The sequence below is a fragment of the Pandoraea captiosa genome, assembly GCF_902459775.1.
Taxonomy (GTDB): Bacteria; Pseudomonadota; Gammaproteobacteria; order Burkholderiales; family Burkholderiaceae; genus Pandoraea; species Pandoraea captiosa.
In genome coordinates, this window is record NZ_CABPSQ010000015.1 from 1 (window position 1) to 56,335 (window position 56,335).

56 protein-coding genes and 2 pseudogenes (1 of these 58 cut by a window edge) are annotated in these 56,335 nt (G+C 63.9%); 32 read left to right on the forward strand and 26 right to left on the reverse strand.

Translation table 11 applies throughout. The annotated features are described in order from the left end of the window. On the reverse strand, nt 1-938 hold a 938-nt coding region (locus tag PCA31118_RS24095), incomplete at its 3' end, for an NAD(P) transhydrogenase subunit alpha (RefSeq protein WP_150627508.1). A 424-nt stretch (nt 939-1,362) separates the two neighbouring features. Here PCA31118_RS24095 and PCA31118_RS24100 point away from each other — a divergent pair. From PCA31118_RS24100 to PCA31118_RS24150, 11 genes are all read left to right on the forward strand, one after another. After that, a complete protein-coding gene (locus tag PCA31118_RS24100) occupies nt 1,363-1,839 on the forward strand; it encodes an NUDIX hydrolase (protein ID WP_150627509.1) in 477 nt (158 codons plus the stop codon). Next, nucleotides 1,836-2,999, forward strand: a complete 1,164-nt coding sequence (gene mnmA, locus PCA31118_RS24105; protein ID WP_150627510.1) for a tRNA 2-thiouridine(34) synthase MnmA — start codon at nt 1,836-1,838, stop codon at nt 2,997-2,999. Before PCA31118_RS24100 ends, mnmA begins: the two co-directional genes overlap by 4 nt. 74 nt (nt 3,000-3,073) lie before the next feature. Continuing rightward, nucleotides 3,074-4,681, forward strand: a complete 1,608-nt coding sequence (locus tag PCA31118_RS24110; RefSeq protein WP_150627511.1) for an FMN-binding glutamate synthase family protein — start codon at nt 3,074-3,076, stop codon at nt 4,679-4,681. A 269-nt stretch (nt 4,682-4,950) separates the two neighbouring features. Further along, nucleotides 4,951-5,751 carry a helix-turn-helix transcriptional regulator gene (locus tag PCA31118_RS24115; protein ID WP_246190417.1) on the forward strand — a complete coding sequence of 267 codons (801 nt, stop codon included), beginning with the start codon at nt 4,951-4,953 and terminating at the stop codon, nt 5,749-5,751. After that, nucleotides 5,748-5,966, forward strand: a complete 219-nt coding sequence (gene sctF / locus PCA31118_RS24120; protein ID WP_150627512.1) for a type III secretion system needle filament subunit SctF — start codon at nt 5,748-5,750, stop codon at nt 5,964-5,966. The genes PCA31118_RS24115 and sctF overlap by 4 nt, the downstream gene beginning before the upstream one ends. A 113-nt stretch (nt 5,967-6,079) precedes the next feature. Next, complete coding sequence (locus tag PCA31118_RS24125; protein ID WP_150627513.1) at nt 6,080-6,589, forward strand: DUF1039 domain-containing protein; 510 nt, start codon at nt 6,080-6,082, stop codon at nt 6,587-6,589. Next, nucleotides 6,586-6,945 (forward strand): type III secretion system inner rod subunit SctI, encoded by a 360-nt coding sequence (gene sctI / locus PCA31118_RS24130; RefSeq protein WP_150627514.1) that lies wholly within the window; start codon nt 6,586-6,588, stop codon nt 6,943-6,945. The genes PCA31118_RS24125 and sctI overlap by 4 nt, the downstream gene beginning before the upstream one ends. A gap of 14 nt (nt 6,946-6,959) precedes the next feature. After that, entirely contained in the window at nt 6,960-7,760 is an 801-nt protein-coding gene (sctJ, locus tag PCA31118_RS24135; protein WP_174990589.1) for a type III secretion system inner membrane ring lipoprotein SctJ, read from the forward strand. After that, complete coding sequence (locus PCA31118_RS24140; protein WP_174990590.1) at nt 7,757-8,401, forward strand: type III secretion system domain-containing protein; 645 nt, start codon at nt 7,757-7,759, stop codon at nt 8,399-8,401. The genes sctJ and PCA31118_RS24140 overlap by 4 nt, the downstream gene beginning before the upstream one ends. Further along, nucleotides 8,377-9,066: a hypothetical protein gene (locus tag PCA31118_RS24145; protein WP_150627517.1), complete on the forward strand. Its 690-nt coding sequence runs from the start codon at nt 8,377-8,379 to the stop codon at nt 9,064-9,066. The genes PCA31118_RS24140 and PCA31118_RS24145 overlap by 25 nt, the downstream gene beginning before the upstream one ends. Then, nucleotides 9,059-10,195: a TyeA family type III secretion system gatekeeper subunit gene (locus PCA31118_RS24150; RefSeq protein ID WP_150627518.1), complete on the forward strand. Its 1,137-nt coding sequence runs from the start codon at nt 9,059-9,061 to the stop codon at nt 10,193-10,195. The genes PCA31118_RS24145 and PCA31118_RS24150 overlap by 8 nt, the downstream gene beginning before the upstream one ends. Nucleotides 10,196-10,291: 96 nt before the next feature. Here PCA31118_RS24150 and PCA31118_RS24155 read toward each other — a convergent pair whose 3' ends face one another. From PCA31118_RS24155 to PCA31118_RS24175, 5 genes are all read right to left on the reverse strand, one after another. Continuing rightward, nucleotides 10,292-10,705 (reverse strand): InvB/SpaK family type III secretion system chaperone, encoded by a 414-nt coding sequence (locus tag PCA31118_RS24155; protein WP_044454284.1) that lies wholly within the window; start codon nt 10,703-10,705, stop codon nt 10,292-10,294. 90 nt (nt 10,706-10,795) lie between these two features. Beyond that, entirely contained in the window at nt 10,796-11,215 is a 420-nt protein-coding gene (locus PCA31118_RS24160) for an EscE/YscE/SsaE family type III secretion system needle protein co-chaperone (RefSeq protein ID WP_150627519.1), read from the reverse strand. Beyond that, nucleotides 11,190-12,533 carry a type III secretion system inner membrane ring subunit SctD gene (sctD, locus tag PCA31118_RS24165; RefSeq protein WP_150627520.1) on the reverse strand — a complete coding sequence of 448 codons (1,344 nt, stop codon included), beginning with the start codon at nt 12,531-12,533 and terminating at the stop codon, nt 11,190-11,192. The genes PCA31118_RS24160 and sctD overlap by 26 nt, the downstream gene beginning before the upstream one ends. Nucleotides 12,534-12,535: 2 nt before the next feature. Then, complete coding sequence (locus PCA31118_RS24170; RefSeq protein WP_217431296.1) at nt 12,536-14,314, reverse strand: EscC/YscC/HrcC family type III secretion system outer membrane ring protein; 1,779 nt, start codon at nt 14,312-14,314, stop codon at nt 12,536-12,538. A 17-nt stretch (nt 14,315-14,331) separates the two neighbouring features. Further along, complete coding sequence (locus PCA31118_RS24175; protein WP_150627521.1) at nt 14,332-14,928, reverse strand: hypothetical protein; 597 nt, start codon at nt 14,926-14,928, stop codon at nt 14,332-14,334. 436 nt (nt 14,929-15,364) lie between these two features. On the opposite strand from PCA31118_RS24175, the gene PCA31118_RS24180 reads away from it, so the two are divergent. The 11 genes from PCA31118_RS24180 (at nt 15,365) to PCA31118_RS24230 (ending at nt 25,585) form a co-directional block, all read left to right on the forward strand. Continuing rightward, nucleotides 15,365-16,024, forward strand: a complete 660-nt coding sequence (locus PCA31118_RS24180) for a two component system response regulator (protein WP_150627522.1) — start codon at nt 15,365-15,367, stop codon at nt 16,022-16,024. A gap of 249 nt (nt 16,025-16,273) precedes the next feature. Then, nucleotides 16,274-16,663 carry a hypothetical protein gene (locus PCA31118_RS24185; protein WP_150627523.1) on the forward strand — a complete coding sequence of 130 codons (390 nt, stop codon included), beginning with the start codon at nt 16,274-16,276 and terminating at the stop codon, nt 16,661-16,663. Continuing rightward, on the forward strand, nt 16,660-18,729 hold the full coding sequence (gene sctV, locus PCA31118_RS24190) for a type III secretion system export apparatus subunit SctV (protein ID WP_150627524.1): 2,070 nt from the start codon (nt 16,660-16,662) through the stop codon (nt 18,727-18,729). The genes PCA31118_RS24185 and sctV overlap by 4 nt, the downstream gene beginning before the upstream one ends. Before the next feature lies 1 nt (nt 18,730). Continuing rightward, nucleotides 18,731-20,107, forward strand: coding sequence for a FliI/YscN family ATPase (locus tag PCA31118_RS24195; RefSeq protein WP_150627525.1), 1,377 nt, complete (start codon nt 18,731-18,733; stop codon nt 20,105-20,107). After that, nucleotides 20,083-20,493 carry a hypothetical protein gene (locus PCA31118_RS24200; protein WP_150627526.1) on the forward strand — a complete coding sequence of 137 codons (411 nt, stop codon included), beginning with the start codon at nt 20,083-20,085 and terminating at the stop codon, nt 20,491-20,493. Before PCA31118_RS24195 ends, PCA31118_RS24200 begins: the two co-directional genes overlap by 25 nt. A 60-nt stretch (nt 20,494-20,553) precedes the next feature. Further along, on the forward strand, nt 20,554-21,054 hold the full coding sequence (locus PCA31118_RS24205) for a hypothetical protein (protein ID WP_150627527.1): 501 nt from the start codon (nt 20,554-20,556) through the stop codon (nt 21,052-21,054). Next, nucleotides 21,026-22,324, forward strand: a complete 1,299-nt coding sequence (locus PCA31118_RS24210; protein WP_150627528.1) for a hypothetical protein — start codon at nt 21,026-21,028, stop codon at nt 22,322-22,324. Before PCA31118_RS24205 ends, PCA31118_RS24210 begins: the two co-directional genes overlap by 29 nt. A 371-nt stretch (nt 22,325-22,695) precedes the next feature. Next, nucleotides 22,696-23,346 (forward strand): type III secretion system export apparatus subunit SctR, encoded by a 651-nt coding sequence (sctR, locus tag PCA31118_RS24215; protein WP_150627529.1) that lies wholly within the window; start codon nt 22,696-22,698, stop codon nt 23,344-23,346. A gap of 19 nt (nt 23,347-23,365) precedes the next feature. Continuing rightward, a complete protein-coding gene (gene sctS / locus PCA31118_RS24220; protein ID WP_044454308.1) occupies nt 23,366-23,632 on the forward strand; it encodes a type III secretion system export apparatus subunit SctS in 267 nt (88 codons plus the stop codon). Between the two features lie 5 nt (nt 23,633-23,637). Next, nucleotides 23,638-24,468, forward strand: a complete 831-nt coding sequence (sctT, locus tag PCA31118_RS24225; protein WP_150627530.1) for a type III secretion system export apparatus subunit SctT — start codon at nt 23,638-23,640, stop codon at nt 24,466-24,468. Nucleotides 24,469-24,484: 16 nt separating this feature from the next. Beyond that, nucleotides 24,485-25,585 (forward strand): EscU/YscU/HrcU family type III secretion system export apparatus switch protein, encoded by a 1,101-nt coding sequence (locus tag PCA31118_RS24230; protein WP_150627531.1) that lies wholly within the window; start codon nt 24,485-24,487, stop codon nt 25,583-25,585. Nucleotides 25,586-25,886: 301 nt separating this feature from the next. Here the strand turns inward: PCA31118_RS24230 and PCA31118_RS27440 are convergent, their stop codons facing one another. Then, the gene (locus PCA31118_RS27440; RefSeq protein ID WP_246190418.1) at nt 25,887-26,078 is read right to left on the reverse strand and encodes a hypothetical protein; all 192 of its coding nucleotides are present in this window, start codon (nt 26,076-26,078) and stop codon (nt 25,887-25,889) included. Nucleotides 26,079-26,196: 118 nt separating this feature from the next. On the opposite strand from PCA31118_RS27440, the gene PCA31118_RS24240 reads away from it, so the two are divergent. Beyond that, nucleotides 26,197-26,868 (forward strand): lytic transglycosylase domain-containing protein, encoded by a 672-nt coding sequence (locus tag PCA31118_RS24240; protein ID WP_246190419.1) that lies wholly within the window; start codon nt 26,197-26,199, stop codon nt 26,866-26,868. A 127-nt stretch (nt 26,869-26,995) separates the two neighbouring features. Here the strand turns inward: PCA31118_RS24240 and PCA31118_RS24245 are convergent. Then, nucleotides 26,996-27,598: pseudogene (locus tag PCA31118_RS24245) on the reverse strand (glutathione S-transferase family protein); the annotation flags it as partial. Between the two features lie 140 nt (nt 27,599-27,738). Here PCA31118_RS24245 and purB point away from each other — a divergent pair. Both purB and PCA31118_RS24255 read left to right on the forward strand, forming a co-directional pair. After that, nucleotides 27,739-29,112 (forward strand): adenylosuccinate lyase, encoded by a 1,374-nt coding sequence (purB, locus tag PCA31118_RS24250; RefSeq protein WP_150627533.1) that lies wholly within the window; start codon nt 27,739-27,741, stop codon nt 29,110-29,112. Nucleotides 29,113-29,400: 288 nt separating this feature from the next. Further along, nucleotides 29,401-29,850: a c-type cytochrome gene (locus PCA31118_RS24255; RefSeq protein WP_150627534.1), complete on the forward strand. Its 450-nt coding sequence runs from the start codon at nt 29,401-29,403 to the stop codon at nt 29,848-29,850. 83 nt (nt 29,851-29,933) lie between these two features. On the opposite strand, the gene PCA31118_RS24260 is transcribed toward PCA31118_RS24255, so the two are convergent. Further along, nucleotides 29,934-30,638: a cytochrome b/b6 domain-containing protein gene (locus PCA31118_RS24260; RefSeq protein ID WP_150627535.1), complete on the reverse strand. Its 705-nt coding sequence runs from the start codon at nt 30,636-30,638 to the stop codon at nt 29,934-29,936. Nucleotides 30,639-30,808: 170 nt separating this feature from the next. Here PCA31118_RS24260 and PCA31118_RS24265 point away from each other — a divergent pair, with 170 nt between their 5' ends. Continuing rightward, nucleotides 30,809-33,136 (forward strand): LTA synthase family protein, encoded by a 2,328-nt coding sequence (locus tag PCA31118_RS24265; protein WP_174990591.1) that lies wholly within the window; start codon nt 30,809-30,811, stop codon nt 33,134-33,136. Nucleotides 33,137-33,258: 122 nt separating this feature from the next. Here PCA31118_RS24265 and secF read toward each other — a convergent pair whose 3' ends face one another. From secF to queA, 5 genes are all read right to left on the reverse strand, one after another. Next, nucleotides 33,259-34,236, reverse strand: coding sequence for a protein translocase subunit SecF (secF, locus tag PCA31118_RS24270; protein WP_044454320.1), 978 nt, complete (start codon nt 34,234-34,236; stop codon nt 33,259-33,261). A 24-nt stretch (nt 34,237-34,260) separates the two neighbouring features. Next, on the reverse strand, nt 34,261-36,153 hold the full coding sequence (secD, locus tag PCA31118_RS24275; RefSeq protein WP_150627537.1) for a protein translocase subunit SecD: 1,893 nt from the start codon (nt 36,151-36,153) through the stop codon (nt 34,261-34,263). 135 nt (nt 36,154-36,288) lie between these two features. Next, a complete protein-coding gene (gene yajC, locus PCA31118_RS24280) occupies nt 36,289-36,555 on the reverse strand; it encodes a preprotein translocase subunit YajC (protein ID WP_237165309.1) in 267 nt (88 codons plus the stop codon). Between the two features lie 234 nt (nt 36,556-36,789). Beyond that, on the reverse strand, nt 36,790-37,920 hold the full coding sequence (gene tgt / locus PCA31118_RS24285) for a tRNA guanosine(34) transglycosylase Tgt (protein WP_044454325.1): 1,131 nt from the start codon (nt 37,918-37,920) through the stop codon (nt 36,790-36,792). Between the two features lie 166 nt (nt 37,921-38,086). Continuing rightward, nucleotides 38,087-39,169, reverse strand: a complete 1,083-nt coding sequence (queA, locus tag PCA31118_RS24290) for a tRNA preQ1(34) S-adenosylmethionine ribosyltransferase-isomerase QueA (protein ID WP_150627538.1) — start codon at nt 39,167-39,169, stop codon at nt 38,087-38,089. A gap of 79 nt (nt 39,170-39,248) precedes the next feature. Between queA and recG the strand changes: the two genes are divergently transcribed. The 3 genes from recG to PCA31118_RS24305 all read left to right on the forward strand — a co-directional run bounded on the left by recG (nt 39,249) and on the right by PCA31118_RS24305 (nt 44,736). Next, on the forward strand, nt 39,249-41,588 hold the full coding sequence (gene recG, locus PCA31118_RS24295) for an ATP-dependent DNA helicase RecG (RefSeq protein ID WP_150627539.1): 2,340 nt from the start codon (nt 39,249-39,251) through the stop codon (nt 41,586-41,588). A gap of 199 nt (nt 41,589-41,787) precedes the next feature. Continuing rightward, nucleotides 41,788-42,732: a LysR substrate-binding domain-containing protein gene (locus PCA31118_RS24300; protein ID WP_044454331.1), complete on the forward strand. Its 945-nt coding sequence runs from the start codon at nt 41,788-41,790 to the stop codon at nt 42,730-42,732. 555 nt (nt 42,733-43,287) lie between these two features. Continuing rightward, on the forward strand, nt 43,288-44,736 hold the full coding sequence (locus PCA31118_RS24305) for a catalase (RefSeq protein WP_150627540.1): 1,449 nt from the start codon (nt 43,288-43,290) through the stop codon (nt 44,734-44,736). A gap of 50 nt (nt 44,737-44,786) precedes the next feature. Here the strand turns inward: PCA31118_RS24305 and PCA31118_RS24310 are convergent, their stop codons facing one another. Further along, nucleotides 44,787-45,476 (reverse strand): thiamine phosphate synthase, encoded by a 690-nt coding sequence (locus tag PCA31118_RS24310; protein ID WP_150627541.1) that lies wholly within the window; start codon nt 45,474-45,476, stop codon nt 44,787-44,789. Between the two features lie 142 nt (nt 45,477-45,618). On the opposite strand from PCA31118_RS24310, the pseudogene PCA31118_RS24315 reads away from it, so the two are divergent. The 3 genes and pseudogenes from PCA31118_RS24315 to PCA31118_RS24325 all read left to right on the forward strand — a co-directional run. Then, nucleotides 45,619-45,777: pseudogene (locus PCA31118_RS24315) on the forward strand (DNA starvation/stationary phase protection protein); the annotation flags it as partial. Nucleotides 45,778-45,855: 78 nt separating this feature from the next. Then, entirely contained in the window at nt 45,856-46,644 is a 789-nt protein-coding gene (locus tag PCA31118_RS24320) for a YdcF family protein (RefSeq protein WP_150627542.1), read from the forward strand. 149 nt (nt 46,645-46,793) lie between these two features. Further along, nucleotides 46,794-47,201: a heme-binding protein gene (locus PCA31118_RS24325; RefSeq protein WP_150627543.1), complete on the forward strand. Its 408-nt coding sequence runs from the start codon at nt 46,794-46,796 to the stop codon at nt 47,199-47,201. 521 nt (nt 47,202-47,722) lie between these two features. Here PCA31118_RS24325 and hemP read toward each other — a convergent pair. The 11 genes from hemP to PCA31118_RS24380 all read right to left on the reverse strand — a co-directional run. Beyond that, nucleotides 47,723-47,971, reverse strand: coding sequence for a hemin uptake protein HemP (gene hemP, locus PCA31118_RS24330; protein ID WP_150627544.1), 249 nt, complete (start codon nt 47,969-47,971; stop codon nt 47,723-47,725). A gap of 177 nt (nt 47,972-48,148) precedes the next feature. Then, entirely contained in the window at nt 48,149-48,619 is a 471-nt protein-coding gene (locus tag PCA31118_RS24335; protein ID WP_150627545.1) for an SRPBCC family protein, read from the reverse strand. An 82-nt stretch (nt 48,620-48,701) separates the two neighbouring features. Next, nucleotides 48,702-49,112: an OsmC family protein gene (locus PCA31118_RS24340; protein ID WP_044454343.1), complete on the reverse strand. Its 411-nt coding sequence runs from the start codon at nt 49,110-49,112 to the stop codon at nt 48,702-48,704. A 195-nt stretch (nt 49,113-49,307) separates the two neighbouring features. Then, a complete protein-coding gene (locus PCA31118_RS24345) occupies nt 49,308-50,204 on the reverse strand; it encodes a pirin family protein (RefSeq protein WP_150627546.1) in 897 nt (298 codons plus the stop codon). Nucleotides 50,205-50,454: 250 nt separating this feature from the next. Beyond that, the gene (locus PCA31118_RS24350) at nt 50,455-50,877 is read right to left on the reverse strand and encodes an ExbD/TolR family protein (protein ID WP_044454346.1); all 423 of its coding nucleotides are present in this window, start codon (nt 50,875-50,877) and stop codon (nt 50,455-50,457) included. A gap of 27 nt (nt 50,878-50,904) precedes the next feature. Continuing rightward, a complete protein-coding gene (locus PCA31118_RS24355; RefSeq protein ID WP_046290946.1) occupies nt 50,905-51,642 on the reverse strand; it encodes a MotA/TolQ/ExbB proton channel family protein in 738 nt (245 codons plus the stop codon). Nucleotides 51,643-51,673: 31 nt separating this feature from the next. Next, the gene (locus PCA31118_RS24360; RefSeq protein WP_052810899.1) at nt 51,674-52,393 is read right to left on the reverse strand and encodes an energy transducer TonB; all 720 of its coding nucleotides are present in this window, start codon (nt 52,391-52,393) and stop codon (nt 51,674-51,676) included. 439 nt (nt 52,394-52,832) lie between these two features. Next, nucleotides 52,833-53,093, reverse strand: coding sequence for a (2Fe-2S)-binding protein (locus tag PCA31118_RS24365; protein WP_044454350.1), 261 nt, complete (start codon nt 53,091-53,093; stop codon nt 52,833-52,835). Nucleotides 53,094-53,268: 175 nt separating this feature from the next. Continuing rightward, entirely contained in the window at nt 53,269-54,150 is an 882-nt protein-coding gene (murI, locus tag PCA31118_RS24370) for a glutamate racemase (RefSeq protein ID WP_150627547.1), read from the reverse strand. A gap of 125 nt (nt 54,151-54,275) precedes the next feature. After that, nucleotides 54,276-54,755 carry a bacterioferritin gene (bfr, locus tag PCA31118_RS24375; RefSeq protein WP_044454353.1) on the reverse strand — a complete coding sequence of 160 codons (480 nt, stop codon included), beginning with the start codon at nt 54,753-54,755 and terminating at the stop codon, nt 54,276-54,278. 366 nt (nt 54,756-55,121) lie between these two features. Further along, nucleotides 55,122-56,335, reverse strand: partial view of a fumarate hydratase gene (locus PCA31118_RS24380; protein WP_150627548.1) — the 3' portion only. The gene runs 310 nt beyond the window's last position; the window shows 1,214 of its 1,524 coding nt (coding positions 311-1,524); its start codon lies off the right edge, out of view; its stop codon occupies nt 55,122-55,124.

Here is a 56,335-nt window from a genome sequence, read left to right on the forward strand (position 1 = left end):
CCGTGCACCTTGACGACTTCGTCGGCCACCGACAGCGGGCAGTTGCCGCCGCCGTTCGCGCCGCGACCGGCCGCCAGATCGATGATCACCGACCCCGGCTTCATGGCTTTGACGGTGTCTTCGGCAATGAGCGTGGGCGCCGCGCGCCCCGGGATCAGTGCGGTGGAAATGACGATGTCCGCCTGCGTGAGACGCGTGTGCACGAGTTGCGCCTGACGGGCCAGCCACGCGGCAGGCATGGGCCGCGCATAGCCGCCCACGCCCTTGGCGATTTCACGCTCTTCGTCCGTCTCGAAGGGCACGTCGATGAACTTCGCGCCCAGCGATTCGATCTGCTCGCGCACGGCCGGACGCACGTCGGAGGCTTCGATGACCGCCCCCAGGCGCTTGGCCGTCGCAATGGCCTGAAGGCCGGCCACGCCCGCACCGAGCACGACCAGTCGTGCGGCCTTGACCGTACCGGCGGCGGTCATGAGCATCGGCATGAAGCGTTGATAGAGGTTCGCCGCGAGCATCACGGCCTTGTAGCCGGCGATGTTGGCCTGCGAGGAGAGCACGTCCATACTCTGCGCGCGCGTGGTGCGCGGTGCGGCTTCCAGCGCGAAGGCGGTGACACCGGCCGCCGCCATGCGCGCGTTGTTTTCGGCATCGAACGGATTGAGCATGCCGACCACTACGCTGCCACGTGGGATCTGAGCGAGTTCGTCGGCAGACGGGGCGCGTACCTTGAGTACGAGTTCTGCGCCAAGTGCATCGGCAGCGCTGCCGAGCGTGGCGCCCGCAGCTTCGAAGGCGGCGTCGGGTACGCTCGCGGCGTCTCCTGCGCCGCGTCCGATCACGACCTGATGTCCTGACGCGACCAGCTTCTTCACCGTTTCGGGCGTAGCCGCGACACGGGATTCGCCGGCAAGCGTCTCGGCGGGAATGCCGATTCTCATTGCGTATCTCCTTGGGTTTGTGAACTGATCTCATCAGCGGCCAAGGAGCCGCAGCGCATGCGCTGCCGGGGCAGACGCACTACCTGTTTCGCCGCTGATGACATTAGTCCTGCACAAACCACTGCATTCGAACTACTGCAAAAACCGGTGATGCGGTACTGCACCTGCACATCGCACTTCGCTAGTGCTCGAAGCTTACCCGAAGATTACAAACACGCCTATTGCACGCATCGGCATATCAATATGAACGAATCCGTATGAATCCCACGGTCATGACGCTTCAATTCGTCGCGATTCGGCCGACCGGCCGGTCGGTCTTGAAAGTCGCCCTCTCCAGCGCCAAACCTTGCCAGACGGTAAAATGTCGCTTTTATCGGGGCGACTTCGTCCCGAGGTCGTCACCCGCGCCACGCAAGGAAGCGCCATGAATGCACGCTGGAAGCCCAACGTGACGGTTGCAGCGGTCGTCGAACGCGACGGCCGTTTTCTGTTTGTCGAAGAGCAAAAGCGTGCCGGTCTGTTGATCAACCAACCGGCCGGTCACCTGGAGCCGGGCGAATCGATCCTCGACGCGGTGCGCCGCGAGGTGCTCGAAGAGACGGCGCATACGTTCGAACCCCAGCACCTGCTGGGTATCTATCTGGCCCCGGGACCGGACGATATCGCTTACCTGCGTTTCACCTTCACCGGTACGCTGGGCGCGTTCGACGCATCGCGACCGCTCGACGAGGGCATCGTCGGCACGCTCTGGCTTACGCCGGAGCAGGTGCGCACGCAGCGGGCGCGGCATCGCTCACCGATTCTCGAGCGGTGCATGGACGATTACCTGCGCGGGGTACGTTACGACCTCGACATACTTCAGACCCATCCGGCGCTGACCGGCGGGCAAGGCAACACATGAGTCAAAAACGCGTAGTGGTGGGCATGTCGGGCGGCGTGGATTCGTCGGTCACGGCATGGCTGCTCAAACAACAAGGCTACGACGTCGTCGGTCTGTTCATGAAGAACTGGGAAGACGATGACGATAGCGAATACTGTTCGACCCGGCAGGACTGGATCGACGTGGTGTCGGTCGCCGACCTGATCGGCATCGACGTCGAAGCGGTGAATTTCGCCGCGGAATACAAGGACCGCGTTTTCGCGGAGTTCCTGCGCGAGTATTCGGCCGGGCGCACACCCAACCCCGACGTGCTGTGCAACGCCGAGATCAAGTTCAAGGCGTTTCTCGACCATGCCGTGGCGCTGGGGGGCGAGACCATCGCCACCGGCCATTACGCCCGCGTGCGCGAGCGCGAGGGGCGCTTTGAGTTGCTCAAGGCCTTCGATCACACGAAGGACCAGAGCTACTTCCTGCACCGCCTGAACCAGATGCAGCTCTCGCGCACGATGTTCCCGCTCGGCGAAATGCCGAAGACGAAGGTCCGCGAGATTGCCGCGCAAATCGGCTTGCCGAACGCGAAGAAGAAAGACTCGACGGGAATCTGCTTCATCGGGGAGCGTCCGTTCCGGGACTTCCTCAATCGCTACTTGCCGACCAAGCCGGGGCCGATGAAGACGCCGGACGGCACGGTCGTCGGCGAACACGTGGGCCTGGCGTTCTATACGCTGGGTCAACGCAAGGGCATTGGTCTGGGCGGCAGCCGCGACGGCTCGGGCGAGCCGTGGTTCGTCGCGCGCAAGGACATGGCGAACAATACGCTTTACGTGGTGCAGGGACATGACCACCCCTGGTTGCTCTCCAGCACGCTCGACGCCGAAGACCTGTCGTGGGTCGCCGGCGAGCCACCGGCCGAAGGCACCCGCTGCGGTGCGAAGACCCGCTATCGGCAGGCTGACGCGGCATGCGAAGTGGTGCGTGCCGATGACGGCGGACTGACGCTGTCGTTCTCGGACGCTCAGTGGGCCGTTACCCCAGGGCAGTCGGCCGTGCTTTACGACGGCGAGGTCTGTCTGGGCGGTGGCATCATCGCCGCCACAACCCCGGCCGTTGCCGGCGAAGCGAATACGCAACCCGCCGCGTCGGGCGCTGCCTCGAAACACACCATCCTCAATACGCATTGAAGCCGCCGGCGCTTGCCGGGGGTCACCCGGCAGCGTGCCGGCGAGTGTCCCCCCGCAAAAGCCAAGGAGGTTTCATGTTTTCGCGCCGATTTCTGGCTCTCTGGATCGCCGTGGCGTTGCTCGTCGCAACGCTCGTGCTGGTGCTCGTGGACGGATGGAATCCGCTTTGGCCGATACCGTTCGCCGCACTCGTCGCCCTCGGTGTCTGGGATGTCGTGCAGCAGCGTCATGCCGTGCTGCGCAATTACCCGCTTTGGGGACATTTCCGATTCCTGTTCGAGTTCATTCGCCCGGAAATCCGCCAGTATTTCGTCGAGGACGATACGTCCGAGACCCCGTTCTCGCGCGCGCAGCGCAGCATCGTTTATCAGCGGGCGAAGGGCGATGTCGACAGCCGTCCGTTCGGCACGGAGCTCGACGTCAAGGCCACGGGCTACGAATGGATTGCGCATTCGCTTGCGCCCACGGTGCTGAAGGACCACGACTTTCGCATCACGATCGGACCGGATCGCGCACAGCCGTATTCGGCGTCGATCTTCAATATCTCGGCGATGAGTTTCGGCGCATTGTCCGCCAACGCGATTCGCGCACTCAACCGCGGCGCGAAGCTCGGCAACTTCATTCATGACACGGGGGAAGGCTCGATCTCGCCGCACCATCGCGAGCAGGGTGGCGATCTGATATGGGAAGTGGCGTCGGGCTACTTCGGATGCCGCAACGACGACGGTACGTTCAATGCCGAGAAGTTCGCCGCGCAGGCCACCACGCCGCAGGTGAAGATGATCGAGGTGAAACTCTCGCAAGGGGCGAAGCCGGGGCACGGCGGTGTGCTGCCCGCAGCCAAGATCACGCCGGAGATCTCCGCGACGCGCGGTGTGCCGATGGGGCAGGACTGCATTTCGCCGTCACGTCACAGCGAGTTCTCCACCCCGTTGGGGCTGCTGCAATTCGTCGATCGCCTGCGAACCCTCTCGGGCGGCAAGCCCACAGGCTTCAAGTTGTGTATCGGCCATCCGTGGGAGTTTTTCGGCATCGTGAAGGCCATGCTCGAGAGCGGCATCCTGCCCGACTTCATCGTGGTGGACGGCTCGGAGGGTGGCACCGGCGCCGCGCCGCTGGAGTTTACCGACCATGTGGGCGCACCGTTGCAGGAGGGGCTGCTGCTCGTGCACAACACGCTCGTGGGGGCGGGACTGCGCGAGAAAATCCGCATCGGCGCCTCGGGCAAGATCGTGACGGCGTTCGATATTGCGCGCACGCTCGCGATCGGCGCGGACTGGTGCAACTCGGCGCGCGGTTTCATGTTCGCCATTGGCTGCATTCAATCGCAGAAGTGCCACACGGACCGTTGTCCGACCGGGGTTGCGACGCAGGATATGTTGCGTCAACGCGCATTGGTCGTACCGGACAAGGCGCAGCGCGTGCATCAGTTCCATTCGCAGACGCTGCACGCGTTGCAGGAGTTGATTCAGGCGGCGGGGTTGTCGCATCCGTCGGATCTGCGTGCGCATCACATCGTCAAGCGCGTGTCGTCCAACGAAATTCGTCTCATGTCGGAGTCGCTCAAGTATCTGGAACCCGGCGATCTGCTGCGTGGCCAGTTCCGCTACCAGTTGTACGAGAAGTACTGGCCGATGGCGCGTTCCGACAGCTTTTCCCCGGTGGAAGTCGCGCGGTCGTAAGGGGCGCTGTAAGGGGCGCCGCAAGGGTCTCCGTAAGGCCGCCGCTGCATGGCGGCATAGCCACAAGTTCGGCTCTCACGAGCAAGCCCGGTGCGAAGCGGCGCCGGGTTTTTTCGTTTACCGACAGTTTTCTTCCCAAATGCCAAAAGTGCAGGGCATGGTGACCGACATTAAGGTCTCCACCGGATGATGCTCGCGCGCGTACTCGCCTATCGTGTGGCCTTCGACTTTGTCATCCCGCCGACGGATTGTCGTCAGAGGAGGAGCCTATGAGTACGGTGCGATTTCTGATCAGCCGCCACGACGTCAAACTCAATGTGAACGGTCTCGTACACGCGCTGCCTGCGGGCAGCATGACCGCGACCAGTTCGGAGGCGACGATCGACGCCCACGGGCCGGTGGTGTCGCACGATTTTCACGCGTGCGATTTGCAGGCCCTGTATCCGGATGTCGTCGATCTGCTCGATCGTCGTCCGTTGGGCGTCTTTCATCGACAAGCGGCGCGTACGCTGGTGCTCGAACCCACGATGGTGGACGTGGCAATGACGTTGCAGCACGTCGACCGCATGGCGATGCTTCGCTTCTTTTACGTCTACTGTCTTTGCCGCGACCAACGGTACTTCTCGGCGATGCTGCGCCAGACGATTGCGGGCAGCCACTCGCTGTTCGATTTCGTCGAAGCGAATTTTCATCGGCCCTGGCCGGTCGGACGCCTCGCCGAAGAGTTCGGCATGCCGTTGCGCAAGTTTCGCTATCTGTTCCAGCAGACCTACGGCATGCCCGCCAAGCAGTGGTTGCTGGAGCGGCGTCTGAGGCTCGCGCGCGATCTGCTGCTGTCAACGCGACACAAGGTACTCGACATCGCGCTCGAGTGCGGCTTTACCAACCACGCGCATTTCACCGACACGTTCCGCAAGCGCTTCGACTGTGCCCCGACGGAGATACGTCTTGGGGCGCCACCGCAGCGAGGTGGGCGACGTGTCGCCATGCCGCGCGCCGACGCATACGCCGCCATGCGCGCCGATCTGGTCGCCGGTCATGGCGCAATGACCGATGCGGAGGTGGCATGAACGTCGAAGAGATTCATCGCGGCATGGGCGAAGGTGTGCGGCGCATGTCCGACGAAGCGACGCAAGCCGTTCGTACGGAGAGAACGAACGACCCGCGCGGCATGCTCGATGTGCAGTTCAAGTTACAGCAGTTCTCCACGGCGGTGAGCTTGCACAGCGCGACGATCAAGCTCATCAAGGATACGTTGATGGGCATCATTGCCAAGATTGCCTGATGGTCGCGCAAATGCCCGGTGCTGCGGGTCCTGCCGGGTGACACCGCGACCTGTTGCTCGTTTCACGCGTCGCACGCACAGGGCCGCGCGATAGGCGTGAGACACCGGACATCATGAAGAAATCGCTTCAATCATTCGCCGAACACGATACGACACAATGGCTCGACACGTCGGTGCGTCAGCAGATTGTCGAGTTGGCGCTGGCCGGGGCGCAGCACGGCATGGAGACGCAAGCGCGGGTCATTCTGCGCGCACTTCCCGCGCTCGTGGCGCAGCAGGAGGCGCGTCTGTGCCTTCACGCCGCACTGCTCATCGCGCTGGGCGACACATCGGCCGCACGTGACTGCCTGGCAGACCTTGCGACACGCGGGCGAGCCGACGACCCCACCGCGAACGTGCTGCGGCATTGGCTGGACGCGACCGATGCCAGTCAGTCGCGGCGTCGCGTGATCGCATCGCGGGCTTCGCTTTCGTCTCCTCTCTCGCCTCTGTCTTCTCCTTCGCCTTCTCGCTCGCCTTCTCACTCGCCTTCTGACTCGCCTTCTGACTCGCCTCCCCCTTCCTCCGCCGAGCTTGAAACCGAGACGCTCGCCGCGGTTTCCTCATCGATTCCTTCGTTATGACGACCCTTTCCACGCCTCAAGTGACAGCGCACATGCCCGCTGCCACCGCGCCGACACCGGCGTTTCGTTCGCTACCGAATGGCAACCTGGAAGTCGACGGCGCGAGCTTCGCCCAGGCGCTACGCAGTGCGCCCTCGTTGCCGGAACATCATCTGCTCAACGCCGCGGGAAAATTGGCGGCTAACACCGACTACCTCGCTCAGCGCGTGACGCTCGACGACCGAATGCTCGACGACCCGACGCGTCTGCTCGAAGCGCAGCGCGAGATCACCGAGCGCGTGATTGCGCTGGAGTTCGTCGCGAAGGTCTCGGGGGCGATGACGCAAGGCGTGAACAAGCTGGTTCATATGCAATGACGAGGTCAATTCATATGCCAGACACCGTCGCGCCGCGAAGGTCGGCGGCGGCGTGCATGCGCGTGGTGGTCGCGTGCGGATTGTTGCTGGCGCTTGCGGGATGCAAGGTGGAACTGCATCGGGCATTGAGCGAGACGGATGCCAACCAGATGCTCGCGTTGTTGCTGGTCTCCGGACTTCAGGCGGACAAGCGTGCCGACACCACCGGCATCACGGTTCGCATCGAGCGGGGCGACTTCGTTCGTGGCGTGGAAGTCCTTCGCCAACATGGCTTGCCGCGTCAAAAACGCGCGTCCGTCGAAGACGTGTTCCCGCCAGGGCAACTCGTGAGTTCGCCGGTGCAGGAGCAGGCCAAGCTCATCTTTCTCAAGGAGCAACGGCTTGAACGGATGCTGGCGGCGCTTGACGGCGTGATGGTCGCGGAGGTGTCCATTGCGCAGGTGCCCACCGATTCGGCGGGCCGCGCGACATTGCCGCCCGGCGTTGCGGTCTTCGTCAAATACAGCCCGGAGGTCAACATGACGCAACGCATGACCGATATTCGCAGTCTCGTGCACGACAGCGTGCCGGGCGTGTCCCCCGAGCGCATCAGCATCGTGTTGCAGCCCGCGGACTATCGGTTGCCTCGCGCCGCCATCGAGGGTGGGCAAGGCACGCAGGTCGAAGCGACCGGCAGGGCAGGGTGGCGTCCGGTCGTTGGATGGACCATGCTCGCCACGGCGGGCGTCGCGTTGGGGCTGTCGGGCATCGTGGCATGGCGTCGGCGTGGCGTGTGGGTGGGCCGTCTGCGCCGGCGGGTGACGAGGGCGTCGTGACCGATCGCCCGTCGCTTGCGCGTCTGATCTGGCAACCGGGGCGGCACATGGACGACGGCTGGTGGGACGTGTTCGGCATGGCGCCCTGGCGCGCGGTGTACCGCCAGCGCCCGGCATGTCGGGCGAGCGTCGATCGGCTAGTAATCGAGCAACGGGGGTGGCCAGCCCCCGAGCAATATGCGGACTGCCGCCCCGCGGACAGCGAGGCCGCGCGAGTCGCGTTGCATTTGATGCCGAGTCTTCGTCGCGTTGCGGTGGCCTACGGTCTGCGCACCCTGGGCTGCCCGGACTACCTCTTGCTGGGCGTCTACCGCCGCGCGTTGTCAGGTTGGCTCGACGCGTGGCAATGTGATCGTCTGCTGCTCATGCGGCGAGACTGGCCTTCCAAGGCCGCACTGGCACCGGAGGCGATCGGTTCGGCGGCGATGACGCTCACCGGGGCGTGTCTCGACGCCCTGAGGCGGGCGGACGCGCCCGGCTGCCACGGCGACGTGGCGACGGTTCACGCGGCTGTGCGCCAATTGTTGCCGCCGGCAAGTGAGGCAATGACGGCAACGGTTGATGTTCCCGTCGTGGAGGACATATGGCCGCAGCTCGCGGCGTTGGAGAGATTGCTATGTATGTCATCGACTACGCGCTGACGCCAATTGAGACCATCGATGGCCCCGCTCCGGCGGGGCCCGTGATTTCCGGCGAGGCCCTGGCATCGTTGCGTGACCAGGCGAGCTTGCGCACCCGCTGGATGGAAGCGGCTCGCGCTGCGCGCGAGGCTGCCGCGGCCGAGCAGGCGCAGGCGCTGCGCGACATCGAGGCGGCGCGAAGTGCCTGGCAGGACACCGAACTCGCGCGTGCGAGGCAGGCAGCCACGGCAATGGCTGACGCGGCGCGAGAGCAGGCGGTCATGCAGGCGGTGGATTGGCTGGTGGACGAGGCGTCGATGGAGCGTGAAATCGTGCGTTCGCTTGAGCGCCGGGTTGCCGACGCGCTCACCGGTGCCTTGTCGAGTTTCGTCGAGAACCTGAGTGTCGGCGAACGCGTGGCGCACCGCGTCAGCCGCGCATTACCGGGACTGGTGCGTGAAGGTGCGCTCGTATTACGCGTGCCGCCCGCACAGCAGTGCGCGGTGGCCGTTGCGTTACGTCAGGCAGACATCATGCTGCCCTGTGTGGAGGATGCGACCCTTGCCGATCGCCAGGCACGTCTCGAAAGCGAATGGGTTACCGTCTGCCTGGATCTGGATGCCGACCTGGCGGCCGTCATCGATCGCTTGCGGGTGAGTCCGAGCCTGGAGGTCGCGTATGGTTGAGCGTCTGCCGATATCCGGGAATTCGCGTATTCCGGGCACGCAGCAGGACAAGGCGCTGACGCACGTGCCAGCGGATGAATGGCAAGCGCTCGAAGCCGACGGCACGTCGATGCGCGCGACGTTCGCGGACGCACCGGGCCATCTCGCCTTGATCGAAGCCACTATCGCGCAGAACGAGGAGGCGGCGTTCGCAGAGTCGCAGGAGAATCTCAGCTTCGCGCTTGGCGTGCGATTCCGGAGAACGGGCGAGCGAGACATACGGGACGAGAAGCAGCGTGCCCGCGCGCTGTTCGAGCATCAGATGCACCGGTTCGCGCGCGTGAACGGTGCGCAGTTCGAGCGACTGCGCGGCCAACTGCGTGATCTCCCTTTCGTGCCCGATCCACTGCAACTCATCCGAGGGACCCAGATGTCCGCGGGTCATGCGGCCCTTGTCGTCGCCGCATGGTTGGCCGACGGCGGACTTGATGCGCACACGCGGACCCGATTGCGTCGCACGCTCGATGCACTGACCGTCTCGGACACGTGGGGTATCGAGGCCTTCGCGGCGCTTGAATGCGGCGAGAGCCATCCTCCGGACATGGCGCTGATGCAGCAACTCAAGTCGCTTTTCCGTCAGGCGCACGGGCCGCAACGAACGCTCATCCAATGGTTCGACGAGTGCCGACGCTTTACCCAACGACGGGCGAGATTGCGCGCACTGATGCAAGCCCTTGGCCTGGAATTAGGCGCGCAGCAGCCGGATACCGATACGCACCGGCTCTGTGCCGTCGTCGACGATCTGCGTCGGGTCGTGCTGTTTCTCACGCTGGAAGCGGTTTGCGAACAGTCAGCGCTCGCCGTGCGCGAGGCGGGGCAACGGGCGTTCGACACGGACGCCATGATGACGCAGACGCTGGCGCTGCTGGACCAGCCCTGGGTCGACGCGGACTGGCTCGCGCAACGCGCAGCCTATCTCGGCATGGTGCAGGTCGACGTCCGCTACGCGTTCGCCCGGGGACTCACGCGACTCATCAAGTCGGCGCATGATGGGTGCTTTCGCGACGAGACCCAGCGCGAGACGCTGGAAGCGGCGCTGGACGACTGGCGCACGGCGCTTGCGCTTGAAGGCGATGGCATGCCGGGGTGATGGGGTGATGGGGTGGTGGGGTGAAGGGTGAGCGGTGATGGGGTGGCGGGCGCATGATCCATGCGCCGCAGGCACGGTGCGAGTGGGGCGCGGGCGTCAGGCGCGCAGATGTTCGCGGCAGAGTTTGATGCGATCGTAAAAATCGGTGAGGGCTTGCGCGAAGGGTTCCGGTTCGGCGGCAGATTCTTCCCTGACTTGCGCGTGGAGGATCAGACGATTGTCTCGCTCGCGCAATTGCACATGTCCGGTGACGGCCCATTCTGCGGGCTCTATCAAAAATTGCAGTAACCGTTCGCTGTTCGCTCTGTGCAGCCGTGCGGCTTCGTCGGTTGCCACTACCGCGTGAATGCTGCACACCTGATTGTCCAGGGTTTCGACAATGATGCTGGGCGAGGCATTGAACGTCAGCTCGATGGGCGAGTGATTGTCAACGGCGTCGATCTTGCTGGGGTCGCAGCCGATCAGTTTCAGGGCTTCGACGAGAGTTTGTGCTAGATCGTAACTGGGCATGATAAGCGTGGAGAGTGGAAGGAGTCGATGACGCACCCGACGCGGAACGCGGGCCACGCGACCGGGGGACGATGGCAAAGGTTCCCACGATCATTCGACCTGAACTTTGGATGTGTGTACGGCGTTGTGGCTTCCGGGCACGCGCGTGCCGCGGTGCGGACATTCACGCGTCCGGTCGTCTTCGTGCCTGCCACGATGTTCGTGACTTGCATCGTTCGTGTGTTCGTAGCTCGTGTCGCGGCATTCGCGCCTCTTTCCTGTGACGATGTCTTTGGGTGCCTGGCCGTACGATGTGCCGTAGCGCAACGAGATGCTTTCGAGAATCGCTTTGGCGGCCCGCACTGCCTGCCTTTGCGTTTGTGCCCTATCGAATTGGGGCGGAGTGAGGCCGGTTCGCAACACAGCGTCGAGGGTTCGGGCGGCCGCATCAAGTTTCTTGGCGATCTCCCGCGACACGGCGCAGGGGGACGTCGACAGATCGTCCTCAAGCTGGGTCAGATGAATCGTCATGAAACGTCTCCGGTGTGAGTGGCAGGTAAAAGAGACGGTCGTGCCCGCTGATCGATACGCCGTCGGGATGGATGGCAACGATCCGCGTGCCGCCCGGCAATCGAACGCCTTGCGCGAGTCGGGTGCCGTCCGCAAGGGTGATCTGAGGAGCGCCTGGCGACCCGCCGATACTGACCAGCGGGGCGGAGAATCCTGTTTCGGCAAGCGTCGGAATGGGGGGCGCAAGCGGATCGATGCGCAGCGGCATGGCGCTGGCTGTCAGATTCCAGGCGTCTGCGATGCCCCTGAGCGATGCTTGCCTTCCTGCCGGGAGCACACCGGTAAGGCGCCATCCGTTGCGATCGCGCGAAATATCGACGCCGCGCAACTGGCCGGCCTGGCGCAGCATCGCGAGCAAACGCTCGAAGCTGTTCGCCGCGCCGTCGGCAACTCGCCATCCATGCGGTAGCGCCAGGGCATCGAGCGCATCCGAGGCGGCACGCCATTTTGCATCGGCGATCAACGGACCGCCGATGAGCAGCGCACCGTCCTTCGCCACGCTCACCTGCGCGTTTCCGAAGCCATGCAGCCGAAGCAATGTGCTCACCGTTCGTACTGCACTCGCCGGACACCACGTTTCGTCGCTCAGCGCCTTACCCAGCCAACGCGCTTCGGCCCGCAGTCGTGCGCGAGTGGTGTCGTCGAGACATCCCCCGGATAGCCGCACGGCGTCTCCGGTCGTATTGAGCTCGATATCCGGTGCGATGCGGGCGGCCAACGCCGTCAGCGCATCGGGCGCCGCAGGCCCGGCGATGACGTTGGCGGTGCCGGTTCGCCATACGGCGATCCCGGCGATCCCGGCGCCCGCGATCAGCAGTGACAGGCCTGTGGCCGCGAGCCACGCCACACGTGAGCGGCCCGCCTTGCGCTCGTGCGGCGGTGTGGCCGTCGCGAGCGTGTCTGACGGCGTCGGAGACGCCGCCAGCAACATCGGCTGCATCGGCTGCATGGGGGGCACCTTGCGTACGGGGCATTTGGGCAGTGGCATCGGCATCGGCTGGCTGCCGTCGCTGAGCCATAGCCCGAGACCTGCCAGGTCGATTACAGTATGTAGCGGGAGCGATGGAGTGCCTTCCGACGCCAGTGCCGCGCCACTCACCCACACCGGCGTCCCGGTGGCCAAGCGTACGCCTTCGGTATCGACGTGCAGTATTGCGTACGCCCCGTCGTCGAGCGTCATGGCGATGTCGGATTCGGCAGTCCCGATGGTGAGCGAGCCGCAGGGCAGTGGCACAGGGCGACCGGCGAGCGGGCCGTCGAGGAGCGTGAGCGTCAACATTGTCAGGCGCTCGGCGTCGCGGCCGCAGGCTCGGCCTTGATCAGAAACAGGCGCATGACACTGTCATTTCGGTTGCTCGTCGAACTGAACAATCGTCCGATGAGTGGCAGGTCGCCCAGCAGTGGAATCTTGCGCTCGTGTTCGTGTTGCGCGTCCTGCACGAAGCCACCGAGCAGCAGCGATTGTCCGGCCTGAAGCGTGGCGTGGGTGGAAATCGACGAGTTGCGGATCGTCGGGACTTCATTGCGGACGTTGCGGTCGCTGCGCACCTCCCCGCCATCTTCGATATTGAGCGTGAGCATGACTTGTTCGCGAGCGCCGTCCGAGTGGTCGCCGGCGTCGTTCGGCACGAGCCGCGGCGTGACTCGCAGCAACGACCCCGACGTAACGCTCTCCAGTTTCGCCACTTTTTCCCCGGACACTTTGGTGTAGAACGTTACGCTGCGATCGAGCACCGCCTGCATGTTGTCCAGCGTGACGATCGAGGGACGAGACAGCACCCGCGCCTTGGAGTTACGTTCGAGCGCACTCAGATTGAGCATGAACTTGTTGGTATCACCGACTAACGTGGTGAAGGTGCCCGAATCGCTTTCGTTCATCTGGCCCGACTGGCCGTTTAGCGACACGCTGCCGAAGCCGCCGAGCCGTGCGCTGCCCGAGATGTCCACGCCGAGCTCGGCGATGTCGCTCGCGTTCACGTCGATGATGGCGACCGAGATGTCGACCAACCGTGGGCGAACGTCGAGTTGCTCGATGAGATCGCCGTAGACGGGCAGATTGCGACGGCGCTCGCGCACGATCACGGCGTTACGCCTCGGGTCGGCGGAAAAGCGCGGTGTGCCGCCTCGCACGGTGCTGACAGCGGGCAAGTCGGTCGCGACGGGATTCGCTGCGCTGCCAGTCGCGGAGGTCGCCGGGGTTGCCGCGAGCGGGCCAGCACCGAGAATCAGGTCTTTCAATACGCTGACTACGCCCGGCACGATCACTTCCTGGCCGCGATAAAAGTACCTTGTGTCGTCCGCCGTTGCGAATTTCAAAGGAAATATCTTGATGGTCTCTTCGCTTTCCTGCTGATCGCGGGCATCGCGCTCGACGTATTCGGCGAGCATCGCCACCGTATCGAGGCACGCCGGAACACCGGCGATTTCCAGCGCATGGGTCGCCGCAATCGCCCGTGCCACGCAGTGTTTCGGATGGAGCACGCCGGCGTCGCGCAGATGGCTGAGCAGGTCGTCAGGTGAGGCATACCGCAACGGCATGACTCGTCGCGCAGCCTCGCTGGCCTTATAGATGTTGAGCGTCTGGCCGTTGAAGTACCACGAAAGCCGATAACGTTCCGACAATGCGTCGAGTGTTTGCTGAGCGTTTCCCGCAGGCAATGTGCCGATGAAACGATCGTCCACCTGACGACTAACGACGGTTGGAATGCCATGGTGCGCGCCGAAGTCGCGCAATAGTTCGGCCAACGGTGTGCCGGCGCTCTGGAAGACGAACGGCCCACCCTGCCAGGCTGAAATGGCCGACGCCGGTGAATGGTGCTTCGAGGTGGGCATTGCCGCAACGACCTGAGCCGTGGCGAGGCTCAACGCGATCGGCACGAAGAGACGGCGCACGCGTATGCGCCAGCCGCTGGACAGCCGGCGCGCGTGAAAGGGGGCGAATAGCCAGAAAAGCGGCCAGAAAAGCGGCCAGAAAAACGGTGAGAACAGCGGCAAGAAAAGCGGTGAGGACAGCGCACGCCGCGCGGCGTGCATGGCACGCGCGGAACAGGGGAATGGCATCAGCGGGCGCCGCATGATCAGCCGCGCCACAGCGACGGAAATCGACGTGCCCCGCCGACCGCCGCGCTGGCTGTATTGCCTGCGCGATCGGGACTGATACGCGCACCGTGCGAAGCCGGCGATGCCGGATAAGCCGTGGGGGTGTCCGATGTGCACACACCCTGCGACGACAGCATCTCGCACGCGAGCATCTGGCGGCGAAGTTGTGCCTCGACTTGCGCGGTGGGCGTATCGGCGTCGAAACGGTGAATCCACCAGAGCGTGTCGTTGTCAATGCACAGACTGTCGTTGCGAAATTCGGGCTGTCCGGCGAGCACGAGCGTGATGCGCACGAGCCAGCGCGATGGCTTCGCGTCCACAGACCCCGTCGAGGCCGGCGTCGCCGCACGCGACAGAGCGTCGGCGCAATCCACGTCGGCACATAGAGCCGTCGACAGCGGTTGCGTCGATGTGGAAACCCATGCGGGAAGTGCGACCGATGTGGCTACGCAGTAGCCGCCAGCGACCGGGCAGGTCCAGCCATCCCGACCGCCGAGGTCCAGCGCGGCGCGCTTACCGCGAACGTCGCGAGGGGCAATCCAGTCGATAGCGGCAAGCGCGAATGGCAAACGCATAGATTTCTGTCGGAGACGGTGCAATCGCACCAGTGACGAATAACGGACGAGCTTCGGCGCTCACGCAGTCGAAGGAGCGAACACCCGGAGATCGGCACGTCGAGGACGAGGAGCGCGATGGCACGTGATCGCACGTGATGGCACGTGACGGCACGTGAGGCCGCGTGATCGCACTTGGCAGCGTCGTCGCGGCGAGATGCCGCGCGTACCGTACCGGCTCCTTCGGCGGTGCGAACAAGGACCGTCATTATCAAGCGCTGTGTCGCAGGAACCATCCGGCGCAGACCTGATGTCACAGGCGAATCCAGAGTTTTGCGGTTTTTTCCTATGCTCGCGATCAGGTGAAGGCACAAGATTCTCCGGGCTGGCCCGAAGTCGAAAGAGAGTGAACAAAAATCCGTATGAATGCAAATGACCAACTGTCGAGGAGCTGCGAATGACGGGGTGTACGGGTGTCATCGTTGTGGAGGATCACGAGTTGCTGGCCGATGGGCTGTGCCGTTTGATAGAAGACGAACTCGGATGGTGTGTGCTGGCCAGAGTCGAGAATGGACTCGACGTGTATCGCGCCTGCGTGATGCATCGGCCTGCGCTCATCGTGCTCGATTTGGGCTTGCCCGGCATGGACGGCATCGATGTGATCCGGCAATGCGTTCAGCGCTGGCCTGAGTTGCGAATCATCGTGCATTCCGCCAGCGACGATGGAGAGCGGGCACGACATTCGCTTGAGGCCGGGGCCGCTGCGTTCGTACTCAAGAGCAGTTCACGCGGGACGTTGATCAACGCAGCGCGCGTCGTCATGCGCGGCGAGCGCTTCGTCGACCCCGCTGTGTTCGGCATCGTGCACGACCCGAGAGGTGCGCCGGCCAGACTTGACCCGCAGACGGTCGAAGTGCCGGAGCGACTGTTGACGTTGCGCGAGCGGCAGGTACTCAAACTCGTGGCCGAAGGGCAACGCAACCGCGACATTGCGGCGTTGCTGTCGATCAGTGTGAAGACCGTGGAGACGCATCGCCTGAACATGATGCGCAAACTCGATGCGCACAACGTCGCGGACATCGTGAAATGGGCGCATCGACTGCGGATGATGGTGTGAGTTCGGGTTTGACTGGCGTCATCGCGACGCCGCCGAACCGGTGCGAATTTCAGGTCTGCGCCGGATAGCCGCACCTGCCGCCAGCGCGCGACCATCTTCGCTGGTGTTTTCTTCGCGCTATCCGTGCTCTCTGTGCTCTCCGTACTCTACGCGCGCTCGTCATACGAAGTTGTTGCCTGGTGATTGCCCGGCGATTGCCCGGCGCCGGCGGTCGACCGCGTATTGTGCTCCTTCGCATCACCACCACCGATGGATACCCAGACCCAGCGAAAGCTCGAACATCTCTTCGAATTGTTGGCACTGTCGCCGCAGCGCGTCATGCCTCGCATGCGCGTGGCGCTCGCGCCTTGTGTGCTGATGACCGACGTCGACGGACACGGCGTGACGCTGGCGATGACGCTGATCCATCGCGTGACGGGTGCGGTGCGGTGGCTACCGATGCTGTTGCAGACGTGCGCGCCCGAATGGAGTCTCGGCATACCGGTGCGTGCTTGCGTGGCGCAGGGCCGACCGATGCTGATCGCGACACCTCCGGCCAGCGCCAACCACCAGGCTGGAGAGTGGTACGCATGTCTTACTCGCATGCGGCGCGTACTGGAGCGCATCGACGCCCAGCGGCCTGCGGAGTGCCGCTCATGACGCGCGTGTTGCCATGGCTTCGGATCGCTGCCGGACGCCAGGACATCGTCCTCGCGGCGTTGTTGCTCGTCACCGTGCTGATGATCATCATCCCGATGCCACCGGCGGTGATGGATCTGCTCATCGCACTGAACCTCGGGGTGTCGCTGCTGTTGCTGATGGTGGCGCTTTACATCAATGAGCCCCTGGATTTCTCGGCGTTCCCTTCCGTTTTGCTGATGACGACGCTGTTTCGGCTGGGACTCACGATCAGCACGAGTCGGCTCATCCTGCTGCATGCCGATGCCGGCGACATTGTCTACACCTTCGGTGATTTTGCGGCGGGCGGGAACATCGTGGTGGGCATGATCGTGTTTCTGATCATCACCATCGTCAACTTCATCGTGATCACGAAGGGATCGGAGCGAGTGGCGGAAGTCGGCGCGCGATTCTCGCTAGACGGCATGCCGGGCAAGCAGATGAGTATCGACGGCGACCTGCGCGCCGGCACCATCGACGCCGCGGAGGCGAAGCGTTTGCGGCGAATCGTACAAAAGGAGAGTCAGTTCTACGGTGCGATGGACGGCGCGATGAAGTTCGTGAAGGGCGACGCCATCGCCGGGCTCGTCATCATCGTGGTGAATCTGCTTGGCGGTATCGGCGTGGGGGTGTTCATGCGGGCAATGAGCGCAGGTGACGCGGCGGCGATCTACGCCATTCTGTCGATCGGTGACGGACTCGTGTCGCAAATTCCGGCGTTGCTCATTTCCGTCACGGCGGGGATCATCGTGACGCGGGTGCCCGGGGAGCAGCGTCGCAATCTCGCGCGCGAGCTCACCGACCAACTGGCGGCGCAGCCGCGGTCGTTGACATTGGCCGCCGTCGTGCTGGTGCTCTTCGGGATGATTCCCGGCTTTCCGGCGCACTATTTCCTTCTGCTCGGCGGACTGGCCGGCGCTTCGGCCTGGTGGGTCAAACGACTTGCGCGCGAGCGAGACGGCGCGCATGACGCGGCGGCTTCGGGCGGCACAGCGTCGACGTCCGGGCGTCCCGGCGCGCAGCCGTTGCTGGCAAAACTCAGTGTCGCGCTCACCGATGCGTGTGGCGGCATGGCGGCGGTGTCCGAGCGCATCAATGCCCTGCGCAATCAGAAGTTCGAGCAATTCGGCGTACCGATGCCCGAAGTGCAGGTGCACGTCGACGCCGCGTTGCCGGCCAGTACGCTGGACATTGCGCTGTATCACGAGAGTGTGCTGACCCTCGATGTCGCCGGCAATGCAGCGCTCGCGCACTGCGACGCAGCGCATCCCATCCCCATTTTGCGAAGTCTCGTTGCGGGGGCGCCGCGCGAAACGCCATTGCCTTTCGGCGGACAAACGCTGTTCTGGCTCGATGACATGCAACGAAGTGAATGGGCGTCGCTCGGTGGCACCGTCATCGACGGCGCGGATCGCGTGGCGCATTGCGTGTCATTGGTCATCGACGCCCATGCGGCCGACTTTCTCGGCGTGCAGGAGGCGAGATTCCTCATGGATGCGATGGAAGATCGCTATGGCGAACTCGTCAAGGAGTTGCAGCGACAGTTGCCCATCAGCCGCACGGCGGAGGTGCTGCAACGACTGGTGGCCGAAGGCGTGTCGATTCGCGACTTGCGCCGGGTGTTCGAAGCGCTGATCGAATGGGCGCCGAGAGAGCGCGATCAGATCATGCTGACGGAGTATGTACGGCTCAGTTTGCGCCGTCATATCACGCGACGCTTTCGTCGGGGCACGGAACACATTACCGGATGGAACGTGGGCCGCGGCATCGAAGACACCGTGCGCGCCGCCGTTCGTCAAACGGCTTCCGGGTCGTACGCTGACCTGAATCCGGCGCAAACCGACGCCATTCTCAACGCCATCGACGGCGCAGTGGATGCGCACGATGGCTCGCCTGCCGTGCTCTTTACAGCGATGGACGTGCGCCGCTTCGTCAGGAAACTCGTGGAGCGGGATCGCGCGGACCTGCCTGTCCTGTCTTTTCAGGAAGTCGCGGACGAACCGCACGTGCGTGTGCTCGGCACGATCGACGTGCAGGGAGCGGTCTGACATGCGACGTCCGGATGCCACGCGAATTGCCAATGGACTGCGTCGCACGCTCGATGCGCAACGCAAGGCTTGCGACGATTGGCGCCGCAGCGTGCATCGCGACATCCTTTATGGCCGAATCGACAAGATCACACCGAATGCAATGCGCGCCCGATTGCCGGGTGCGGCGCTTGGCGAGCAATGCCGCGTCGTTTCGCCGTCGCTGGACGCGGAGGTCATCGCCGTGGAAGGGCGACATGTCTGGCTCGCCCCTTACGCCGAACCGAATGGCGTGGCCAACGGGGCACTGGTTCAAGCCATGGGGACATCGTCGCGAGTGGCAGTAGGGGCGCATCTGGTCGGTGAAGTGCTCGATGGGTTGGGGCGTCCGTTGACGTTTGACGTCGAACCGACAGGGGCGTGTGCCTCCGGGGGCGGGGCGGATATCGAATGGCGGCCACTGGATGCCGATCCCCCTGCGGCAATGCGCCGGGCGCTGATCTCGCGGTGTTTGCCGATCGGCATTCGCGCCATCGACGGCATGCTGACGTGCGGTCGCGGCCAGCGCCTTGGCATCTTCGCGGCGGCGGGCGGTGGCAAGAGCACATTGCTTGCCATGATGTGCCAGGGCACGGGCGCGGACGTCATCGTGGTGGCGCTCATCGGCGAGCGCGGTCGCGAGGTGCGGGAGTTCATCGAACACGGGCTGACGCCGCAGGCTAGGGCGCGCACGGTGTGCGTAGTGGCGACGTCCGATCGTCCGGCGTTGGAGCGGATGAAAGCCGCCTACACCGCGACAGCCATTGCCGAAGCGTTTCGGGATGAGGGCAAGGAGGTGTTGCTGCTCATGGATTCGCTGACCCGGTTCGGCCGCGCCGTGCGCGACATCGGTATGGCGGCGGGAGAGCCCTTGGGGGCGACGAGCGGACTGCCGCCCAGTTTCTACGCGCGTCTGCCCCGACTTCTGGAGCGCGCCGGAACGGGTGAGCGCGGCAGCATCACTGCGTTCTACACGGTGCTTGTGGAGGGGGACAACCTTGACGAGCCATTGGCCGACGAAGTGCGCTCGATTGTCGACGGACACATCGTGTTGTCGAGGCGACTCGCGCAGGCAAACCATTATCCCGCCATCGATGTGCCGAAGAGCCTGTCCCGCGTGATGTCTCAGGTTGCGGGCGCGCGGCACGTCGAGTGTGCGGCGCGTGTCCGACGTGCGATGGCGCTCGCGGAAGACGTCGAGTTGCTGGTTCGCGTCGGCGAGTATCAACCAGGCAATGATCCGGATACGGACGATGCACTTGCTCGCGCCCCGGAGATTCGCGCATTCCTCTGTCAGGCACAGCACGATGTCGCGCCGTTCGACGACACCCTCGCATGGCTGGAACATCTCGCGAACTGACGCAGCGCGAGGGTATCGCTTCGCTCGCGCGGCTCGCCCGTCGCCGGGAGGCCAGCCTGCGCGCGGCGTTGGCGCGGCTGACAAGCGCAGCGAATGAAGCCGACGCCCAGGTGAGCGCCTGCGACCGCGCGTGCGAAGTGCAGCGCCGCGTGTGGCAGGACGCCCTGTCGCGAGGGGGCGTCTATGGGCCCAGGGAGGCGGCGGGCGCGTCGCAGTCGGTGGAGGCCGAACGTCGTTCGCTTGCCGAGGCTAAGTCCCGTCACAGTGAGGCGGTCGCGCGTGCACGCCACGCCCATGCGAGTCTGCAAGACCTGCATGGGCGACTCGAGGACAACGCGCGCAAGCAGGAGAAGTTACGCGAACTACTGACGCTGTATCCGCGTTGACATCACAGTCGGAGCGATGTCGATACGCTTTCTCACCCTTGCCATCAGGAGGAAAACACAGTGAATATCATCCGCCGTAGTGGCCTGAGCGTCGGCGCGTTCGAAAGTCCGGCCGACAGGTTGCCATCACACACCTCGCGTCCCTCACGCCACGACGAATCGCCGTCACGTCGGTTCGGTCTGTATGGAGAATGCAGCGAGGGACGCGAGCGAGGCGAACATGTCTTCTCCTTGATGAGCGAACCGGCTGCGCGCGTGACCGGGCCAGCCGATGTGCTGCGTTGGCTGCGAGTCTGGCATGCAAGACAAAACGCGAGCTGGGACGGCGGCAGCATGCTGCGCGTGATCGTGCATGGCGGGGCGCTCGATACGCTGGTCGTCGAAGCGCGGCGTGGGCTGCAAGGCATTACGGTGAGTCTGCTATGCGTGCAACTGGCGATGTACCGGCGTCTGCTCGCACACCGCGGGCAGCTTTCCCGGACGCTGACTTCGCGTCTTGCGCTGCCCGTCACCATCGAAGTCGAGGCGCGCTATGCGCGTGATGCACGTGATGCCCCCTGAGATGGCGCCCGGGTGCGCGGATGAGGACGACGAGGCGGCGCGGGAAGGGGACACTGTGGGGGGCACTGTGTCGCTGGAGGACCTCCTGGCCGGGCAGGGTTGCCTGACGTTCACCGAGGACGACACCGAGGTGCGCGTTGGCTGGATGTTCACCGGGGGGGACGGACTGGTCGTGACGGCGCATGTGGACGAGGGCGTTGTCGGCCAGATCCGGTTCTGGTGCGATGCGCAACAATGGGCCGATTGGCTCGCCGCGGACTTGCCTGTGGCGACCTGGGAGGACTTGCCACCGCCGTGGCACGCGAGCGCTGCGTCGCTCACGCTCGCCACAGGCGTATCGAGACCCGCTGACGGCGAAGCGCCTGACGCGGCGATGCCGCGCGCCTCCTGGCCGAATGCGGTAGCGATCACACGTGCGCATATCGACAGGCAGTGGCGCGTGGGCATCATGCTCAGTCGCGATGGACGCCGGTTGACGTTGCCGTTGCTCGAAGGGGCCACGGCGTGGTTGCGAGAGCGGTGCCAGTATGCCGTGCCGTGCGACACGCCGCTCGATCCGAAGGGCTATCCGACACGCCGCTGTGCGATGGTCGTCGGGTGGAGCGAATTGCCTGCCTTGCTGTGCGACCGTCTGTTGGACGGTGGTGCAGCACTGCTCGACGTCGCGGCCGATGTCTGCTCGGGTGAGTACTGGTTGATCGACGGCGCATATGCCATCGCGATGCGAGACGGACAACCTGCGCAACGGCGCGTCGTCTCGATCGACGCGGCGGGTAAGGGGATGAGCAGGGCGACCGGCGCGGCTGGCGATGGCGCCCGCTCGGAGGCAACGGGCGAGGCAAAGCGCGAAGCAAAGGGCGAAGCAAAGGGCGAGGCAACGGCAGCCGGGAGCGCAGCGACAGGGGAAACGTCAAGCGGCGTGGCAACGGCCGAGAGGACGGACGAAGGCGTTCGCAACGGTGATGCGGCGCGGTGCGTCCGGTTGCTCGCCGTCATTGCCGAGAAGGAATTTCCCCTGCCCTGGCTGATGGCGTGGCGCAAAGGACGCGAGACATTGCCCAGTCCGACAGCGCGAGAGACGATGACTGCGGGGCACATCGCGCTCTGGCGAGACGGTTCGCATTGGGCAGACGGGCGTTTGTTGCGCTTCGGTGATGGGCGTCTCGCCGTGCAGGTCAATCCTGTGCTGGCGGTGCCGACCGCTGCGAGCGGCATGTCCGAGACAATTTCGGGTCGTGACCCGATGGGCGGGCAATCCCCGTCGGCCTAACATCGCACGAGTTTTATCGCCGTCAAGGCGTGGGCCTTCGGCGCGTGCGTTTGCGCATTGCGCGTGTTGTACCCACGCGTTCAAGCAGGCGTCGTTGCCGAAGGTGTTGCCGCGGTCGTTGCCTCACCACGCAGCTTTACACAGGTTCGCACGGCCTCATCCGTGGCGCCTACGCGGCTCCTGCGTGGCTTCGATGGGGCTCGATGCGGCTTCGATGCTGCTTCACACGGCCCTCGACGCCGACGCCGCTACGGCGTTCGCTGCTGAAGCCATTGCCGCAATCGAGTGTCGGCGTTATCCCATTGCATCTGCGCTCGTCATCACTGACCGGTGACTTCCCCCGGCATACGGTGACGACCCTTGGAGTCCATATGTCCCTGCTCGATCACCCGATGCAGCTCGTCGTATTGCTTTCGCTGCTCTCGATCATGCCGTTGTTGGTGGTGTTGGGGACTGCATTTCTCAAACTCGCCGTGGTGTTTGCGCTGTTGCGCAACGCCCTCGGCACGCAGCAAATTCCACCCAACATTGCCATCTACGGCCTGTCGCTCGTGCTCACGTGTTTCATCATGGCGCCGGTTGCCTTCGACATCGAGGCGAACCTTGGCAAGCGCCCCGTGTCGCTGTCGTCCCGGAACTTCGTGGCGGATGTGGACGCCAGCGTGCTCGCTCCGTACCGTCATTTCCTCACACGTCATACCGATGCCAGACAACGCGACTTCTTTGCCGGTCTGGGCAGCCAGACGTGGCCGAAGGCCCATCGCGACCGGCTCGGTGCGGACTCGCTGCTCGTGCTCATGCCCGCGTTTGCCCTCAGTCAACTGGCCGAGGCCTTCAAGATCGGATTGTTGCTGTACCTGCCTTTCGTCGTGATTGATCTCGTGATCTCGAACATTCTGCTCGCGATGGGGATGATGATGGTCTCGCCCATGACCATCGCGTTGCCGTTCAAGTTGCTGATCTTCGTGATGATGAACGGCTGGGAGCAACTTGTGCGGCAGCTGATGCTGTCGTACGCATGACGACGGGGAGCGTCACTCGATGAGCGAAGCCATCGTCGTCAATCTCACGAGCGAGATGCTCTGGCTCACTTTGCTGATGTCGCTGCCGACCGTGGTCGTCGCCTCGGCCGTTGGCGTGCTGGTGTCGCTCGTGCAAGCGCTCACGCAAGTGCAGGACCAGACCGTGCAGTTCCTTATCAAGCTGATCGCCGTGTCGGTCACGCTCGCTGCTACCTATGGCTGGATGGGGCACGTGCTGCTCAACTACGCGGGCAACGCGTTCGAGCAGATTGCCCGGATGGGGTGACGCGAATGGATATGACCGCGGCCACGCACGGCGGCGCCACAAACGCCATCTTCTGGACAGAGATCTTCGGGTGGGGCCTCGCCTGGGCGGTAGCGATGTTGCGGCCCTTGGGCATTGCGATGCTGCTGCCGGTACTGTCTGTCGGCATGCTCGGCGCGGGAATGTTGCGCAATGCGCTGGTGCTCGCGTTGGCGCTGCCGATCGTCGGCGTGGTCCATGCAACATCGCAGATGCCGACGCAATGGAGCGCCTGGGCGCTTCTGGTGACTCGCGAGTTGTTCGTCGGCGGCCTGCTCGGTCTGGTGGCGACGTTGCCGTTCTGGGCCATCGACATGACCGGCTATGTGATCGACACGATGCGTGGCGCGTCGATGGCGAGCGTACTCAATCCGCTATTGGGGGCGCAATCGTCGATCTTCGGTATTGCGCTGACGCAGATGCTCTGCGTGCTTTTCTTCGTGACACCCGCAGCACACGCGCTGCTCACCGCCCTTTACGACTCCTATGTTGCGTTGCCCGTTGGCGCGGCGTGGCGATGGAACGACGCGTCGCTCGCCTGGCTGCTCTCGCTTTGGCAGGCAATGCAGGTCATGTGCATGGCGGTGGCATTGCCCGCCATGGTCGTGATGGTGCTCGTCGACATGTCGATGGGCTTCGTCAATCGTGCGGCCCAGCAGCTCAACGTGTTCTTTCTCGCCATGCCGGTCAAGAGCGCGATGGCCCTGCTCGTGACCGTCGCCAGTCTGCCGTTCGCCATTGCCGTGCCGCTCGCGCATTGGTATCGACTGCCCGAACTGTTTCACGCGTGGATCGCGATGACGCAGCCGCCTTTGTAAGACAGGTACGAGCGAAATGAGCGAGAAGAACCTCCCCCCTACACCCAAGAAGATCGAGGACGCGCGCAAGAAGGGGCGCGTTGCCAAAAGCGCGGACCTGTCCGTGTGCATGCAGCTCGGTGCGGTGCTCGCCTGGCTGATGTTCGAAGGCCCGGCGCTGTACGACGCGCTCCAGGCGCTTGTCTGGCGCATGCTGCTCGTGCTTCGCGATCCGGTCGATGAGGCCGTGCAAGGCATGCTCGGGCCCTCGCTAATGATTTTCGTCCGGTTTGCCGGCGGACTCGCCGTGCTGCTGATCGTGACCACGTGGTTGGCGATGGTGTTGCAGGTCGGGGCGCTCGTGGCGCCGGATGTCATTCGTCCCAAGTACGAACGCATCGATCCGATCGCCAAGGCGAAGCAGTTGTTCTCGATGCAGTCGATCTTCGAGTTCGGCAAGTCGCTGATCAAGGTCGCCGTGCTCGGCGTGGTGTTCTTCTATCTGATCCGGCAGTACACACCGTCGCTGGCGGTGCTGCCGCAATGCGGCCCGTCGTGCGGGTTGGCGCTGACGGTCCGGTTGCTGTTCTGGCTGATGGCCGTGCTCGTGGTGGCGTACGTGGTATTCGGCGGACTCGATTTCGCGTATCAGAAGTATCAGCTGCGCAAGCAACTGATGATGTCTCACGACGAGATCAAGCGCGAGTCCAGGGAAGTCGAGGGCAATCGCGAGATCAAGAACAAGCGCCGCGACATTCATCGCGAGACGATCGAGAGCGGCAGCTTGTCGAACAACGTCAAGCGTTCTACGGCGGTCGTGCGCAACCCCACGCGGCTGGCGATCTGTCTGCGTTACGTCGCCGGGGAGACAGCGGTGCCATTGGTGATCGAGAAGGGCCGCAACGAACGTGCAAAGACCATCATTCGCATCGCTCAGCGCGAGGGGATTCCGGTGGTCGAGCACGTGCCGGTCGCCCGCCGGTTGATGGACGACGTTGCCGTCGATGCCCCAATTCCCCCCGATCTGTTCGATGCGGTGGCGGCGATTCTGCGCCTTGCGCTTGATCTGCCGTACGAGGTGCAGGCCATGCCCGAGGGGAGTCAGGGCCTGGGGTCCCATGAAGGGGGCGCACCATGACGACGCCGGCCGTGACATCTTCCCGACGGGACTGGCATCTGAGTCTTCTCGCGTGCGGTGCGTTCATGTTTTGCGGGCTGCCGACCCTGGCCGCCGACCGAGGGTTGCTGCCCCATCATCCGCGCGTGGCTGATGCGCACATCGTCGTGCCTTCCTCGCCTGACTCGACTTCCGCATCTTCCGCATCTTCTGCATTTTCCGCATCTTCCGCATCTTCCGCATTTTCCACTCGGCTCGCCCCGTCCTCGCCGTCCGCCGCTGCTTCGACAGGCGTCGCGGAGGACGTTACCGGTACCGGTCATCATGGGCGCGTCATGGCGCGCTCAGGCAACGACCCACGCGACGCGGCGCGGCGTCTCGTCTCCCCGTGGCGCGAACCGGAAGTCGCTGCACCTGTTTCGATCACGTCGGCCAGATCGTCCCCTGCGCCCACCGTCGTCGCGGTTTCGGGCGGCAGCGACCGGGTCTCGGCCGTCGCGTCTGCGCCATCCATGCCATCCGCTCCGCCAGTCTCGACTGCGGCATTGATGGACCCGGCAGACCCGGCAGACTCAGCAGAGCGGGAACGTGCGGCCCCGTCCGTCCCAACGGAACTCCCCTATGACGCATTGGTGCGACGCGCCGCACGCGCCACGTCGGTCGACGCGGCATTGCTTCACGCGATTATCGACACGGAGTCGGGATACGACCCGCAAGCCGTGTCCGAGCGCGGCGCCATTGGATTGATGCAGATTCTGCCGCGCACCGGCCAGCGTTTCGGCGTACGGCGTCTCGAAGATCCGGCGGAGAATCTGCGCGCGGGCGCATCCTACCTGCGCTGGTTGCTTTCGCGATTCGACGGAGACGTCAGTCTCGCGCTCGCGGCATATAACGCCGGGGAAGGGGCGGTGCTGCGCTACGGACGTCGGGTGCCGCCGTTCCCCGAGACGCGCAACTACGTGCGCAAGGTTCTGGCGGGATACACACGTCTGCGCGGGGCTGGGGGGACGGGCGCTGTGACGACGTCCGCTCAGGCGTCGGACGTGCCGTCGGCAACAGCGGTTCCGGTCGCGCCGGCACGGCAGGCATCTGCCTCGCGGACGTCCGATGCGTCGCGGATCGACGATGACACGGCCCGGACGTGGCGCCTGCTACAGGGGCTTGGCACGCTCATCACGCATAGCCCGGCGGCCGGTGCAGCGCGCGCCGCTCACGAACGCGACCAGCCCGCGGTCCTCATGCCGTCGCGGGGGCGGGAGCGCACGGCCGGTGTCGGCCCGCGTTCGGGCGGGCGCGACGGCTAGCGGTGACGCGTTCGGGGAATGGGAATCAGCGTGCGGTGAGCGCAGGACCGGCAGGGGTAGCAGGTGTCGCTGATGTAGCAGACGTGGCAGACATAGGAGAGGCCGGAGCCACCGGCGCGGCATCCGTGGGCGCCGTCTCCGCCACCGAGGGCCGAGTGGACATACGCTCGAAATGGCGGGCGAGGTTGGGATGTGCATCGCGCCAGTCGATCTCGGGATAACGGAAATCGAGATAGCCGAGCGAGCACACGACGGCCACGTCGGCCAGCGTCAGGCGATTGCTTGCGCACCATTGACGCTCGTCGAGTCCGCGCGCCATCGCCCGCAGGCTTTCGCGAATCTTGCCGAGTTGGCGGTCGATGAACTTCTGCGAGCGCGACGCTTCGTCGTGATACATGCGCTCGACGCGAATTTGCACGGCCGCGTCCGTCACGCCGTCGGCCAGCGCTTCCCAGCAGCGCACTTCCGCACGCTCGCGTCCCGAGGGCGGGATGAGCTTGCCGACCGGGGAGAGGGTATCGAGGTACTCGCAAATGACCCGGGAATCGAACACGGCTTCGCCGTCTTCCATGACCAGACAGGGCACTTTGCCGATCGGGTTCGACTCCTGGATGCGCGTGTCGTCGGCCCAGACGTTCTCCAGTTCGAGCTTGTAGTCGAGCTTTTTCTCAGCCAGCACGATGCGGACTTTACGAACGTAGGGACTGGCGAGGGCACCGATCAACTTCATGTGAATCCTTGATAAATCGCTGTAGCGCGGCACAGAGTATAACGTGCGGGATGGCCGACGCCGGGGAATGGTAAAATACTGGCCTTTCCGAGTTGGCGCATCGCCGGCTCCCCCGGTTTTCTTTTTCGGTGCCCAGTGCCATGTCCGACGAATTCTCCCCATTGACCGCGCTCTCCCCGCTCGACGGCCGTTATGCCAGCAAGACCGACGCTCTGCGTCCGTGGCTGTCCGAAGCGGCATTCATGCGCAACCGCGTGAAGGTCGAAATCCACTGGCTGATCGCCCTGTCCAAGGCGGGTTTCGCCGAGATCGCCCCGTTCTCGAGCGCGGCGGAGACATTCCTGCTCAATCTGGCCGCCAACTTCTCGAACGCCGACGCCCAGCGCATCAAGGACATCGAGAAAGTCACCAATCACGACGTGAAGGCCGTGGAGTACTGGCTCAAGGAGAAGGTGCAGGGTCAGGCCGAACTCGAAAAGGCGAGCGAATTCATTCACTTCGCCTGCACGTCGGAAGACATCAACAATACGTCGCACGGCATGATGCTCAAGGGCGCACGCGACGAAGTGATCGTGCCGGCGCTCGAATCGCTCGTGACCAAGCTGAGCGAGCTGGCGCGTGAACACGCCGCCCAGCCGATGCTCTCGCGCACGCACGGCCAACCGGCCTCGCCGACCACGCTCGGCAAGGAAATTGCCAACGTGGCAGTGCGTCTGGCTCGTGCGCTGGAGCGCATTCGCCGCGTCGAGCTGCTCGCCAAGATGAACGGCGCCGTCGGCAACTACAACGCGCACCTGTCCGCTTACCCGGAATACGATTGGGAGACGTTCTCGAAGTCCGTCATCGAGCAGCGTCTGGGCCTGACGTTCAACCCCTACACCATTCAGATCGAACCGCACGACTACATGGCCGAGCTGTTCGACGCCTTGGCGCGTGCCAACACGATCCTGCTGGACCTGAACCGCGACATCTGGGGTTACATCTCGGTCGGCTATTTCAAGCAGAAGACGAAAGCTGGCGAAATCGGTTCGTCGACCATGCCGCACAAGGTCAACCCGATCGATTTCGAGAACTCGGAAGGCAACCTGGGGCTGGCCAACGCCGTGCTGCGTCACCTGGCCGACAAGCTGCCGGTCTCGCGCTGGCAGCGCGACCTGACGGACTCCACCGTGCTGCGCAACATCGGCGTGGCGTTCGGCTACAGCCTGCTCGCCTACGACTCGTGCCTGCGCGGTCTGGGCAAGCTGGAAGTGAACCCGCAGCGTCTGGACGAAGACCTCGACAACACGTGGGAAGTGCTGGCCGAGCCGGTGCAGACGGTCATGCGTCGCTTCGGTGTGCCGAATCCGTACGAACAGCTCAAGGAACTCACGCGCGGCAAGGGCATTACCCGCGAAGCGCTGCAAACGTTCATCAAGCAACTCGCGATTCCGGAAGATGCCAAGGCGCGTCTGCTGGAAATGACGCCGGCGAACTATGTCGGTATCGCCGAATCGCTCGCCAAGCGCGTTTGAGAGTGCTGACGAGGGTGTGAGCGATTAGGGCGAGGAGAGCAACGACTCACGCCCTATGCACTCATCCCCTGTGATCCGTGTCACCGGGACGGGCCGCATCTGCGGCCCGTTTTGCATGGTTCGTCGGCTTTTGTGAGGGCTTTGTCGGCTTTTGCGGGCCGTATGGGCGACTCCGGTTCGGAACATATCGATGTGCGAATTTGCGCTGAACCGGGGACCGATACTGTCATACCGATACGCAACTTGGTGTGTATCATAGCCGCACAAACCATAAGGAGAACCCCACAGATGAAGCTCACTCTCGCAGTTGCCGCACTCGCCGCCGCCTTCGCGCCCGCCCTGGCGCAAGCCCAGTTCGCCAAGGCCGACGACGCCGTCGAATACCGTCAGTCCGCACTTTTCCTGCTGGGTAATCACTTCGGCCGCATCGGGGCGGTGGTCAAGGGCGATGCGCCGTTCAACAAGGACGACGTCGCACGCAACGCCGAACTCGTCGCCACGCTCTCCAAGCTGCCGTGGCCTGCCTTCGAAGGCGGTCAGACGAACGGCAAGAGCAAGGCGAAACCGGAAGTTTTCTCGGACAAGGCGAAGTTCAAGGAAGCCGCCGACAAGATGGAAACGGCCGTCGCCAAGCTCAACACCGTGGCCAAGGGCGGCGACCTCGCGTCGATCAAGACCGCGTTCGGTGAAGCCGCGCAGACCTGCAAGAGCTGCCACGACAACTTCCGCGCGAAGTAAGCTGCCGTCGCGGCAGCGCACACCAGGAAAAAGCCGGTCGTTTTCATGCGACCGGCTTTTTCATTATCGGGCGAACGCCTTCGTCAATACGAGGGCAGCGATGCGACCGCAGGCGTCAGATTCACCAGCCGGTACACCAGCGCCGACGCGAGCACGATCAGCACCAAAGCCCCGATTCGCACACGCCAGTCGTCGCGTGCCGGGCGCACGGGCGCGGCCAGCGTCTTGTCGCCCAGAATCATCGGCCGGATCAGATCCTTCTTGCGCACGACACGGTAGTACACGATCGCCAGCACGTGCAGCGCCACGAGCGCCACCAGCACCCATTGATTGCGCAGGTGCCAGCCGGTGAGCATGTCGCTCGTGTCCTTGTCGATGAACTTCACGAGCGGTCCGTCGTTGAAAATGTCGTCGTTCGAGAACAGCCCAAGCCCGACCTGAATGCCGAAGAACAGCAGCATGGCGATGACCGAAAGTCCGCCCAGCGGCGTGTGTCCGGCGAAGCGGGCCGCGGTGTCAGGCGCGTCGCCACCATCTGCGTTGCCGCGTAGTGAGCGCAAGAGCGTACGCGGGCCGGTCACGAACGCCGAGAAGCGCGCGTAGCGAGGGCCGGCGAGGCCCCAGATGAGGCGGAAGATCAGCAAGGCGAGGACCGCGTAGCCGCACCAGAAGTGGTAGACCATGGCGTTGCCGCCGGTCTTGGCGCTCACATATGCGGCGACGGCGAGCACGACGAAGGACCAGTGGAACAAACGGGTGGGCAAGTCCCAGATGCGGATCGGCTTCATTGGCGTGAAATGTCGTAAATGGCGAATCCCGCGAGATTACCGCAAGCCCATGGCGTCTGCACGTTCGCGTGGGGCTCGCGCAGGATGGGCGCTTGCCCAGGCCTGGCGCGGCGCGTTCGCTGGCAGGCTGGCTGACATCCCTGATGCCTGCCCCGCGTGTGCCTGCCCATATGAACCCTCTGCCCGCCGACAGCCCGACAACGGCACACGTTCACACCACCTCGCACCGCGTGCCTTGTTTGCTGCGTCTGGGCGCCATGCTCTTGCTGACCACGTGGGCGGGCAACCTGCTGCTTCGCTTGTTGGGCGTGGCGACGCTCGCGCCGCCCCTCCCGCCCCCTCTGCATGCTCCGGACGCAATCCACCTTCAGGCGGTATGGGCGCAAACGAGCGGGCGCGAATGGATGCATTGGCTCTGGTACGGCCTGCGTTACGACATGTTGCTTGCCAGTTGGGGAATGGCTGTGTGGCTACTGCCGCTCGCCGTCATTCGCGCAAGATTTGCACCATATCCGATGGCACGCACCGTCTTCTCGGCGGGGGTGATCGCGTGGTTCGTCATGATGGACGGGCTGGCGCTCGCAGAGCACTTCTACATGCGCGACTTCGGGGCGCCGTTCGGTCCGCAACTCTTCAGCCAGCCGGGGGGCGTCGGGGCGTTCCTGCATGGCTTCGGGAGGGACGCGTCGATGGATGTCGCGCCGCAGGAGGTGAAACATCTCACGTCCCTGGTCATGGCGCTGGCCAGCGCCGGGTGTCTCGGCGCGGCGCAGGCGTGGTGTACGTTCCGGTTTGCGATGGTCCCCGAGCGCGAGGCGACGTGGCGCGACGCGCTCGTGCAGGTGCTCACCGTCTCGACGGTGCTGGTGCTCGGCTGGGGGCGCCCGGCGGCCCGTCTCATGGACGATTCGGGCATCAGCGTCGCTCGCGCGGCCGTGCTCGACGATCATCTCGTCAACACGCCCGTGCGACTCGTCCTCGCCTTCAAGCAATACCGGGAAGCGGGCGGGGCGTTTGTCCCGCCCGAACGTGCCGCTGACATTGCGTTGCGATCTCATGGCTTCGCTGACACCGCCGCGCTGGCAAAGGCGCTGGACGTGGCGCACAGCGGGGAGGTCAACGCCTCTGAAGGCGTCCACGTCACGGACGCTTCGGACGCCTCGGACAGCACGAACGTCACCAAGGCGCCGGCCGAAGGCGCACCGACGGCCACCAATGCCACGGCGACGCTGCTGCGCGCACCGTGGCATCGCACGCCCGTCAACGACGTGCTTGCGGCGCATCCACCGCATGTGGTTTTCGGGCTGCTCGAAGGCTGGGGCGGGTACGGGTTGTCGCTCGACGCCGACGGCTTTCCCGTCGCAGGTGCGATGCGCAGGCATCTGGAAGCCGGATGGTGGTTTCGCCATGCCGTTGCAGCACGTGCCGACACGTTCGGCACCTTGGAGCAATTGCTGATCGATAGCGGCAGTGAGGACTTGCTGCTCACGGACGCCACGTCGCCGGTGGTCTTCAAATCGTCCGTCGCCCTGCCATTCAGGCAGCGTGGATATCGAACCGTGTTCGTGTATGGCGGCGCTCGGACATGGCACAACATCGACCGGATCGTGCGTCGGCAGGGTTTCGACGACGTCGCGACGCAGGCCGACATCGTCGCCCGATATCCTCACGCCGACGCAGGCGGCTATGGCGTGTACGACGGTTACCTCTGGCGCTATGTTCACGACATGCTCGAAGACGCCGATGCGCAGGGCCAGCCCCTGTTTGTCTTCGCGTTGACGACGAGCAATCGCTGGCCGTATCGCGTGCCTGACGACGCCGCGACCGGGCCGTTCGATCTGACGAAAGGCTGGCGTGCGTCTCCCGCTGACGAAGTGGCCCGCGAAGCCCGCCAGCGCGGCATGCGGGCTTATCGGTATGCGATGGATTCGCTGGGGGACTTCATCGATCGCCTCAAGTATTCCCCCATGAGTTCGCGCACGATTCTGGCGGCGACCGGCGATCATCAGGCGCCTCAGTGGCGCAATGACGACAATGCGACGCTATCGCCGTTCGAGCAATACCACGTGCCGATCTATCTGCGCGTACCGTCCGCCTATGCACCCACAGACCGCCCGCGGCTCGACGACTTTGTCGGGCATCGCGATATCTTCCCGACGCTGTATCGCCTCGCGCTCTCGGACATCCCGTACGTAGGATTCGGCGAACCGATGTTCGGCGACGTGCCCGCAGTGCGGCGATACGCTGTCGCGCAGCAACGCTACCTGTTCTCGACGGCGGGTGCACAGGATCTGCGCAGCGGCGTGACGTACACGCACGCGCCGCAGGGCGATCCCGAATGGCTCAGACGGCAAGCGGCACACGCGAACGCCTCGCTCGCGCTCGCGGACTGGTTCAGTGAGATGCAACGCCTTCAAACGCCAATGATGCCGATGCCGCCGCCGATGCCGGTGACGGAGGGTTCCGCACGGCAATCCCTGCAACGACCGGACCGATAGGTCCGATAGGTCCGATAGGTCCGCCAGGGCGAAAAAAACCGCCGGACTTGCCGGCGGTTTTTCAGGGCTCGCAGCGAATCGATCAAGCGCGATCAGCTGCAATCAGCGACGATCAGTGGCGGTCAAACGCGCGCGCCGAAGTTGGGGTCGTTGCGATCGACACCTTCCTCTTCGTCCTTGTTGCTGTGCTTGATGAGGTCCTCGCGCTTCACGCCGAACCACATCGCAAGCGCGGCAGCCACGAACACCGACGAGTAGATACCGAACAGAATACCCACGGTCAGGGCGAGCGCGAAGTAATGCAGTGTCTGGCCGCCGAAGAAGAACATCGACAGCACCATCATTTCCGTACTGGCGTGCGTGATGATGGTACGGGACATGGTCGTCGTAATGGCATGGTCGATGACTTCCTGCACCGTCGCCTTGCGCATCTTGCGGAACGTCTCGCGAATCCGGTCGAAGATAACGACCGATTCGTTCACCGAGTAGCCCAGCACCGCCAGCACACCTGCGAGCACCGCCAGCGAGAACTCCCACTGGAAGTAGGCAAAGAAGCCCAGAATGATCACCACGTCGTGCAGGTTGGCGATCACGCCGGCCACGGCGAATTTCCACTCGAAGCGGAACGACAGGTAGATGATGATGCCCACGACCACGAAGGTGAGCGCCAGCAACCCGTCGGTGAACAACTCGTGCCCGATCTGCGGGCCGACGAATTCCACGCGACGCAGCGAAACGTCGGGTGCGTCGGCCTTGAGCGCGGTCATCACGGCATCGCTCTGCTGTGCGCTCGTGACCTGCTTGCCGTCCGGACCGTTCTGAATCGGCAGACGGATCATGACGTCGCGCGACGTGCCGAAGCTCTGCACCTGAACGTCGCGATACCCCAGCTTGCCGACTTCACCCCGGATCTTCTCGAGATCGGCCGCCTGTGAGTAGGCCACTTCCATGACCGTACCGCCGGTGAACTCGATCGACAGGTGCAGGCCCCGCGTGAGCAGGAAGAACACCGCCGCCACGAACGTGAGCGCCGAAATAACGTTGAAGATCAGGGCGTGCCGCATGAACGGCACGTCTTTCTTGATACGGAAAAATTCCATGACTGTTTCCTCTCGCGCCTGCGGTTATTGCTCGCCTGCGTCCGGTGCGCTCGTCGCACCGTCCGGGCGCCAGACCTGACCGATCGCCAGCGATTTGAGCTTGCGACGGCCGCCGTACCACAGGTTGACCAGACCGCGCGAGAAGAACACGGCGGAGAACATCGAGGTCAGGATACCCAGGCAGTGAACCACGGCGAACGCACGCACCGGGCCCGAACCGAACGCCAGCAGCGCCAGACCGGCGATGAGCGTGGTCACGTTCGAATCGAGAATCGTCGCCCAGGCATGTTCGAAGCCCAGCGAGATCGCCTTTTGCGCCGATGCGCCGGAACGCAGCTCTTCGCGGATACGTTCGTTGATCAGCACGTTCGCGTCGATGGCCATACCGAGCGTGAGCGCGATAGCGGCAATACCCGGCAGCGTGAGCGTGGCCTGCATCATCGACAGGACGGCCACGAGCAGCAGCAGGTTGAACAGCAGCGCGATGACCGAAAACACGCCGAACAGCATGTAGTACATCATCATGAACACGGCGATGGCGATCAGGCCGTACAGCACCGAGTCCACGCCCTTTTGCACGTTATCGGCACCGAGGCTCGGGCCGATCGTACGTTCTTCGATGATTTCCATCGGCGCGGCGAGCGAACCGGCGCGCAGCAGCAGCGCCAGATCGTTCGCATTCTGTGCCGAGCCCATGCCGGTGATCTGGAAGCTCTGACCCAGTTCGCTGCGGATGTTTGCGACCGTCAGCACCTCGCCCTTGCCCTTTTCGAACAGCACGATCGCCATCGGCTTGCCGATGTTGTCGCGCGAGACATCGCGCAGTACACGGCCGCCGGCCGCGTCGAGCTTGATGTTGACCGAGGGTTGCTGGTGATCGTCGAAGCCTGCCGACGCGCTGGTGATGCGGTCGCCGCTGAAGATCACCTGGCGCTTGAGCATGACGGGTGCGCCATTGCCGTGCAGGAACAGTTCGTCCTGCGGCGGCACCGGCGTGTCCGCCGAGATGACGCGCGGTGCGTCCGGATCGGCAAGACGTGCTTCAAGCGTTGCGGTACGGCCGATGATGTCCTTGGCCTTGGCGGTGTCCTGCACGCCCGGCAATTGCACCACGATACGGTCCGGACCTTCCTGCTGAATCACCGGCTCGGCCACGCCGAGTTCGTTTACCCGGTTATGCAGCGTGACGATGTTCTGCTTGACGGCGTTGTCCTGCACCGAGCGGCGAGCCGCTTCCGTGAAGGCGCCCACGACCTTGAACGTCCCGTTCGGGCCGGCCTGGGTGGTGTAGGAGAGGTCGGGCAGACCGTCGGTGAGTGCGCCACGTGCGCGTTCGGCGTCCGCCTGCGAACTGAAGGCCGCCTCGATGCCGTTGTCCGTGCGCGTCACGCCGTTGTGGCGGATGTTCTTGTCGCGCAGCAACGTACGGGCATCGGCAGCCGCCGCATCCAGCCGCTTCGTGATGGCGCCTGCCATGTCGACTTGCAGCAGGAAGTGCACACCGCCACGCAGGTCGAGGCCGAGATACATCGGCAGCGCGTGAATCGAGGTGAGCCAGCCCGGCGAGGCGGAGAGCAGGTTGAGCGCGACGACGTAGGTCGGATCGGTCGCGTCGGTGTTCAGTGCCGTCTGGAGAAGGTCCTTGGCGCGCAACTGCGTGTCGGTATCGGCAAAGCGGATACGCACGCTCGGGTTGTTGCCCGTGCTGTCGAACACCGCACCGTTGTAGGCGATGTTCTGTGCCTTGAGCGCGTCTTCTGCGCGCGAAAGCGTCGAGGGATCGACCTTGACGGTCGCCTTGACGCTGGAAATCTGTACCGCCGGCGTTTCACCGAACAGGTTCGGCAGCGTGTAGAGCACCCCGATGGCGAGAGCCACCAGAATGACGATGTATTTCCAGAGAGGATAGCGATTCATAGCGGCGGGCTAGGGTGATGCCTCGTGGCAAACCGTGCTTCAGACCGTCTTGCACGGCGACGCGGTTCGTGTGGACCGGCGTCGCCATGCACTGCGGCCGCCGGTAAGGGCGGCCGCATGCGGTTGTGCGAAGGATCAGAGCGCCTTGATGGTGCCCTTCGGCAGCAACGTGGTGATTGCGCCCTTCTGCACGTTGATTTCGACGTTTTCGGCGATTTCAACGGTCACGAAGGTCTCGCCGACCTTCGAGATACGGCCAGCCAGACCGCCCGAGGTCACGACTTCGTCGCCCTTGGTCAGTGCGGCCAGCATGTTGCGGGTCTCTTTCTGACGCTTCATCTGCGGACGGATCATGATGAAGTACAGCACCACGAACATCAGCACGAGCGGCAGGAAGCTCATCAGGTTGCTGGTCGGGCTGGCGGCGCCTGCCGTCTGAGCGAAGGCTTCGGAAATCAGCACGTTCGGTTCTCCTTATGTAAGACGTGTAAAAGCCGCGTGTGCCGGTCGTCCGGACACGCGCGGCGTGTGTTTCGGTGCGAGGATGCAGCATCCAAGCCCGGCATTTTACCACTGCCCGACCCCGTTCCCGGGGGATTCGGTGCCCGATTCAACCGCCTTCGGGCCCCGGCCACATCACTGCACGCCGCGCGCGCGATCGGCCTTGAACCTGGCGACGAACGCGTCGAACTGGTGCGCTTCGATGGCATCCCGGATTTCCTGCATCAGCGTGAGATAGTAATGCAGGTTATGAATGGTGTTGAGCCGCGCACCCAGAATCTCCCCGGCTCGCTGCAAGTGGTGCAGATAGGCGCGCGAGAAGTTTCGACAGGTGTAACAGCCGCAAGTTTCGTCCAGCGGCCGGGTATCGCTCTTGTGCGACGCATTGCGAATCTTCAGATCGCCGAAGCGCGTGAAGAGCCAGCCGTTACGCGCGTTGCGGGTCGGCATCACGCAGTCGAACATGTCGACGCCGGCGGCCACCCCGGCCACCAGGTCTTCGGGCGTGCCCACGCCCATGAGGTAGTGGGGCTTGTTCGCCGGCAGACGCGGCGCCACGTGCTCCAGCACGCGCATCATGTCTTCCTTCGGCTCGCCGACCGACAGCCCGCCAATGGCGTAACCGTGGAAATCCAGTTCCGAGAGACCGGCAAGCGATTCGTCGCGCAAATGCTCGTACATGCCGCCCTGGACGATGCCGAACAGGGCGTTCGGGTTTTCCAGCCGATTGAATTCGTCGATGGAGCGCTTGGCCCAGCGCAGCGACATGCGCATGGACTGACCCGCTTCCACTTCCGTGGCAGGACGACCGTCGATCTCGTACGGCGTGCATTCGTCGAACTGCATGACGATGTCCGAGTTGAGCACGCGCTGGATCTGCATCGAGATTTCGGGCGACAGAAACAGTCGGTCGCCATTGACGGGCGACGCGAATTTCACACCTTCCTCGCTGATCTTGCGCAGATCGCCGAGGCTGAACACCTGAAAACCGCCGGAATCCGTGAGAATCGGGCGGTCCCAGCCCATGAAGCGGTGCAGGCCGCCGTGCGCGGCGATCGTCTCCAGCCCGGGGCGCAGCCACAGGTGGAAGGTGTTGCCGAGAATGATCTGGGCGTTGTTTTCGACCAGTTCGGCTGGCGACATCGCCTTGACCGAGCCGTAAGTGCCCACGGGCATGAAGATGGGCGTCTCGACCACGCCATGGTTGAGCGTGACGCGCCCCCGGCGGGCTTGCCCGTCGGTGGTGATGAGTTCGAACTTGAGCATGTGTCGTGCGCCCCGGCACCACCGGCAACACAAGCCGGCGCCCGCGCGGGACGTCATTAAAGTGGCCAGCGCCCCATGCGCGGCCAAGGCGGTATTGTACTTGGTTGCACGGCCGCAGATTCAAGGCCGCGGCGCCTCGGTGCCTTGAGGGCGCGGCCGTGTGGGCTCACGCGGCCGCTTTCGGCGCGTCCTGCATTTCGACGCGCGAGAGGATCATCGCGTCGCCGTAGCTGAAGAAGCGGTAGCGCTGTTCGATGGCATGGCGGTACGCGGCTCGGATCGTCTCCATGCCCGAGAATGCGGAGACGAGCATGAGCAACGTCGATTTGGGCAAGTGGAAATTGGTGATCAGGCGGTCCACCACCTGGAAGCGGTAGCCCGGCGTGATGAAGATGTCCGTCTCGGCGCTGCCCGCGCGCAGCGTGCCGGGGGCGCCGCCGGCGGCCAGCACGGCCTGGGCACCGGACTCCAGCGCGCGCATCGACGTCGTGCCCACCGCGATCACGCGGCCCCCGCGTGCGCGCGTGGCGGCAACGGCATCCACGAGCGCCGGCGTGATCTCATACCATTCCGAGTGCATCTTGTGCTCGCCGATGTTGTCCACCCGCACCGGCTGGAACGTGCCTGCGCCGACGTGCAGCGTGAGCGTGGCGCGTTGGACCCCGAGGGCGTCCAGACGGGCGAAGAGGCCATCGTCGAAGTGCAGACCGGCCGTCGGTGCGGCCACGGCGCCCGGGTTGCGGGCGTAGACGGTCTGATAGCGCGTTTCGTCGGCGGCGTCGGCATCGTGCTCGATGTAAGGCGGCAGCGGCAGGCGACCGTATTTTTCCAGCAGGGTGTAACAGTCTTCGGGAAAGTGCAGCGTGTAGAACGGCTCGACGCGCTCGCCGACCGTCACTTCGAAGGCATCCGCCAGACGCAGCACCGTGCCGGGCGCCGGGCTCTTGCTTGCACGGATCTGGGCCAGCGCCGTGCGGGTGTCTACCACCCGCTCGACGAGCACTTCGATCTTGCCCCCGCTCGCTTTCTGACCGAACAGGCGTGCCTTGATGACGCGCGTGTCGTTGAACACGAGCAGGTCGCCCGGGGCGAGCAGACCGGGCAGATCGGCGAAGTGCCGATCGTACAGGTGCGGCGGCGTGACGCTGCCGTCGACCTCCAGCAGGCGACTGGCGGTGCGCTGCGCGAGCGCGGTCTGCGCGATCAGTTCGGGCGGCAGGTCGAAATCGAAATCGGAAAGGGTATACATCAGCGTTTACAATGCGTAGCAACCGACATTTTACTTGGGTTCGTCCAAACGCTCCCCAAGCCCCCGACTCAGCGACTGCATGACCGAACGCAGAATGCCCGCCATCGTGCCTGACGACGCCTCCGCCGACCTCGTGGATCTTGCCGACGCCGCAAGCCCGCAGGCTCAGGTCGCCGAGCCTCCGGCATCGACATCCGCCAGACGCGGCATGAAGCGCGACGCCCGGGCGGCGGGCGCTGACGCGAGCACAGGCGCGGGGACAGACGCCGTCGATGTCACGCCGAAATCGCCCAAAGGTAAAAAGCCAGCAAAGGATGCGAAGGACGCGAAGGACAAGAAGACCGCCAAGCCTGCTGCGAAAAAAGCCGCCGGCAGTGCAGACAAACTCGCCAAGCTCGGGCTCAAGCGCGACATCGACCTGATCCTGCACCTGCCGATGCGCTACGAGGACGAAACCACGCTGCGCAAGATCGGCGAAGTGTTGCCCAGCGAGCTCGCACAGGTCGAGGGCGTGGTGACATCGAGCGACGTGGCGTATCGTCCAAGACGCCAGTGGGTGGTACGCATCGCCGACGACGGGCACGAATTGGTGCTGCGTTTTCTGAATTTTTACGGCAGTCAGCAAAAGCAGCTCGCCATCGGCACACGCGTCCGCGTGCGCGGCGAAGTGCGCGGCGGGTTCTTCGGACTGGAGATGGTGCACCCCGCGTATCGCGTGGTGCAGGACGCCGCCGCGCCGCTGCCGGAGTCGCTCACGCCGGTGTATCCGAGTGCGGCGGGGCTATCGCAGGCGTACCTGCGCAAGGCGATCCACAACGCGATGGATCGCACGCCGCTGCCCGAATTGCTGCCGCCCGGATTGCTGCAAGACGCCATAGGGCCCGATCATCCGCTCCCGGCGCTGGCCGATGCCGTGCGTCTGCTTCATGCGCCGCCGCCGAACGTCTCCGAGACGGCGCTCATGGAGCGCTCGCACCCGGCGTGGCTACGTATCAAATGCGAGGAATTGCTTGCCCAGCAGCTCTCGCTCAAGCGGGCACAGGCGGCGCGTCGGCGTCTGCGTGCCCCTGCCCTTGGCGAGCGCGTGCCGGGCGGTTTGCTCGAACGCTTCGAAGCGGCGCTGCCGTTTCGCCTGACGGGGGCGCAGCAGCGCGTGTGGGCCGAGATTCGTGCCGATCTGGCCGAGGCGCATCCCATGCAGCGTCTGCTGCAAGGCGACGTCGGCAGCGGTAAGACGATCATCGCGGCGCTGGCGGCGGCACAAGCCATCGATGCGGGATTCCAGGCGGCCATCATGGCGCCCACGGAAATCCTCGCGGAGCAGCACCTGCGCAAACTGTCGGCGTGGCTCACGCCGCTGGGTGTCGAGGTCGCGTGGCTCGCGGGCAGCATGAAAGCGAAGGAAAAGCGCGAAGCGCTGGCGCGCGTGGCCAGCGGCGAAGCGCAACTGGTCATTGGCACACACGCCATCATTCAGGACACGGTCACGTTCGCTCGCCTGGGCATGGCGGTGGTGGACGAACAGCATCGCTTCGGCGTGGCGCAGCGGCTCGCGCTGCGCAGCAAGATGCAAACGGCCGGCATGGGCCCGAACGCCATGCCGCACCAACTGATGATGAGCGCCACGCCGATCCCGCGCACGCTCGCCATGACGTACTACGCCGACCTCGACGTCTCCGTCATCGACGAATTACCGCCCGGACGCAGTCCCGTCGTGACGAAGCTCATCAGCGACACGCGTCGCCCGGAGGTGATCGACCGGGTGCGCGCGGCGGCGCTTGCCGGACGTCAGGTGTACTGGGTGTGTCCGCTGATCGAAGAGAGCGAAGCGCTGCAATTGCAAACGGCCGTGGACACCCACGCGCAACTGGTTGCGGCGCTGCCGGAGTTGCGCGTCGGCCTCGTGCATGGGCGCCTGTCGCCTGCCGAGAAGGCGGCTGTGATGGATGACTTCACGCGAGGCGACACGCATCTGCTCGTGGCCACGACGGTGATCGAAGTCGGCGTGGATGTCCCGAATGCGTCTCTCATGGTGATCGAACATGCCGAGCGCTTCGGCCTCGCCCAGTTGCATCAGTTGCGTGGTCGCGTCGGTCGTGGCTCGGCGGAGTCCGTGTGCTTGCTGATGTATGCCTCGCCGCTGTCCATGGGCGCCAAGGCGCGCTTGCAAACGATGCGTGAGACCACCGACGGCTTCGTCATCGCGCGGCGGGACCTGGAAATTCGCGGTCCGGGCGAGTTTCTCGGGGCGCGCCAGTCCGGTGCGGCGATGCTGCGCTTCGTCGATCTGAACGAGGACGCCTGGATGATTCCGGGCGCGCAGGAGGCCGCCGAGGCGCTGCTGAAGTCGCATCCGGGCGCAGTGGCCGCGCATCTGGAGCGTTGGCTCGGCGCGCGCGAAGACTATTTGAAGGCCTGACGGGCATCGCGTGCGCGCGTCACCCTATGCACGATCCGCGCCGCGCCGGTGGCGGTGGGGCGGGTAGATGACGGCAAGATGAGGGCAGGATGACGGCAAGGGCGTCGTCCTAAAACGGGCATTTGCCGTCCGATTGTGCTATAAAAAACAAAATCTATCGATTGCAGTGATTCGATTAATTTACACAGGTTAGGACGACATGACCCTCACGGAACTCAAGTACATCGTGGCGGTGGCGCGAGAACGCCATTTCGGTCGCGCGGCGGAAGCCTGTTTCGTCAGCCAGCCGACGCTCTCGGTGGCCATCAAGAAGCTCGAAGATGAGCTGAACGTACAAATTTTCGAGCGGGGTGCTGCCGAAGTGAGCGTGACGCCCCTCGGCGAGCAGATCGTCGCGCAGGCGCAGCGCGTGCTCGAACAGACCATCGCCATCAAGGAAATTGCCAAGCAGGGACGCGATCCGCTCGCGGGTCCGTTGCGTCTGGGCGTGATCTACACCATCGGGCCGTATCTGCTACCGGCGCTGGTCAAGCAAATGATCGAGACCACGCCGCAGATGCCGCTGATGCTGCAAGAGAACTACACCCTCAAGCTCATCGAGTTGCTCAAGCAAGGCGAGATCGATGCGGCCATCATGGCGCTGCCGTTCCCGGAGAGCGGGCTGATGGTGCGTCCGCTGTACGACGAGCCGTTCGTCGTGGCGCTGCCGCGCTCACACCCGTGGGCCGGACGTGAGCATATCGACGCGGGCGATCTGAAGCAGGAGACGATGCTGCTGCTCGGCAGCGGTCACTGCTTCCGCGATCATGTGCTGGGCGTCTGCCCGGAACTGATGCGTTTCTCGCAGAATGCCGACGGCATCCAGAAGACGTTCGAAGGCTCGTCGCTGGAGACGATTCGGCATATGGTCGCCAGCGGTGTCGGTATCACCGTGTTGCCGAAGACGTCCGTACCCGAGACGCAGGCCCCGGATAGCTTGCTGAGCTACGTGCCGTTCTCGGCGCCGGTGCCGGACCGTCGCGTTGTGCTCGCGTGGCGCAAGAGCTTCACGCGTCTGCCGGCGATCGAGGCCGTGGCACAGGCGATCGCCAGATGCGACCTGCCGGGTGTCATTCCCCTCGATCTGCCAGCAACGTCCAACTGATCGGCGAACAGGTCGGTCGTGCCCGATCGACCTGAAGCTTTCGCCATATCCCGCATCGCTCGCCTTCGCTTCATCTGCCTCATCCGTCCCGCGCAGTATCCCGACGGCTGATCCACGCCCGATCCACGCCCGACCCACGCAATACCCCGGTCGTCCGCTTCAGTCCTTACGCCAACGCGTACGCCACTGCCTAGTGCTGCCTAGTACTGCGGCGTATTGCTTTTGCCTATGAAATATATAAAAACGATTAATTCGACCGTTTTAATTAAAATAATTAATCTAGTCGCACGCGCTTGACGGCGATGCCACCGAAGGGGGACGCGCCATTCAGACGCCGATGAACGCCCGCCGCAGAACCACGCATCCGAAGGTGCCGCCATGACCCATCTCAAAGCCTATTTGCACGACATCGAGACCACGCTGGAACACGTCCTTGCGGACTTTGCGCTGATGGGCGCATGAGCCTCGATGCGGGCGCGATGCAAGCAAGCCGGGAGGCATTCGGGAACGAGTGCCCGATCAGGAAACAGGATTCAGGAAACAGGAGAGCGTCACATGTCCGATACCAAGAAACTCACGACTGCCGCCGGTGCGCCGGTGACCGATAACCAGAACACGCTGACGGCTGGCCCGCGCGGCCCGGCACTGCTGCAGGACGTCTGGCTGATCGAAAAGCTGGCCCACTTCGACCGTGAAGTGATTCCCGAGCGTCGCGTTCACGCCAAGGGCTCCGGCGCGTTCGGCAAGCTGACCATTACGCACGACATTACGAAATACACGCGCGCCCGTGTGTTCGAATCCGTGGGCAAGGAAACGCCCGTGTTCCTGCGCTTCTCGACCGTGGCGGGCGAGCGGGGCGCTGCCGACGCCGAGCGCGATGTGCGCGGCTTTGCCCTGAAGTTCTACACCGACGAAGGCAACTGGGATCTGGTGGGCAACAACACGCCGGTGTTCTTCATTCGCGACGCCCTCAAATTCCCGGACTTCATCCATACGCAAAAGCGGGATCCGAAGACCAACATGCGTAACCCGACGGCGGCGTGGGACTTTTGGTCGCGCTCGCCGGAATCGCTCCATCAGGTCACCATCCTCATGAGCGATCGCGGTATTCCGAAGAATTACCGCCAGCAGCACGGCTTCGGCTCGCACACTTTCAGCTTCATTAACGCGGCCAACGAACGCTTCTGGGTCAAGTTCCACTTCAAGTCGATGCAGGGTGTCGAGAACATCACGAATGCCGAGGCGGCGCAACTCGTCGGTGACGACCGCGAGAGCCATCAGCGAGATCTTTTCGAGGCCATCGAAGCCGGCAACTTCCCGCGCTGGCGCATGCAGGTGCAGGTGATGCCCGAGGCAGATGCCGCGACCTATCGCTTCAATCCCTTCGACATTACGAAGGTGTGGCCGCACGGCGATTACCCGCTGATCGACGTGGGCGTGCTGGAGCTCAACCGGAATCCGGAGAACTATTTCGCGGAGGTGGAGCAGGCGGCATTCAATCCGGGCAATGTGGTGCCGGGTATCGGTTTCTCACCCGATCGTCTGTTGCAGGGGCGTCTGTTCTCGTACGGCGACACGCAGCGTTATCGCCTCGGGGTGAATCACAGCGCGATTCCGGTCAATGCGCCAAAGTGCCCGTTCCACAACAGCTTCCATCGCGACGGCGCAATGCGGGTGGACGGCAACCTGGGCGGCACACCGAACTACGAGCCGAACCGCTACGGGGCTTTTGCAGAACAGCCGGAGTATCGCGATCCGCAGCAGGCGGTAGGGGCGGTCGCGGATCGCTTCGATCATCGTGACGATGACGACTATTACTCACAGCCGCGTGCGCTCTTCCGGCTGTTCGACGATGGCCAGAAAGCGCGTCTGTTCGGCAACATCGCGGCGTCGATGCAAGGCGTGCCGGACGATGTCGCCGAGCGCCAGATCGGACACTTCGCGAAGATCGATCCGGCGTACGCGCAGGGGGTGATCGCGGCCCGCAAGGCGCTGGCGAAGTAAGGCCCGAGCTCGCTGGTCGGACGTCTGCAAAGCGCACGTCGTGCGCCAGATCAGGCGGCCGGCCAGAACGCGCGGATCGCTGCAATGCCGTAAGCACCGGCGTTGCGAGCGCTGGCAAGTGTCTCGGCGCGCATGCCGCCGAGTGCAAACACCGGCAGCGACGTCTGTGCAGCGAGGGCGGTGAACGCGGGCCAGCCGAGCGGTGTTGCGTCCGGGTGCGTGGCCGTGGCGAGGACAGGCGACAGCGTGACGAAGTCGAGACCAAGTCGCGTGGCTTGCGCCAGTTGTGCGGCGTCGTGACAGGCGGCGCTAACGAGCTTCCAACCTGCCGGGCGGGTCTCGCATGCCATGAGGCGCGCGCTGGTGAGGTGCCAGCCGTCGGCCTGCGGCACCGTGCCGTCAGTGGTGCCCAGCCAGCGATCCGCCACGTCATGCGGTGGGTTGAGGATGAGTTGCGCGTGCGCCGCGTGCGTCAGCGCCAATGCACTTTCGGCCAACGCACGATAACCGTCCGCATCGAGCGAGCGATTACGAAGTTGTACGAGACGTGTGCCGCGCGCGAGCGCCTGGGCCAATTGCGAGGCAAATGCCGCAATCTGCGCACGCGAGGCGATATCCGGCGTGACCAGAAGCTGGCGCGGCAATGCAGGCGAGTCGGGCTGGCCGTGCGGCGAGGTGTCGTGAGAGGTGTCGTGAGTGATGGCGCTCTCGCGCGACGTTCCGGCAGGACGTATGGGCATCGAGGGATAGTAGGCGGCGCGATCGACGCATTGACGCAATTGAGGCGTCCGGACGCGTTGGCGGAATCGTTCCTGATCATTTGGAATGGGCGAAGTGTAACCGGAATAGCGCAACGAAAGTCTTGCGGAAAGTACGGAGGACACCGGCCCGACGTTCAACACGCTGCCGCCGATGTTCGAAGGTCAGGACAACGAACTCGCGATGGCCGTCGATCAGCTCGCCGAGCGCATTCGGGTGCTTGGTTACCCGGCACAGGGCGCGTACAAGAAACCTGCGAAGCTATCGTCGATTCCCATGGCGTGCGTTCTCTTCGCTATCGGACGAGAAGGCCAATAGAGAAAGGGTGCACTCTGCGGTGCAGTCCAGTACACTCGCCGGATGCCTTTCGACTGGCTCGCCCGAAACCTCCTTGTCAGCTTGTTCCTGCCGCCCGCCAATGTGCTGGTGCTCGCGGGGCTGGCGTTCGTCCTGTGGCGGCGCTGTCCGCGCATCGGGCGAGTGTTGGCGGTAGTGGCCGTGCTTGCGCTTTGGGGGCAGGCGATGCCGTGGGTCGGTCAGTGGCTTTCCCGTCCGCTCGAAGTCGGCAAGGCGGTTGATCCCAAGACGCTCGACGCCTCGGCGGCGGCGGCCGGTAGCGCCGCAACGCGTGCGCAGGCTGTCGTGATACTGGGGGGCGGCATGAGCTTCGGCGCGCCGGAGTTCGGACGCGAGAACGCTGTGGATCTGAGCGAGGCGACGCTTGCCCGGGTGCGCTACGGCGCCTTTCTCGCACGACGGGCCCAACTGCCCGTGCTGGTCTCCGGCGGCAGCCCCACCGGACGCACGGCCGAGGCGCCAATCATGGCGCAGGTCGCGACCGGTGAGTTCGGCGTGCCGGTGCGCTGGATCGAAGGACAATCATTGAACACGGCGCAAAACGCCATTTTCAGTGCGCGTATGCTGAGCAACGTCGGCGTGTCGCGCATCTATCTGGTCACGAGTGCCTGGCATATGCGCCGCGCCCGTGAGCAGTTCGAGCGGGCTGGTCTGACGGTGGTACCCGCACCGTGCTGCCATGCCATGACGCTCGAACCGGACGCGGTTCCCGGCTGGTGGCCAACCCTCGAAGGCATGCGCACCACACGTGCGGCGTTGCGCGAGTGGATGGCGCTTGGCGTGGGGCACTGAGCGGACGGCTGTTCGCCGGGCGCCCCGATTTTGTGCCCCCGGGGGCGGAACACAGCAGGAATTTCCGGAGTCATGCCTGTTCAGTACGTAAGTACGTAAGTACGTGAGTGCAGGCTCCCTGAATTGCTAACCCTAAACGAGAGAGACGTATGAAGACAAAAGCTGTCCTGAGCGTTGAAGACGTGCAGAAGATCAACGCGGCCGCCGTCGCGGAAGCGACCGCGAACGGCTGGAATGTGTGCATCACCATTGTCGACGACGGCGGCCACGCCCTGTCGCTGCATCGCATGGATGGTGCGGCCCCGAGCACGGCCATGATGTCGCTCGGCAAGGCGCAGACTTCGGCCGTCGGCCGTCGTGAGAGCGGCGCCTTCGAAGAGATGATCAATGGCGGGCGCTTCGCATTCCTGAGCGCACCGAACACCGCCATGCTCGAAGGCGGCGTGCCCATTATTGTCGACGGCAACGTGGTCGGCGCCGTGGGCGTGTCGGGTGTGAAGTCGGCGCAGGACGCGCAGATTGCCCGCGCCGGCATCGCTGCCGTCACTGGCGCATAAACCCCCGACAACACCGACAACACCGACCGGTAACCCGCCTGGGTCTCGTGTATTGCCGGGGCGTGGCGGCCCGGCGTGCATCGGAAACGAAAAGCATCGTCAACGAATGTTGGCGATGCTTTTTTTATCTGCGCACAAAGCGCATAGCCAAAGAAAAACCCGTTCTCTCGAACGGGTTAAGGGCTTGTCAGGCCGGTTGGCGCCACCTGAGGCTTGGCAGGTCGCGCCACGAGGAGAACATCAATGAAACTGAAGTGGACGGACAAAAAAAGCGGCTTGGCTGGCGCGCAACGCAGGTAGAGAGGGGCTTGCCGTAACTACATGGGATCGCGTTGCGTTCGCTGGCTACTGCCAAACACCTCTTAGGCGAGGTGGTCCCCACAAAACTCGGTGAAGGTGGCGGCAAGGTCGTGGTCTCGCCGCCGCCAAAATGCTTTATGCCTGCTTGTACCTCTATTTGTAGCTTTATCTGTACCTCTGTTCTCCGTCGGCTTCTCGTCGACGACGTTGAATTCGGCGGCTTACTTCGTCAGGATCAGTTTGCCGTAGCGCGTAGCGCGCAGTTGGTACGTCTGTCCGTTGTGCAGGATGTTCACGCACTGCGTGCCCTGCAACAGGTGATCGCTCGTGAGCACACGGCCGTTGGTCGGGCTGGCCGGCTTGTCTGCCGCCGGGCTGGCCACTGGCGTGCGCGACACCGAGAGGGTGCGGCGAGGTGCTGTGGCGGGCGTGGTCGGGCGGGCAGTGGTGTGGCTTGTCATCTCGCTCATCCGTGTGGCTGACTGTGAGGAGAATATTAAATGAGAATCATTCCCATTTGTATTTGAATTTGACTATTGCGCTCTTTGATCGAGTAGGTTTTGGCTAATTCGGAATGGCCGGACGCTGCCTTCACTTGTCCGGCCGTCATTTGACACACGGGGCGCAGACGTAGCACCCGCGCGGGATCAGCCCAGCTCGCCCTGCTCCGCGAGTTCGCGAATCCGACGGACCGTGTCGATGTCGGCTTCGCGGTAGGCCGATTTCACAAATTCGCTGTAACGCGTATCGGCCGTCGGAGCATCCTCCGGCAGCGTTGTGCTGTAGGTGAATCGCACGAAGTAGTGCGTCGGATTGGGTTCTTCGATACGCATCGTGAGGGTGCCGCCTGCATGCGCGTCGGTGGCTGCCGTCTCATATCGCACGGCGTCCTGCGCTTCGAAGACGACGCGGTCGAGCACCACGGTCTGCCCAAAGCGAAGCTCGCGATCGAGCGTGGTCTCGGTACGCTCGTGCATGATGCATTCGTCGAGTCCCAGCACGAACGCCTGCGGCTGTTCGGCGCGCAGCACGAGGCCGCGCCACAGTTGGTCGCGCGTGAGGGCGAGAGTCAGCGGGTTCAGGAGGTCGTTGACCTCGATCAGGTGTTCGTACTGCAAGACTATTTCCCCTTAAATCCTGTAAATCGCTTCGGGTCGAAGCGACCGGCGCGCGAGTGTCGCACCGGCTCGGCACCCGGCATTACTCGACCAGCGAACTCTCGATGGCGACAGTGCCCGATAGCACCTTGTGAATTGGGCACGCATTGGCGATTTCCAAGAGGCGCTGACGCTGCTCCTCGGATAAGTCGCCTGCCAGTTCGATCTTGCGGGTGATTTGCGTCGTTCCGACGGGCGGCTTGCCGTCCGGGTTCATCGCCAGTGTCACTTTCACGTCCTTGAGCGGCCATTCCTTGCGTCGCGCATACATGTGCAACGTGATCGACGTGCATGCCCCGAGGCTCGAGAGCAGCAACGCAGCCGGCGCCGGACCCAGATCGCCGCCGCCTAGCGTTTCCGGCTCGTCGGCGATCCACTCGTGCTTGCCGTCAGACAGATGGGTGGTGTAACCCGCGGCGCCCAGATGGGCGGTGACAATCGCTTCTGCGGCCATGGTGGCTCCTTTTATGCGCTAATCCGCAACGTCTCGAACGTTCTGATGGGTGTTAATGAAAGCGGCCCAGCGAAATTGGGCCACCTCACGCTCTGTTCACTCTGAGTGTCATTGTGACCGAATTTCGCCGGGCCGTCGGCATTGGCGCGAACCGCCGGTTCGCATCATGACGCTGGGATGTGCCGCGCGCGTGGTTCAGGTACGCGAGACCGACGCCGGGATGTGCCCCATGCGTCCTGCCTGAAAGTCGAGGATCGCCTGACGAATCTCGCTCTCCGTGTTCATCACGAACGGGCCGTAACGCGCCACCGGCTCGCCCAGCGGCTTGCCGCCGATGAGCAGGAACGACAGCGGGGTGTCGCCATCGTTACGCACCGTCACGCTTTCGCCTTGCGTGCCGAACACGACCATCTGATGCGCCTTTGCGGCGGTGGCTTCCGGACCGAAGTGGCCCTCGCCGTCGATCACGTAAGCGAAGACGTTGAAGTCGGCGGGCACCGGGTGATCCAGCAGCGCCTGCGGTTGCAACGTGAAGTGCTGATACAGGATCGGCGTGCGTGTCTCGATGGCGGCACGCGTACCCAGGGCCTCACCGGCGATCACCCGTACCCAGACCTTGCCGTCGTCGCTCGTTGCCGTCGGAATACCGGCTGCCGGCAGCTCCTGATAGCGCGGCGTCATCATCTTGTCGGTGCTCGGCAGATTCACCCACAACTGGAAACCGTGCATCTCGCCGCCGCGCTGCTGAAATGCGTGCGACGGCTCTTCCGAGTGAATGACGCCGGCGCCCGCCGTCATCCACTGCACGTCGCCCGGAGTGAGCTTGCCTGCATGACCTTGCGAGTCACGGTGTTCCATCTCTCCGGCGAGCAGATAGGTCACGGTCTCGAAGCCGCGATGCGGGTGATCGGGCGCGCCCTTGGCGTCGCCGGGGGCGACCTGCATCGGCCCCATTTCGTCGAGCAGCAGGAACGGATCGAAATCCATCATCATGCGCGTCGGAAACGGACGGTTGACGTGAAAGCCGGCGCCTTCCTGCGTTTGCGCAGCCGTGAAGACGCGGGCAACCGGACGGGCGTAGGGGGTGCTCATGGGGAAATCTCCTGTGAGGATGCGCGCCGCAGTCGGGAGGTGTGGCGTTGCGGCATCCGTTGTCATGTCCCCACTATATCGGGGCGCCCCGCCCAGGGAGTAGTCCGGAACGCAGGAAGGATTGTTACCAAATTGGAACAGTCACCGAGAAGTCCGGGGAAAAGGGAGCATTTACGGATCGTACGGGCGAAAAAAAAGCGCGGTGACCAGCACCGCGCCTGCGCGTCTGTGATTTGCGAACGTCCCGGACTTACTTGGCCGGTTCGGTCACGAAGCCGAGCTTGGTCACGCCCGCCGTCTGGGCTTCCGAGAGCACTTTGGCAACGCTTTCGTAACGCACGCTCTTGTCCGCGAACAAGTGCAATTCCGGCTGCGGCTGCGCTTCCGCGGCCTGCGCCAGACGCGCCTTGAGCGTTGCGTCGTCGATCTGCTGCTTGTCCCAGAAGACGCTGCCGTCCGCCTGGATCGAGAGGTCGACCTTGGCAGGCTTGGTGTCTTCCGGCTGGCTGCTTGCCTGCGGTAGATCGAGTTTGACCGCGTGATTGAGCACCGGCAGTGTCACGATGAAGATGATCAGCAGCACCAGCATGACGTCGACGAGCGGCGTCATGTTGATCTCGCTCATCATGGCGTCATCGGCACCGTCGTCGCTGCTGTATGAACCCATAGCCATAACGAACTCCTTCTCTTGCGCGGCCGCTTAGCTGGCGCTGGCCGACGTGGACTTGCGCACCGGCGTGACGTTGCTGGTGAACTGCGTCGAATGCACGCTGGCGCCCGTCAGGAAGTAACCGTGCAGGCTGTGCGCGAAGCGGTTGAGCTTCGAGACGATGCCCTTGTTCGCGCGGGTCAGCGCGTTAAAGCCCAGCACGGCCGGAATGGCAACGAACAGGCCGAAGGCCGTCATGATGAGGGCTTCACCGACCGGTCCGGCCACCTTGTCGATGGTCGTCTGGCCCGAGGCGCCAATGGCCAGCAGGGCGTGATAAATGCCCCACACCGTGCCGAACAGACCGACGAACGGCGAGGTCGAGCCGATCGAGGCGAGCATGGCCAGACCGCTTTGCAGACGCGAGACCGTGTCGTCCACCGAGTTCTTCAGTGCGCGCGTGATCCAGTCGCTCACGTCCATCTTGTCGTGCAGGTGCGGCTGGCTCTGGCGATGGTGCTCGGCGGCGTCCTGACCGGCGAGGGCGAGCGCCAGGAACGGGTTGTTCTGACCCGATTCGCCCAGCTTTTGCAGGCCGGCGGAGAAATTCTCCGAGTGCCAGAAGTCCGGCTCGGCGGTGCGCGTAAGACGGCTCAGACGGAAAACCTGCGTGCCCTTGATGATGATGACCGTCCAGGACAGCACCGACATTACCAGCAACACGATCGCAATGGCGCGGGTGACGAAATCGCCCTGTGACCAGACGTGGCTCAAACCATACTCTTGCATTTTTCGTTCCTCGGAAGATCCAGGTAGATCGTTAATCGTTCAGATTGAAGTTAAACGGTTTGGTCGCGGCGGCTTCCACCGCGCGGCCACCTTGCATCGGGGGAGCGCAGCGCATCGCGAGTGCGGCGGTGCGCGCTGCCTGATCGAGACGGGGGAATCCGCTCGACTTCACCACATTGGCGCTCGAGACCACACCCCGGGTGTCGATCACGAGACGCAGCGTCACGATGCCTTCTTCGCCGACGCGGCGCGATTGCGTCGGGTAGACCACGCGCGGCTCGTCGCACTTCACGGCCAGCCCTTCGATCGGGCCGGACGGCGCGGGTGCCGGGGCCGGCGCAGGCGGTGCAGGCGGCGTGGGCGCCGCTTGCTGCACCGGCTCCGGCGTCGTTTGCTGTGGCGGTGCGACCGGTTCGGCCTTTTGCGTGATGGCGTTCTTGGGTTGCTCGCGCGGCTTCGGCGGCGGGGGGGCGACCTTCGGCTTGGGCGGTTCCGGCTGCGGTTTGGGCGGCGCGGGTTGCGGCGGCGTCGGCGCGGGCGTGAGCGGAATGATCGTCGCGGTAAACGTCGTCGGCTCGATCGTCGCCTTTTCAGGTTCGTTGCGCAGGTGCGACAAACCGACCAGAGCGGCGATGTGAACGACAACGATCGCGGCGGCAATCGCGATGGCGCGCGGCGACGTCAGCGGATCGCGAAATTGCGTAAGCGCAAGACCTGATTCAGGCACGGCGGGGGACACGGCGGTCGACATGATAACGGCTAGGGTACGCTAATTTGCGGCAATGAACGGTGAGAGCAGTAAGCGCTGCGAATCTTGCCCCGGGCGTGCCCGGCGTGCCGGGGCGCGAGGCCTCGGTGTGCGGAACCGGCCGTACGCTCAAAGGAAAACCGCGCCAGGGGCGCGGTCGGCGAACACGGTCAATCGGCAAGCGTTCGCAAACTCACCTTCGAAACAGGAAAAACGACAAACACAGCGTCGAAACAAAGCCAATCAGGAGTTCCATCTGACACCTCCAGGGTGACAAGTCGCTGGCTGGCACGTGACGCCGCGAGACGTCTGGCTGGCTCCGTTGCCTCGTGACTGCCAGGCGGTCACGTCGGCGAGATTCCACAAGTCCGGAAACACAAAGCGGAAACACAAAGCGAAAGCACAATGGCGAGGACATGCCTCGCCATGGACAGTCGAACGCTCAGGCCGCGAGGGCGAGTTCCTGACGCATCACCACGACTTCCGTCGTCGTCTCGACGCTGGCGGACTGGCAGCAGCCACCGCACGAGCGACCACAGCACGGCGTGGCGCCGGTCACCATTTCCTGAACGTATGGTCCGCACTTGCCGCAGCACAGCGCAACGCCGAGGTCGATCTGAAGATCTTCCATCGTGGTGGCACCGGCATCGAGGCAAGCCTTGATCTGACGGTCGGAAACGGATTTACATACGCAGACGATCATGGTGAAAACGTCAAAATGTAACACTAATGAGAATAATTATTATTTAAGTTGACGTCTTTTGCAAGCGCCATCGACCTATTCCATGGCACGCACAGGGATATACGGAAATGGTGTCAGACAGGAATGATGGGAAGGTTGGGGCGACCTTCGGGACGCCCCCGAGCCGGAATCGGGCTCAGACCAGACCAGCCGCGGCTTGCGGGGCGATTGGCGCGTCGATGGCCGACGCTGTCTCAGGAATTTCGACCGTCGCGACGCGCGGGACATTTGTCAGCAGACGGTCCGCCATCGTCTGAAGGGCATTCGCGTTGGCGGTCGTGAACAATTGGAGGCTGCCGGTGCTGCCCTGCACGTCGTCCACGTCGTTACGCGACGGCGCCAGCAGATCGTCGGCCTCAAGTCTGCGTTGAAGCTGACGGGCAATGGCCGCGCCGGTGTCGATGAGCGTGAGCGCCGTGCCGAAGTGACGCTCGATGGCCGGGATCAGAAAAGGGTAATGGGTGCAACCCAGCACGAGCGTGTCGGCCCCTTGCGCCACCATCGGCGCAATGTACTTGTCCAGCAGCGCCACGACCTCGGACGAATCGACGTCGCCGGCCTCGATACGCTCGACCAGTCCATGCCCCGGCTGGCAAAGGAAACGCTGGCCTTGTGCGGTGTGACGTGCGAGCAGATCGGCGAAGCGTGCGCTGCGCAGCGTCGCTGCCGTGGCAAGGACGCCGATGACACCGCTGCGCGATGCGGCCGCCGCGGGCTTGATGCCTGGCTCGACACCGACCACGGGCCACGATCCGTCGGCCCGCAACGCCGCGACGCCGTGGGCCGTGGCGGTGTTACAGGCGACGACAAACGCTTTCGCACCGTGCTCGCGAACCCATCGACCGATGGCGAGGCTGCGCTGTTCGAGGAACGCGTCGGGACGTTCACCGTAGGGGGCGTAACGGGAGTCGGCGACATACAGCAGCGACTCGTGCGGCAGCAGGGCGCGTACGGCCTGCAAGACGGAGAGGCCACCGAGGCCGGAATCGAAGACGCCAATCGGCGCGTTGGAGGGCATGGCAAATGAAAAAGGGCCGGCAAATGGCCGGCCCCGAAATTCTAGCGCAAAGCTCGCAATCCGATATCGAGGGATGACGGCGCGACGCTGCGCGTTTCTTATCTGGGTTTTGCGGGGTGTCGGGCTTATTCTTCGAACGACGCCATGCCCGACTGCTGGTAATTCTGAAGACCGACCTTGCCGATGAGTTCGATCTGCGTTTCCAACCAGTCGATGTGCTCTTCGGTGTCGTGCAGGATCTCGTTGAAGATTTCGCGGGAGACGAAGTCCTTCACGCTTTCGCAGTGAGCGACGCCTTCCTTGCAGGTCTTCTGCGAGAGGTATTCGAGCTTCAGATCGCACTGAAGAATTTCTTCGGTGTTCTCACCGATGAGCAGCTTGTGCAGATCTTGCAGGTTCGGCAGGCCGTCGAGCATGAAGATGCGTTCGATCAGCTTGTCGGCGTGCTTCATCTCGCCGATGGATTCGTCGTACTCATGCTTGCCGAGCTTCGTCAGACCCCAATGGTTGTACATGCGGGCGTGCAGAAAGTACTGGTTGATCGCGGTCAGCTCGTTGGTGAGCTGCGCGTTGAGGAGTTCGAGGACTTTCTTGTCGCCTTTCATTTCGGATCCCTGTTTTATGCAGTTTGCAAGCGGTTGAAGAGTAGCCTGAAAAGCGCGGAAAGCCAAGCTCTGCAAGGCTTTTCGTGAACCGAGGTGCGAATGGTAATGCGATCCATTCTCGCTCTGACGCGTGACGTTTTTTGCCTCTTCGTCCAACGCATCGGCGAGCATCCGATCGCGTTGGCGCGACGAAAAAAAGCCCGGACCATGCCGGGCTTTCTTCTGCAGGTCGACGACGTGAAAACCGTCGACCGGATGCCAACGCGCTCAAAAGCGGGTACACAAGCGGGTACACAAGCAAGTGCACCAGCAGGTGCACAAGCAAGTTCGCCCGCTGAGCGAACGCGAGGCAGGTACCGATGAGACTTACTGCGCTGCGACCGGAATCTTGCCGATCTTGGCCTGCCATTCCTTCGGGCCGGTCTGGTGCACGGAGACACCGGTCGAGTCCACGGCCACCGTCACCGGCATGTCCTTGACGTCGAACTCGTAGATGGCTTCCATGCCGAGGTCTTCGAAGGCCAGAACACGCGCAGCGCGAATCGCCTTCGACACCAGGTAGGCGGCGCCACCGACGGCCATCAGATAAGCGGCCTTCTGCTGTTTGATGGCCTCGATCGCTGCCGGGCCGCGTTCCGACTTGCCGATCATCACAGACAGGCCGAGCTTGCCGAGCATCAGGTCGGAGAACTTGTCCATGCGGGTGGACGTGGTCGGGCCTGCCGGGCCGACGACTTCGTCGCGCACCGGATCGACCGGGCCGACGTAGTAAATGGCGCGGCCCTTGAAGTCCACCGGCAGCGGTTCGCCCTTGGCGACCATGTCGGCAATGCGCTTGTGCGCGGCGTCACGGCCGGTGAGCATCTTGCCCGAGAGCAGCAGCGTCTGACCCGGCTTCCAGCTCGTGATTTCTTCCGGCGTGAGGTTGTCCAGGTCGACTCGTTTGCTGGTTTCCGTGTTCGGCGCCCAGTGCACGTTCGGCCACGCGTCGAGCGACGGTGCGGCCAGGAACGACGGGCCCGAGCCATCCAGCGTGAAGTGCGCGTGACGCGTGGCGGCGCAGTTCGGGATCATGGCGACCGGCTTCGAGGCGGCGTGTGTCGGGTAGTCGAGGATCTTGACGTCGAGCACGGTGGCCAGACCGCCGAGGCCTTGCGCGCCGATGCCCAAGGCGTTGACCTTCTCGAACAGCTCGATACGCAGCTCTTCGTTCCAGTTCTGCGGACCGCGCTTGATCACGTCATGGATGTCGATCGGATCCATGAGCGATTCCTTGGCGAGGACCATGGCCTTCTCGGCCGTGCCGCCGATACCGATACCGAGCATGCCCGGCGGGCACCAGCCGGCGCCCATCGTCGGGACGGTCTTCACCACCCAGTCGACGATCGAGTCCGACGGGTTGAGCATCACGAACTTGGACTTGTTTTCCGAGCCGCCGCCCTTGGCTGCGACCGTGATGTCCACCTTGTCGCCTTCCACGATCTCGTAGTGGATGACGGCCGGCGTGTTGTCCTTCGTGTTCTTGCGACCGGCTTCCGGCGGCGCCACGATCGAGGCGCGCAGCACGTTGTCCGGGTGCA

Coding starts and splice junctions, on each gene's coding strand:
- PCA31118_RS24185 (WP_150627523.1), top strand. CDS start 16,274: ATGGATACCCAGACCCAGCGAAAGCTCGAACATCTCTTCGAATTGTTG.
- PCA31118_RS24115 (WP_246190417.1), top strand. CDS start 4,951: ATGAGTACGGTGCGATTTCTGATCAGCCGCCACGACGTCAAACTCAAT.
- yajC (WP_237165309.1), bottom strand. CDS start 36,555: ATGAGCTTCCTGCCGCTCGTGCTGATGTTCGTGGTGCTGTACTTCATC.
- mnmA (WP_150627510.1), top strand. CDS start 1,836: ATGAGTCAAAAACGCGTAGTGGTGGGCATGTCGGGCGGCGTGGATTCG.
- PCA31118_RS24350 (WP_044454346.1), bottom strand. CDS start 50,877: ATGGCTATGGGTTCATACAGCAGCGACGACGGTGCCGATGACGCCATG.
- PCA31118_RS24145 (WP_150627517.1), top strand. CDS start 8,377: ATGTATGTCATCGACTACGCGCTGACGCCAATTGAGACCATCGATGGC.
- PCA31118_RS24170 (WP_217431296.1), bottom strand. CDS start 14,314: ATGCCATTCCCCTGTTCCGCGCGTGCCATGCACGCCGCGCGGCGTGCG.
- PCA31118_RS24230 (WP_150627531.1), top strand. CDS start 24,485: ATGAGCGAGAAGAACCTCCCCCCTACACCCAAGAAGATCGAGGACGCG.
- PCA31118_RS24100 (WP_150627509.1), top strand. CDS start 1,363: ATGAATGCACGCTGGAAGCCCAACGTGACGGTTGCAGCGGTCGTCGAA.
- queA (WP_150627538.1), bottom strand. CDS start 39,169: ATGTATACCCTTTCCGATTTCGATTTCGACCTGCCGCCCGAACTGATC.
- PCA31118_RS24125 (WP_150627513.1), top strand. CDS start 6,080: ATGAAGAAATCGCTTCAATCATTCGCCGAACACGATACGACACAATGG.
- PCA31118_RS24345 (WP_150627546.1), bottom strand. CDS start 50,204: ATGAGCACCCCCTACGCCCGTCCGGTTGCCCGCGTCTTCACGGCTGCG.
- PCA31118_RS24360 (WP_052810899.1), bottom strand. CDS start 52,393: ATGTCGACCGCCGTGTCCCCCGCCGTGCCTGAATCAGGTCTTGCGCTT.
- PCA31118_RS24180 (WP_150627522.1), top strand. CDS start 15,365: ATGACGGGGTGTACGGGTGTCATCGTTGTGGAGGATCACGAGTTGCTG.
- sctV (WP_150627524.1), top strand. CDS start 16,660: ATGACGCGCGTGTTGCCATGGCTTCGGATCGCTGCCGGACGCCAGGAC.
- bfr (WP_044454353.1), bottom strand. CDS start 54,755: ATGAAAGGCGACAAGAAAGTCCTCGAACTCCTCAACGCGCAGCTCACC.
- sctF (WP_150627512.1), top strand. CDS start 5,748: ATGAACGTCGAAGAGATTCATCGCGGCATGGGCGAAGGTGTGCGGCGC.
- PCA31118_RS24255 (WP_150627534.1), top strand. CDS start 29,401: ATGAAGCTCACTCTCGCAGTTGCCGCACTCGCCGCCGCCTTCGCGCCC.
- secD (WP_150627537.1), bottom strand. CDS start 36,153: ATGAATCGCTATCCTCTCTGGAAATACATCGTCATTCTGGTGGCTCTC.
- PCA31118_RS24300 (WP_044454331.1), top strand. CDS start 41,788: ATGACCCTCACGGAACTCAAGTACATCGTGGCGGTGGCGCGAGAACGC.
- purB (WP_150627533.1), top strand. CDS start 27,739: ATGTCCGACGAATTCTCCCCATTGACCGCGCTCTCCCCGCTCGACGGC.
- murI (WP_150627547.1), bottom strand. CDS start 54,150: ATGCCCTCCAACGCGCCGATTGGCGTCTTCGATTCCGGCCTCGGTGGC.
- recG (WP_150627539.1), top strand. CDS start 39,249: ATGACCGAACGCAGAATGCCCGCCATCGTGCCTGACGACGCCTCCGCC.
- PCA31118_RS24175 (WP_150627521.1), bottom strand. CDS start 14,928: ATGCGTTTGCCATTCGCGCTTGCCGCTATCGACTGGATTGCCCCTCGC.
- PCA31118_RS24210 (WP_150627528.1), top strand. CDS start 21,026: ATGCGCGTGATGCACGTGATGCCCCCTGAGATGGCGCCCGGGTGCGCG.
- PCA31118_RS24310 (WP_150627541.1), bottom strand. CDS start 45,476: ATGCCCATACGTCCTGCCGGAACGTCGCGCGAGAGCGCCATCACTCAC.
- PCA31118_RS27440 (WP_246190418.1), bottom strand. CDS start 26,078: ATGGATGGCGCAGACGCGACGGCCGAGACCCGGTCGCTGCCGCCCGAA.
- PCA31118_RS24155 (WP_044454284.1), bottom strand. CDS start 10,705: ATGCCCAGTTACGATCTAGCACAAACTCTCGTCGAAGCCCTGAAACTG.
- PCA31118_RS24260 (WP_150627535.1), bottom strand. CDS start 30,638: ATGAAGCCGATCCGCATCTGGGACTTGCCCACCCGTTTGTTCCACTGG.
- PCA31118_RS24265 (WP_174990591.1), top strand. CDS start 30,809: ATGAACCCTCTGCCCGCCGACAGCCCGACAACGGCACACGTTCACACC.
- PCA31118_RS24150 (WP_150627518.1), top strand. CDS start 9,059: ATGGTTGAGCGTCTGCCGATATCCGGGAATTCGCGTATTCCGGGCACG.
- sctJ (WP_174990589.1), top strand. CDS start 6,960: ATGCCAGACACCGTCGCGCCGCGAAGGTCGGCGGCGGCGTGCATGCGC.
- PCA31118_RS24160 (WP_150627519.1), bottom strand. CDS start 11,215: ATGACGATTCATCTGACCCAGCTTGAGGACGATCTGTCGACGTCCCCC.
- sctR (WP_150627529.1), top strand. CDS start 22,696: ATGTCCCTGCTCGATCACCCGATGCAGCTCGTCGTATTGCTTTCGCTG.
- PCA31118_RS24340 (WP_044454343.1), bottom strand. CDS start 49,112: ATGGCCGCAGAAGCGATTGTCACCGCCCATCTGGGCGCCGCGGGTTAC.
- PCA31118_RS24365 (WP_044454350.1), bottom strand. CDS start 53,093: ATGATCGTCTGCGTATGTAAATCCGTTTCCGACCGTCAGATCAAGGCT.
- tgt (WP_044454325.1), bottom strand. CDS start 37,920: ATGCTCAAGTTCGAACTCATCACCACCGACGGGCAAGCCCGCCGGGGG.
- PCA31118_RS24320 (WP_150627542.1), top strand. CDS start 45,856: ATGCCTTTCGACTGGCTCGCCCGAAACCTCCTTGTCAGCTTGTTCCTG.
- sctS (WP_044454308.1), top strand. CDS start 23,366: ATGAGCGAAGCCATCGTCGTCAATCTCACGAGCGAGATGCTCTGGCTC.
- PCA31118_RS24305 (WP_150627540.1), top strand. CDS start 43,288: ATGTCCGATACCAAGAAACTCACGACTGCCGCCGGTGCGCCGGTGACC.
- sctT (WP_150627530.1), top strand. CDS start 23,638: ATGGATATGACCGCGGCCACGCACGGCGGCGCCACAAACGCCATCTTC.
- sctI (WP_150627514.1), top strand. CDS start 6,586: ATGACGACCCTTTCCACGCCTCAAGTGACAGCGCACATGCCCGCTGCC.
- PCA31118_RS24200 (WP_150627526.1), top strand. CDS start 20,083: ATGGCTGGAACATCTCGCGAACTGACGCAGCGCGAGGGTATCGCTTCG.
- secF (WP_044454320.1), bottom strand. CDS start 34,236: ATGGAATTTTTCCGTATCAAGAAAGACGTGCCGTTCATGCGGCACGCC.
- PCA31118_RS24355 (WP_046290946.1), bottom strand. CDS start 51,642: ATGCAAGAGTATGGTTTGAGCCACGTCTGGTCACAGGGCGATTTCGTC.
- hemP (WP_150627544.1), bottom strand. CDS start 47,971: ATGAGCGAGATGACAAGCCACACCACTGCCCGCCCGACCACGCCCGCC.
- sctD (WP_150627520.1), bottom strand. CDS start 12,533: ATGTTGACGCTCACGCTCCTCGACGGCCCGCTCGCCGGTCGCCCTGTG.
- PCA31118_RS24110 (WP_150627511.1), top strand. CDS start 3,074: ATGTTTTCGCGCCGATTTCTGGCTCTCTGGATCGCCGTGGCGTTGCTC.
- PCA31118_RS24325 (WP_150627543.1), top strand. CDS start 46,794: ATGAAGACAAAAGCTGTCCTGAGCGTTGAAGACGTGCAGAAGATCAAC.
- PCA31118_RS24195 (WP_150627525.1), top strand. CDS start 18,731: ATGCGACGTCCGGATGCCACGCGAATTGCCAATGGACTGCGTCGCACG.